The 55,508-nt window shown below is 68.3% G+C and carries 55 protein-coding genes and 3 pseudogenes (2 of these 58 cut by a window edge); 25 read left to right on the top strand and 33 right to left on the bottom strand.

Annotated features, from left to right (window positions below):
* The 3 genes from AB0B91_RS02105 to AB0B91_RS02095 all read left to right on the top strand — a co-directional run.
* Positions 1–745, top strand: partial view of an LLM class flavin-dependent oxidoreductase gene (locus tag AB0B91_RS02105; protein WP_358313847.1) — the 3' portion only. Its footprint begins 422 nt before the window's first position; the window shows 745 of its 1,167 coding nt (coding positions 423–1,167); its start codon lies beyond the left edge, outside the window; it ends in the stop codon at positions 743–745.
* 91 nt (positions 746–836) lie between these two features.
* Positions 837–2,045 (top strand): YbfB/YjiJ family MFS transporter, encoded by a 1,209-nt coding sequence (locus tag AB0B91_RS02100; RefSeq protein WP_358313844.1) that lies wholly within the window; start codon positions 837–839, stop codon positions 2,043–2,045.
* A 110-nt stretch (positions 2,046–2,155) separates the two neighbouring features.
* The gene (locus AB0B91_RS02095) at positions 2,156–3,271 is read left to right on the top strand and encodes an SMI1/KNR4 family protein (protein ID WP_358313841.1); all 1,116 of its coding nucleotides are present in this window, start codon (positions 2,156–2,158) and stop codon (positions 3,269–3,271) included.
* Here the strand turns inward: AB0B91_RS02095 and AB0B91_RS02090 are convergent.
* From AB0B91_RS02090 to groL, 3 genes are all read right to left on the bottom strand, one after another.
* Complete coding sequence (locus AB0B91_RS02090; protein WP_358313838.1) at positions 3,268–3,660, bottom strand: hypothetical protein; 393 nt, start codon at positions 3,658–3,660, stop codon at positions 3,268–3,270. The two genes, AB0B91_RS02095 and AB0B91_RS02090, sit on opposite strands and share 4 nt — an antisense overlap.
* A gap of 115 nt (positions 3,661–3,775) precedes the next feature.
* On the bottom strand, positions 3,776–4,273 hold the full coding sequence (locus AB0B91_RS02085) for a hypothetical protein (RefSeq protein ID WP_358313835.1): 498 nt from the start codon (positions 4,271–4,273) through the stop codon (positions 3,776–3,778).
* 112 nt (positions 4,274–4,385) lie between these two features.
* Complete coding sequence (groL, locus tag AB0B91_RS02080) at positions 4,386–6,011, bottom strand: chaperonin GroEL (protein WP_358313832.1); 1,626 nt, start codon at positions 6,009–6,011, stop codon at positions 4,386–4,388.
* 216 nt (positions 6,012–6,227) lie between these two features.
* On the opposite strand from groL, the gene AB0B91_RS02075 reads away from it, so the two are divergent.
* Both AB0B91_RS02075 and AB0B91_RS02070 read left to right on the top strand, forming a co-directional pair.
* Positions 6,228–6,821 carry a TetR/AcrR family transcriptional regulator gene (locus AB0B91_RS02075; protein ID WP_358313829.1) on the top strand — a complete coding sequence of 198 codons (594 nt, stop codon included), beginning with the start codon at positions 6,228–6,230 and terminating at the stop codon, positions 6,819–6,821.
* Positions 6,822–6,913: 92 nt separating this feature from the next.
* The gene (locus AB0B91_RS02070; RefSeq protein ID WP_358313826.1) at positions 6,914–7,339 is read left to right on the top strand and encodes a nuclear transport factor 2 family protein; all 426 of its coding nucleotides are present in this window, start codon (positions 6,914–6,916) and stop codon (positions 7,337–7,339) included.
* Between the two features lie 102 nt (positions 7,340–7,441).
* On the opposite strand, the gene AB0B91_RS02065 is transcribed toward AB0B91_RS02070, so the two are convergent.
* The 7 genes from AB0B91_RS02065 to AB0B91_RS02035 all read right to left on the bottom strand — a co-directional run bounded on the left by AB0B91_RS02065 (position 7,442) and on the right by AB0B91_RS02035 (position 12,526).
* The gene (locus AB0B91_RS02065; RefSeq protein ID WP_358313823.1) at positions 7,442–7,867 is read right to left on the bottom strand and encodes a hypothetical protein; all 426 of its coding nucleotides are present in this window, start codon (positions 7,865–7,867) and stop codon (positions 7,442–7,444) included.
* A gap of 118 nt (positions 7,868–7,985) precedes the next feature.
* Positions 7,986–8,771, bottom strand: a complete 786-nt coding sequence (locus AB0B91_RS02060) for a hypothetical protein (RefSeq protein ID WP_358313821.1) — start codon at positions 8,769–8,771, stop codon at positions 7,986–7,988.
* 78 nt (positions 8,772–8,849) lie between these two features.
* A complete protein-coding gene (locus AB0B91_RS02055; RefSeq protein WP_358313818.1) occupies positions 8,850–9,035 on the bottom strand; it encodes a hypothetical protein in 186 nt (61 codons plus the stop codon).
* Between the two features lie 86 nt (positions 9,036–9,121).
* Positions 9,122–9,475, bottom strand: coding sequence for a carboxymuconolactone decarboxylase family protein (locus AB0B91_RS02050; RefSeq protein WP_358313815.1), 354 nt, complete (start codon positions 9,473–9,475; stop codon positions 9,122–9,124).
* Positions 9,472–10,311, bottom strand: coding sequence for an NAD(P)-dependent oxidoreductase (locus AB0B91_RS02045; protein ID WP_358313812.1), 840 nt, complete (start codon positions 10,309–10,311; stop codon positions 9,472–9,474). Before AB0B91_RS02045 ends, AB0B91_RS02050 begins: the two co-directional genes overlap by 4 nt.
* Entirely contained in the window at positions 10,308–11,045 is a 738-nt protein-coding gene (locus AB0B91_RS02040; RefSeq protein ID WP_358313810.1) for an SDR family oxidoreductase, read from the bottom strand. Before AB0B91_RS02040 ends, AB0B91_RS02045 begins: the two co-directional genes overlap by 4 nt.
* Complete coding sequence (locus AB0B91_RS02035; RefSeq protein ID WP_358313808.1) at positions 11,042–12,526, bottom strand: aldehyde dehydrogenase; 1,485 nt, start codon at positions 12,524–12,526, stop codon at positions 11,042–11,044. Before AB0B91_RS02035 ends, AB0B91_RS02040 begins: the two co-directional genes overlap by 4 nt.
* 23 nt (positions 12,527–12,549) lie before the next feature.
* Between AB0B91_RS02035 and AB0B91_RS02030 the strand changes: the two genes are divergently transcribed.
* Complete coding sequence (locus tag AB0B91_RS02030; RefSeq protein WP_358313805.1) at positions 12,550–13,221, top strand: hypothetical protein; 672 nt, start codon at positions 12,550–12,552, stop codon at positions 13,219–13,221.
* Between the two features lie 28 nt (positions 13,222–13,249).
* On the opposite strand, the gene AB0B91_RS02025 is transcribed toward AB0B91_RS02030, so the two are convergent.
* From AB0B91_RS02025 to AB0B91_RS02000, 6 genes are read right to left on the bottom strand one after another with little or no spacing between them, the layout of a single operon-like run.
* On the bottom strand, positions 13,250–13,801 hold the full coding sequence (locus tag AB0B91_RS02025; RefSeq protein WP_358313802.1) for a nuclear transport factor 2 family protein: 552 nt from the start codon (positions 13,799–13,801) through the stop codon (positions 13,250–13,252).
* A gap of 4 nt (positions 13,802–13,805) precedes the next feature.
* The gene (locus AB0B91_RS02020) at positions 13,806–14,000 is read right to left on the bottom strand and encodes a ferredoxin (RefSeq protein ID WP_219539621.1); all 195 of its coding nucleotides are present in this window, start codon (positions 13,998–14,000) and stop codon (positions 13,806–13,808) included.
* Entirely contained in the window at positions 13,997–15,307 is a 1,311-nt protein-coding gene (locus tag AB0B91_RS02015) for a cytochrome P450 (protein WP_358313798.1), read from the bottom strand. The genes AB0B91_RS02020 and AB0B91_RS02015 overlap by 4 nt, the downstream gene beginning before the upstream one ends.
* Positions 15,304–16,077 (bottom strand): SDR family oxidoreductase, encoded by a 774-nt coding sequence (locus AB0B91_RS02010; RefSeq protein WP_358313795.1) that lies wholly within the window; start codon positions 16,075–16,077, stop codon positions 15,304–15,306. The genes AB0B91_RS02015 and AB0B91_RS02010 overlap by 4 nt, the downstream gene beginning before the upstream one ends.
* A 14-nt stretch (positions 16,078–16,091) precedes the next feature.
* Positions 16,092–17,279 (bottom strand): cytochrome P450, encoded by a 1,188-nt coding sequence (locus AB0B91_RS02005; protein ID WP_358313792.1) that lies wholly within the window; start codon positions 17,277–17,279, stop codon positions 16,092–16,094.
* A 3-nt stretch (positions 17,280–17,282) separates the two neighbouring features.
* Positions 17,283–17,849: a helix-turn-helix domain-containing protein gene (locus AB0B91_RS02000; RefSeq protein WP_358313789.1), complete on the bottom strand. Its 567-nt coding sequence runs from the start codon at positions 17,847–17,849 to the stop codon at positions 17,283–17,285.
* Between the two features lie 82 nt (positions 17,850–17,931).
* Here AB0B91_RS02000 and AB0B91_RS01995 point away from each other — a divergent pair, with 82 nt between their 5' ends.
* The gene (locus tag AB0B91_RS01995; RefSeq protein WP_358313786.1) at positions 17,932–19,059 is read left to right on the top strand and encodes a PQQ-dependent sugar dehydrogenase; all 1,128 of its coding nucleotides are present in this window, start codon (positions 17,932–17,934) and stop codon (positions 19,057–19,059) included.
* Here the strand turns inward: AB0B91_RS01995 and AB0B91_RS01990 are convergent.
* Positions 19,019–19,354: a carboxymuconolactone decarboxylase family protein gene (locus AB0B91_RS01990; protein WP_358313783.1), complete on the bottom strand. Its 336-nt coding sequence runs from the start codon at positions 19,352–19,354 to the stop codon at positions 19,019–19,021. The genes AB0B91_RS01995 and AB0B91_RS01990 overlap by 41 nt on opposite strands.
* A gap of 274 nt (positions 19,355–19,628) precedes the next feature.
* Here AB0B91_RS01990 and AB0B91_RS01985 point away from each other — a divergent pair, with 274 nt between their 5' ends.
* Together AB0B91_RS01985 and AB0B91_RS01980 are read left to right on the top strand one after the other, a co-directional pair.
* On the top strand, positions 19,629–20,276 hold the full coding sequence (locus AB0B91_RS01985; protein ID WP_358313780.1) for a hypothetical protein: 648 nt from the start codon (positions 19,629–19,631) through the stop codon (positions 20,274–20,276).
* A 10-nt stretch (positions 20,277–20,286) separates the two neighbouring features.
* Complete coding sequence (locus AB0B91_RS01980) at positions 20,287–23,265, top strand: AAA family ATPase (protein ID WP_358313777.1); 2,979 nt, start codon at positions 20,287–20,289, stop codon at positions 23,263–23,265.
* Between the two features lie 36 nt (positions 23,266–23,301).
* Here the strand turns inward: AB0B91_RS01980 and AB0B91_RS01975 are convergent, their stop codons facing one another.
* Positions 23,302–23,853: a hemerythrin domain-containing protein gene (locus tag AB0B91_RS01975; RefSeq protein WP_358313774.1), complete on the bottom strand. Its 552-nt coding sequence runs from the start codon at positions 23,851–23,853 to the stop codon at positions 23,302–23,304.
* A gap of 151 nt (positions 23,854–24,004) precedes the next feature.
* Between AB0B91_RS01975 and glnII the strand changes: the two genes are divergently transcribed.
* Complete coding sequence (gene glnII, locus AB0B91_RS01970) at positions 24,005–25,024, top strand: glutamine synthetase (RefSeq protein WP_358313772.1); 1,020 nt, start codon at positions 24,005–24,007, stop codon at positions 25,022–25,024.
* Between the two features lie 65 nt (positions 25,025–25,089).
* On the opposite strand, the gene AB0B91_RS01965 is transcribed toward glnII, so the two are convergent.
* The 3 genes from AB0B91_RS01965 to AB0B91_RS01955 form a co-directional block, all read right to left on the bottom strand.
* Positions 25,090–26,406 carry a CehA/McbA family metallohydrolase gene (locus tag AB0B91_RS01965; RefSeq protein WP_358313770.1) on the bottom strand — a complete coding sequence of 439 codons (1,317 nt, stop codon included), beginning with the start codon at positions 26,404–26,406 and terminating at the stop codon, positions 25,090–25,092.
* A 107-nt stretch (positions 26,407–26,513) separates the two neighbouring features.
* Positions 26,514–28,049: an aldehyde dehydrogenase family protein gene (locus tag AB0B91_RS01960; RefSeq protein WP_358313767.1), complete on the bottom strand. Its 1,536-nt coding sequence runs from the start codon at positions 28,047–28,049 to the stop codon at positions 26,514–26,516.
* 771 nt (positions 28,050–28,820) lie between these two features.
* Complete coding sequence (locus AB0B91_RS01955) at positions 28,821–29,042, bottom strand: hypothetical protein (RefSeq protein WP_358313764.1); 222 nt, start codon at positions 29,040–29,042, stop codon at positions 28,821–28,823.
* A 96-nt stretch (positions 29,043–29,138) separates the two neighbouring features.
* Here AB0B91_RS01955 and AB0B91_RS01950 point away from each other — a divergent pair, with 96 nt between their 5' ends.
* From AB0B91_RS01950 to AB0B91_RS01930, 5 genes and pseudogenes are all read left to right on the top strand, one after another.
* Positions 29,139–29,405: a winged helix-turn-helix domain-containing protein gene (locus AB0B91_RS01950; protein WP_358313761.1), complete on the top strand. Its 267-nt coding sequence runs from the start codon at positions 29,139–29,141 to the stop codon at positions 29,403–29,405.
* A gap of 287 nt (positions 29,406–29,692) precedes the next feature.
* Complete coding sequence (locus AB0B91_RS01945; protein ID WP_358313758.1) at positions 29,693–29,842, top strand: hypothetical protein; 150 nt, start codon at positions 29,693–29,695, stop codon at positions 29,840–29,842.
* 152 nt (positions 29,843–29,994) lie between these two features.
* A pseudogene (locus tag AB0B91_RS01940) lies at positions 29,995–30,287 on the top strand (transposase); the annotation flags it as partial.
* Positions 30,267–30,947, top strand: a complete 681-nt coding sequence (locus AB0B91_RS01935; protein WP_358315661.1) for an IS3 family transposase — start codon at positions 30,267–30,269, stop codon at positions 30,945–30,947. The pseudogene AB0B91_RS01940 and the gene AB0B91_RS01935, both read left to right, overlap by 21 nt.
* Positions 30,944–32,032, top strand: a complete 1,089-nt coding sequence (locus AB0B91_RS01930) for a hypothetical protein (protein WP_358313755.1) — start codon at positions 30,944–30,946, stop codon at positions 32,030–32,032. Before AB0B91_RS01935 ends, AB0B91_RS01930 begins: the two co-directional genes overlap by 4 nt.
* 75 nt (positions 32,033–32,107) lie before the next feature.
* Here AB0B91_RS01930 and AB0B91_RS01925 read toward each other — a convergent pair whose 3' ends face one another.
* Positions 32,108–32,335, bottom strand: coding sequence for a hypothetical protein (locus tag AB0B91_RS01925; protein ID WP_358313752.1), 228 nt, complete (start codon positions 32,333–32,335; stop codon positions 32,108–32,110).
* 501 nt (positions 32,336–32,836) lie between these two features.
* On the opposite strand from AB0B91_RS01925, the gene AB0B91_RS01920 reads away from it, so the two are divergent.
* Together AB0B91_RS01920 and AB0B91_RS01915 are read left to right on the top strand one after the other, a co-directional pair.
* Positions 32,837–33,097 (top strand): type II toxin-antitoxin system prevent-host-death family antitoxin, encoded by a 261-nt coding sequence (locus AB0B91_RS01920; RefSeq protein ID WP_358313749.1) that lies wholly within the window; start codon positions 32,837–32,839, stop codon positions 33,095–33,097.
* Positions 33,082–33,489, top strand: coding sequence for a PIN domain-containing protein (locus AB0B91_RS01915; RefSeq protein WP_358313746.1), 408 nt, complete (start codon positions 33,082–33,084; stop codon positions 33,487–33,489). The genes AB0B91_RS01920 and AB0B91_RS01915 overlap by 16 nt, the downstream gene beginning before the upstream one ends.
* Positions 33,490–33,676: 187 nt before the next feature.
* Here AB0B91_RS01915 and AB0B91_RS01910 read toward each other — a convergent pair.
* Positions 33,677–33,793 (bottom strand): annotated as a pseudogene (locus tag AB0B91_RS01910) (IS3 family transposase); the annotation flags it as partial.
* Positions 33,794–34,105: 312 nt separating this feature from the next.
* Between AB0B91_RS01910 and AB0B91_RS01905 the strand changes: the two are divergent.
* On the top strand, positions 34,106–34,762 hold the full coding sequence (locus AB0B91_RS01905; RefSeq protein WP_358313743.1) for an NAD(P)H-dependent oxidoreductase: 657 nt from the start codon (positions 34,106–34,108) through the stop codon (positions 34,760–34,762).
* On the opposite strand, the gene AB0B91_RS01900 is transcribed toward AB0B91_RS01905, so the two are convergent.
* The 8 genes and pseudogenes from AB0B91_RS01900 to AB0B91_RS01865 form a co-directional block, all read right to left on the bottom strand.
* Positions 34,705–35,241, bottom strand: coding sequence for a hypothetical protein (locus AB0B91_RS01900; RefSeq protein WP_358313740.1), 537 nt, complete (start codon positions 35,239–35,241; stop codon positions 34,705–34,707). The genes AB0B91_RS01905 and AB0B91_RS01900 overlap by 58 nt on opposite strands.
* Positions 35,238–35,624, bottom strand: coding sequence for a carboxymuconolactone decarboxylase family protein (locus AB0B91_RS01895; RefSeq protein ID WP_358313737.1), 387 nt, complete (start codon positions 35,622–35,624; stop codon positions 35,238–35,240). Before AB0B91_RS01895 ends, AB0B91_RS01900 begins: the two co-directional genes overlap by 4 nt.
* A gap of 3 nt (positions 35,625–35,627) precedes the next feature.
* The gene (locus tag AB0B91_RS01890; RefSeq protein ID WP_358313734.1) at positions 35,628–36,836 is read right to left on the bottom strand and encodes an MFS transporter; all 1,209 of its coding nucleotides are present in this window, start codon (positions 36,834–36,836) and stop codon (positions 35,628–35,630) included.
* 7 nt (positions 36,837–36,843) lie between these two features.
* Entirely contained in the window at positions 36,844–37,356 is a 513-nt protein-coding gene (locus AB0B91_RS01885; protein ID WP_358313731.1) for an aromatic-ring-hydroxylating dioxygenase subunit beta, read from the bottom strand.
* Complete coding sequence (locus AB0B91_RS01880; protein ID WP_358313728.1) at positions 37,353–38,672, bottom strand: aromatic ring-hydroxylating dioxygenase subunit alpha; 1,320 nt, start codon at positions 38,670–38,672, stop codon at positions 37,353–37,355. The genes AB0B91_RS01885 and AB0B91_RS01880 overlap by 4 nt, the downstream gene beginning before the upstream one ends.
* Positions 38,669–39,835, bottom strand: coding sequence for a glycosyltransferase (locus tag AB0B91_RS01875; RefSeq protein ID WP_358313725.1), 1,167 nt, complete (start codon positions 39,833–39,835; stop codon positions 38,669–38,671). Before AB0B91_RS01875 ends, AB0B91_RS01880 begins: the two co-directional genes overlap by 4 nt.
* 873 nt (positions 39,836–40,708) lie before the next feature.
* Positions 40,709–41,400 (bottom strand): annotated as a pseudogene (locus tag AB0B91_RS01870) (response regulator transcription factor).
* 22 nt (positions 41,401–41,422) lie between these two features.
* Positions 41,423–42,442, bottom strand: coding sequence for a histidine kinase (locus tag AB0B91_RS01865; RefSeq protein WP_358313722.1), 1,020 nt, complete (start codon positions 42,440–42,442; stop codon positions 41,423–41,425).
* 134 nt (positions 42,443–42,576) lie between these two features.
* Here AB0B91_RS01865 and AB0B91_RS01860 point away from each other — a divergent pair, with 134 nt between their 5' ends.
* The 3 genes from AB0B91_RS01860 to AB0B91_RS01850 all read left to right on the top strand — a co-directional run bounded on the left by AB0B91_RS01860 (position 42,577) and on the right by AB0B91_RS01850 (position 46,573).
* The gene (locus AB0B91_RS01860; protein ID WP_358313719.1) at positions 42,577–44,247 is read left to right on the top strand and encodes an alpha/beta hydrolase; all 1,671 of its coding nucleotides are present in this window, start codon (positions 42,577–42,579) and stop codon (positions 44,245–44,247) included.
* A gap of 240 nt (positions 44,248–44,487) precedes the next feature.
* Entirely contained in the window at positions 44,488–45,954 is a 1,467-nt protein-coding gene (locus tag AB0B91_RS01855) for a hypothetical protein (protein ID WP_358313716.1), read from the top strand.
* A gap of 88 nt (positions 45,955–46,042) precedes the next feature.
* Positions 46,043–46,573: a PadR family transcriptional regulator gene (locus tag AB0B91_RS01850; RefSeq protein WP_358313714.1), complete on the top strand. Its 531-nt coding sequence runs from the start codon at positions 46,043–46,045 to the stop codon at positions 46,571–46,573.
* On the opposite strand, the gene AB0B91_RS01845 is transcribed toward AB0B91_RS01850, so the two are convergent.
* Complete coding sequence (locus AB0B91_RS01845) at positions 46,570–47,490, bottom strand: hypothetical protein (RefSeq protein WP_358313712.1); 921 nt, start codon at positions 47,488–47,490, stop codon at positions 46,570–46,572. The two genes, AB0B91_RS01850 and AB0B91_RS01845, sit on opposite strands and share 4 nt — an antisense overlap.
* Before the next feature lie 238 nt (positions 47,491–47,728).
* The gene (locus tag AB0B91_RS01840) at positions 47,729–49,249 is read right to left on the bottom strand and encodes a hypothetical protein (protein ID WP_358313710.1); all 1,521 of its coding nucleotides are present in this window, start codon (positions 49,247–49,249) and stop codon (positions 47,729–47,731) included.
* A 34-nt stretch (positions 49,250–49,283) separates the two neighbouring features.
* Between AB0B91_RS01840 and AB0B91_RS01835 the strand changes: the two genes are divergently transcribed.
* The 4 genes from AB0B91_RS01835 to AB0B91_RS01820 all read left to right on the top strand — a co-directional run.
* Positions 49,284–51,179: a protein kinase gene (locus AB0B91_RS01835; protein ID WP_358313708.1), complete on the top strand. Its 1,896-nt coding sequence runs from the start codon at positions 49,284–49,286 to the stop codon at positions 51,177–51,179.
* A 5-nt stretch (positions 51,180–51,184) separates the two neighbouring features.
* A complete protein-coding gene (locus AB0B91_RS01830) occupies positions 51,185–52,921 on the top strand; it encodes a hypothetical protein (RefSeq protein ID WP_358313704.1) in 1,737 nt (578 codons plus the stop codon).
* A 5-nt stretch (positions 52,922–52,926) separates the two neighbouring features.
* A complete protein-coding gene (locus tag AB0B91_RS01825; RefSeq protein ID WP_358313701.1) occupies positions 52,927–54,822 on the top strand; it encodes a serine/threonine-protein kinase in 1,896 nt (631 codons plus the stop codon).
* A gap of 259 nt (positions 54,823–55,081) precedes the next feature.
* Positions 55,082–55,508 carry the 5' portion of a hypothetical protein gene (locus AB0B91_RS01820; protein WP_358313698.1) on the top strand. Its footprint extends 44 nt past the window's final position, so the window shows 427 of its 471 coding nt (coding positions 1–427); the start codon lies at positions 55,082–55,084; the stop codon falls past the right edge of the window.

Raw genomic sequence — 55,508 nt, 5'->3', positions numbered from 1 at the left:
GCTGCGCGGCGAGAGCGTCACGGCGCAGACTCGTACGCACACGCTGATCGACGCGCGGTTGCAGCTGCGGCCGTACACCGACCCGATGTTCGAGGTGGCCGTCGCCGCGGTGGCCTCGCCGACCGGTCCGCGCCTGGCCGGACGTCACGGCCTCGGCCTGCTGTCGATCGGCGCCACGCTCACCGCCGACGGGTTCGACGCGCTGGCGCACCACTGGAACGTCATGGAGGAGCGCGCCGCGACGTACGGGACCACCGTCGACCGCGACGCCTGGCGGCTGGTCGGCGTCATGCACGTGGCCGAGACCCGCGAGCAGGCCGTCAAGGACGTGGAGTACGGCATCGAGGCATGGTTCCGGTACTTCCAGAAAGTGGCGGCATTCCCGCAGATGGCCGTGTCGGGTGGTGACCTCAAGGAGATGATCGACTTCGTCCGGGAGTCCGGCATCGGCGTGATCGGCACCGTCGAGGACGCGAAGGCCCAGGTGCGGCGGCTGATCGACCAGTCCGGCGGCTTCGGGGCGATGCTGCTGATGGCGCACGACTGGGCCAACCCCGCGGCCACCAACCGGTCCTACGAGCTCATCGCCCAGCACGTGATGCCCGAGTTCCAGGGCCAGGCGCAGCCGACCCTGGACGCGCGGGACCGGGCGAGCGCGGTCCGCGAGGGCCACGCCGAGGCGCAGCTGGCGGCGGTCACCCACATGATGGACAAGTACCAGTCCGAGGCGAACATCAAGGACTGATCGCATCGGAAGGTCGTCGGCGGACCCGGGGTGATCCGACCTGCCCGGGGGTGGTTAGCCTGGGGCGGCAGCCGGCGATCGGAGAAGGACGTTGAGTACGACCACCCGTTCCACCTCGGTCCATGGGCGGTCGCCGTGGCTGATCGTGGGGCAGTCGGCGGCGGCACTGGCCGCCGGGATAGGCGTCGGGCGGTTCGTCTACACTCCCATCCTGCCGCTGATGCACGCCCAGGCCGGGCTGTCCGCCGAGCTCGGCGCGTCGCTGGCCACGGCCAACTACATCGGCTACCTCACGGGGGCGCTCGCGGGCACCTTCGTTCCCGCTCTGGTGCGGTCGGTCGTCGTTCTGCGCGGCTCGCTGGTCATCCTGATCGCGACGTTGGCCTTGATGCCGGTGAGCCATGACGGCGCGGTCTGGTTCGGGCTGCGCCTGATCGCCGGCGTGGCCAGCGCCCTGATCTTCGTGATCGCCGTCAGCTCGGCGCTGACCCGGCTGCGCGGGCAGGTGCAGCACCTGACCGGGTGGGCCTTCGGCGGAGTCGGCGCCGGTATCGCCCTGTCCGGCCTCCTGGTGCTCCTCCTGCGGACCGCGACCACGTGGCAAGCCGCGTGGTGGAGCTGCGCGGCCCTCGCCACCGTCCTGGCCGCCGCCGCGTGGGGGCTGGCTCCCGTACCGCAGCCGGCGCCCACCGACCAGGCGGTCTCAGCCGACCGGCCCAGGACGCGCCGGTGGTTCTGGCCGCTGTTCGGCAGCTACACCTTCGAAGGCATCGGGTACATCATCGCCGGCACCTTCCTGGTCGCGGCGATCGAACAGGGTGTCCCCGGCCCGGTCGGCAGCGGCGCCTGGATCCTGGTCGGCCTCGCTGCCCTGCCGTCCAGCGCGCTGTGGGCCTGGCTGGCGCACCGCTGGTCGCGGCCGTCCCTGCTGTTCGCGGCGCTGGCCATTCAGGTCGTCGGGGTCGCGCTGCCCGCCCTTCTCGGCGGCGTCGCACCGGCGCTGATCTCGGCGGTGCTGTTCGGCGGCACGTTCATGGGAGTGAGCACGCTCGCGCTGGCCATCGGCACCCACCTCCAGGGACCGCGCTCCGTCTCCCTGCTCACCGCCGGATACAGCGCCGGCCAGATCCTCGGCCCCATGCTGGCCGCCCCGCTGCTCCAGCACGGCTACCGCCAGGCCCTGCTGCTCGGCGGCGTCGTGGTCCTGGCCGCCGTACTCGCGGCCATCGGTGTGTGGATCCGGTACCCGCAGGTGCGGGCTCCCTTTCCCACCCCGCTGGACACGCCCTCTCGTCCCTGAGCGAGCGGTATTCGATCTCCGTGTAGCCCAGTTGGGGTACCCTGCCGGACGTGCGGCGATTGATCAACTTACGCGGGTTATGGCTCGCGCTTGCGGCTACCGTTGTGGCGGTGGCGGTCGCTGTGATCGTGCGTTCTCGCCGCCGTTCGACACGTCGGCCGGTAGCCCAGCCGGGCGCGGCGGCTTCCGAAGCCTCGGTAGCGCAGTGGCCTCCGGTCCCGATTCTCGGCACCCCCACCGCTGAGGACCTCGAGCGCTACGCCGCCGAGCCCTCCATCTTCGACCGCCCCGCGATCCAAATGGTCTTCGGAGGCGGCCAGAAGAGGGAGCCGCTCGACGAAGCCACCCGACGCCGCCTCACCCGCTGGGGAGCCGCCGGACTCGCGCTCTGCCTGCTGGCCGTCGGCTCGCAAGCCCTTGAGTCCGCCACCTTCTCCAAGGACTCCGGGCTGGAGACCTCCGGCGAGATCTCGTATGAGCCTTGCATCGCCGCACCCTGCTGGGCCGCCGAGTTGGAGCAGGCGCCCGCTTCGGACGACGCTGACTACCCTGAGCCCACCCAAGTCGGCGAGACCCAGGAGCCGAGCCTCGACGCGGACTGCCGGCCCGAGAGTCGCAACCCGCGCGTACGGAAGCTCGACGCCAAGATGACCCGGGCGGTGAACCGGCAGTGGCAGCGCATCGAAGCATGGCTCAAGGACCACGCCCCCAAGAGCTATCGGACGCTCAGCAAGCCCGGAAAGGCGGAGAGCATCGCGGCGGCGGAGGCGGAGACGGGTCTGCGATTCCCCGACGACCTGCGGGCCTCACTACTGCGACACGATGGAGCCGCCGTAGCGGACGACACCTGGGCCTTCGGTTTCCTGGGCAACTGGAACCTGAGTCTCCAAGAGATCCGCGACACGTGGCGAGGGCTGTGCGAGATCGACGGTGAAGATGAAGAGGAGATGGCCGATCCTCGATCGGACTGGTGGGACGGGCGCATGCTCCCGTTCGGCGCCGACGGAATGGGCGACCACCTCGTGATCGACTCGGTGAAGCGTGACGTCGGCGAGACCGATCACGAAGGCAGTATGAGTTTCACGCCGGGAGGGGTCCGGATCCGCTCGTACTACGCCTTGCTGAAGGCCACCGCCGACGCCTTGGAGAACGGCGGCTCGATCGGCTACTGGAAGCCCAGAACAGTCGCCGATGAGCTTGATTGGGACGTCCGCGAGCGAGACTAGTTCACGATGATGTAGTTGAGCCGTACTTTCAGGGTGCTATCCCAGTGGATGTGCCCGCGCACGATGATGTCGCCATTGGCGCGTGGGACGACGTTGTTCACCGTCATGACGGCGCTGCCCAGAAAGGGGTTTCCGTCGCTGTCGAGTTCGGTCATCGAGACGGCTACCTGAGAGAACGCGTTGACTCTGTCCGTGCCGAGGGACTCCCGGTGGGCGAAGGGCCCGCTCCCGCTGAAGTCGACGAAGTGCCAGAACGTGCTCGACGGGACACCCGAGCGGACGATCTTGCCGAGTTCGTCGCTGCTCTTGACGGAGTCTTCTGCGATGAAATCGACTGACGAGTTGCCGGACGTGCCATCGACCTGGTCGGTGCCGTATGTGGACGCCATGAATTCCCACCTTGTACGGAGTGATATCTGGATCCGTGGATACCCCGCGCTTCGCGCGCGACAACCGTGAATTCCCGCAGTTTGCCGACAAGGTGGGAATATTTGAGATCGCGGATCAGGTGTGTCGTGCCTGCAGCATCGGTTTGAGCGCCACCAGCGCGCCCGCGATGAAGATGGCGGTGGCCACGTAGATGAGCCCCAGGTGGCCGACTGTGGCGAGATGGTACGGGTAGTGCGCGGGCAGGGCGATGACGAGGGCCAGCACGGGCACCACGATCGCCGTCACGTACGCCCACCACAGCCCGTGCCTGACCCCGAACCAGGCGAGTGCCGCGGTGGCCAGCCCGGTCGAGGCGATGAACCCCGACAGCGCGATGTGCAGGTGCGACATATATCTGAACAGCTCCGGACTGAACGCCAGGACCTGGGCCCGGCCGACGTCGACCTCGTTCGGGCCGATGCCGAGCTCCAGGAACTCGCCGGTGAAGTTGCGGACGAAGAAGATCACCGCGTAGCCGATGAACGCCAGGCCGGCCAGTGCCATGAGTCCCGCGCCGAGGCGCAGGGCGGCGGGCTCCGCGCCGGTCGCCGGGTGATGAGCGATGGTCGCCATGGCCGCCCCCTTTCTGGAATGTTCGCCAAGGGGGATGAACACCTCTATTGTCCCACCTGCCCGAGAGCCGGGTAGGACCGCCGCCGTCCTACCCGCCCCTCGGCGACCCGGCTTAGAAGTCCATGTCTCCGCCACCCGGCATGGCCGGGGCGGCAGGGTTCTTCTGGGGCTTCTCGGCGATGACCGCCTCGGTGGTGAGGAAGAGCGCCGCGATGGAAGCGGCGTTCTGCAGCGCCGAGCGCGTCACCTTGGCCGGGTCGATGATGCCCGCCTCGAACATGTTGACGTATTCGCCCGTGGCGGCGTTGAGGCCCTCACCCGGGGTCAGGTTGCGGACCTTCTCCACCACGACGCCGCCCTCGAGGCCGGCGTTGACGGCGATCTGCTTCAGCGGCTCCTCGAGCGCCTTGAAGACGATCGCGGCACCGGTGGCCTCATCGCCGTTGAGCTCGAGCTTGTCGAAGGCCTTGGCGCCCGCCTGCAGCAGCGCCACCCCGCCGCCGGGGACGATGCCCTCCTCGACGGCCGCCTTCGCGTTGCGAACGGCGTCCTCGATGCGGTGCTTGCGCTCCTTCAGCTCGACCTCGGTCGCGGCACCGGCCTTGATGACGGCCACGCCGCCGGCCAGCTTGGCCAGCCGCTCCTGGAGCTTCTCGCGGTCGTAGTCGGAGTCGGTCCGGTCGATCTCGGCGCGGATCTCGTTGACCCGGCCGGCGATCGCGTCGGGGTCACCGGCACCGTCGACGATGGTGGTCTCGTCCTTGGTCACGACGACCTTGCGAGCGCGGCCGAGCAGGTCGAGGGTGGCGTTCTCGAGCTTGAGACCGACCTCCTCGGCGATGACCTGGCCACCGGCCAGGATCGCGATGTCGCCCAGCATCGCCTTGCGGCGGTCGCCGAAGCCCGGGGCCCTGACCGCGACCGATCGGAAGACGCCCTTCATCTTGTTGACGATCAGGGTGGCCAGGGCCTCGCCCTCGACGTCCTCGGCGATGACCAGCAGCGGCTTGCCCGACTGCACGACCTTGTCGAGCAGCGGCACCACATCCCTGTTGGCGGCCACCTTGCCGCTCACGATCAGGATGTAGGGATCGTCCAAGACCGCTTCGAGCCGGTCGGAGTCGGTGATGAAGAGCGGGGCGATGTATCCCTTGTCGAAGCGCATGCCCTCGGTGAGCTCGAGCTCGAGGCCGAAGGTGTTGCTCTCCTCGACGGTGATGACGCCTTCCTTGCCGACCTTGTCCATCGCCTCGGCGATGAGCGCGCCGATCTCGGGGTCGGCGGCGGAGATGGAGGCGGTCGAAGCGATCTGCTCCTTGGTCTCCACGTCCTTGGCCAGCTTGGACAGCTCTTCACTGACCCGCTCGACCGCCGACTCGATGCCCTTCTTCAGCGACATCGGGTTGGCGCCGGCGGCGACGTTGCGCAGACCCTCGCGCACCAGCGCCTGGGCCAGCACCGTGGCGGTCGTGGTGCCGTCACCCGCGACGTCGTCCGTCTTCTTGGCGACTTCCTTGACCAGCTCTGCGCCGATCTTCTCCCACGGGTCCTCGAGCTCGATCTCCTTGGCGATGGACACGCCATCGTTGGTGATCGTGGGAGCGCCCCACTTCTTCTCCAGCACGACGTTGCGGCCCTTGGGGCCCAAGGTCACCTTGACGGCGTCGGCCAGCTGGTTCATGCCGCGCTCGAGACCGCGCCGGGCGTCCTCGTCGAAGGCGATCATTTTCGAAGCCATTGCTGCTCCTGCTCTTGATGGGGGCTGCCGGGACGGCGCCCGCGACGGACGGTCTCCCGGCAGGTCAGCGACCCGCCGGCGGACCTCGCCGCCCCGGCACACGCCTTGCGGTTGGCACTCTCCAGGTGTGAGTGCCAGGCGTCTCATCGCACTTTACCCACAACTTGCGTGTCACGCACATAGTGCATGGCACGCAACATCGGATAGAGTCGACCCATGAACGACGACGCCATGGACCTCCGGGCGCGCAACAAGCAGGCCACCAGGGAGGCGATCAGCCACGCCGCGCTGCGCCTGGCCATCGAGCAGGGCCCTCACGGGCTGGCCCTGGTGCGCGTCCACGACATCGCCACGGCCGCGGGGGTCTCATCCCGTACCTACAACAACTACTTCTCCAGCAGGGGGGAGGCGATCTGCGCCTTCCAGGCCGACCAGGCCCGCCGCGTGGGGCAGGCGCTGCGCTCCCGGGCCGCCGACGAGCCGCTCGACCAGGCCGTCATCGCGGCCGTGATCGAGATCTTCACCGACCCCGAGCCCGACAAGGCCGGCCTGCGCATGATCATGTCGACGCCCGAGCTGGAGGGTGAGGCGCTGAAGGCGTTCACCATGGCGGAGGGCCCGCTCGCCGAGGCGATCGCGGCGCGCACCGGCACCGACCCCGGCCGCGACCTGTTCCCCGCCGTCACGGCCGCCGCTGTCGCGGGCGCCATCCGCGTGGCGGGGCGGCACTGGCTCGAGCCCGGCAGCACCGAATCCTTCGCCGGCACCCTGCGCCGCGCCCTGTCCTGCGTCTTTCCCGCCGCGCGGTGACTCGCCAAGCCGGTCACTTCTAGCCGTCGGTACGAGATTCGCTTACCTGGCAGGTAATCGACAGGCCGCGTCAGGGTCGAAAGGGTAGCGGTATGACTTCTGACGCCCATGGCACCCGTGACATCGTGGAAGCACTGCTAGGCCGAATCGCCGAGGGCGATGTCGACCGTGTCGCCGAGTTGTTCGCCGAGCCGATCGACTGGCGGCTCGACTGGCCGGCTGAGGGGCATCCGGCCGTGCCGTGGATCCGCCCGCGGTCGAGCCGGGCCGATGTGGCGGACCATTTCCGGTCGCTGGCCGCTCATCACGTGCCTGAGCTGAACGGCACGTCGGTGGCGCGGATCCTGGTCGATGAGGCGGACGCCGTCGTCCTCGGGGAGATCGTGCAGACGGTGAAGGCCAACGGCGCCGCCTACAGCTCACCGTTCGCGCTGCATCTCACCGTCGAGGACGGACTCATCACCCGGTACCACATTTACGAGGACAGTCTCACGGTCGCGCGGGCCCTCACCGCTTGAGCGACTGGAAGGAAAACCGAATCCGGCGGCCGCCGTGGGGCAGCCGCCGGATGTCGTCAGCAAGAATTGCTTAGCGAATAGAGCGCTTAGCGAATACGGCGATTAGTAAATGCGGTACTTACGGCCGCAGTTGTCGAGCTTGCCGGCCCAGCAGGTGAAGGTGTAGACCTTCTTGATCCCGCGCCCGCTCCAGGTGCCGACGACCTTGCCGTCCCAGGAGCGGTTGAACTTGTGCCAGCCGCCGTTCTTGTAGTACTCGAACCACACCCAGGCGCGCTTGCCGCCCACCTTGTCGACGCCGTGCCACTCCGTGACGACGATGCCGTTGCGCTTGCCCGTCTGGCCGAAGGTGTACGCCTTGCGGTCGCTGGAGAAGAACTTGCCCCAGTTGTGGACGGAGCCGGCGGTCTGGGACGCCGCGGCGACGGCCGTCCCCGCCTGGGTGGCGGCCTGTGCGCCGGGGGCGAGGGCGATCGCGCTGACGGCCATGGAGCCGGCCAAGAGGGTTGCCGCAAGGGTCTTACGCATGGGTTTCCTCCCCGTATGAGTGCACCGGTTTGCCCGGCAGCAGGGACACTACGAAGATCCGTCGCCCTGTTCTGTGCAGGAGTGCACACATACGAGGTGATCAGCGCCACATGCGGTCTTAGGCCACCTTTGAGGAGGGGGCCGACCAGGTGTTGCACGAGCCCGGGTCGCCGGTGGCGAAGCCGCGCTTGTACCAGGCGACGACGTTGGCCCTCTTGCCGTACCAGCGCGCCTCGCCGGGCCCGTCACCATCGACCATGCTCAGCAGATACGTCCAGTCCTTGGTCGTCCTGCCCTTCAGCGGCCAGACGCTCTTGAGGAACGCGGCGCTGAGGCAGTCGTTCTGGAGGCTCTCGCGCCGGGCCAGCTCGCGGGTCTCGGTTGTGCCGCTGGACGGCACCGCGTCATAGGCGTCGGCGATTCCGACCAGCTGCATCACATGCCAGCCGTACATGTAGCTGACGGTGTTGAACAGCCACAGGTCGGAAGGGTCGTCGAGCCAGTCCTTGCCGATCTGGAAGATCAGCTCGCCTGTGTCGCCGCAGTAGCGGGCCGCGGAGTTCTCCTTGCCCGTCTCGCTGGTGCCGCAGTACTTCTTGGGGAGCTTGCTCACGTGCCGCACCTTGACCTTGCTGAAGGGCAGGCCGGCGGTGGTGAGGTGCTGCTCCCAGGTGGACTCGAGACAGGCGATCACCGCGTCGACGTAGGCGCGGCCCGACTTGCGGTCGTTGCGCTTGCGCGCCGGCTCCTCGCAGGTCGTGGTGGGCAGCGCGCCGGCCTTGTAGAGCGGGTTGGCGATCAGCTTGGGGTGTTTGACGGGGGTCGCCGCCGTCGCGGCGGTGGCCGGAGCGGATAAGGACAGCATCGACGCGACGGTCAGCGTCATGATCAGAAGTTTTCGCACGAGGGATGACAATAGGGCCGCGCCCGCGTTTGAGGAAATGGGGTTTCGCCGGTCTCCTCGGGCGGATGGCCGAATTTGTCATCCCGGACTGGCCTCATTCATGCGCTCCTTGGTCCAGTAGGACGCGATCTCCTGTGGAGCGCGCGTATTTCGGACCCCTGTCGCGGCCTCGTCGGGGGCGCGATCGCGGAAAATCACGGCCACCGTCGCGGCCAGCATGAGGGTGGCGGCGACGGCCAGAATGGCGACGGCCTTACGGCTCATGCCCCCATCGTACGACCAAGCGCGGTCACGGCGTCCGGACCCACGTGTTCGCCATTTATTATGCGCCGTCTGAGATATTCAAGATTCTAAACCGACTTCGCGATGAGGGCGTCGATCTGGACGCTGAGACGCGCGCCGAGGGGCCAGCCGATGTAGTGGGTCAGGAAGATGGCGATCTCGCGGAGCTCGTCCGGGGACAGCTCGCCGTTACTCAGCGCGGCCGGCAACTGGATGTCGAGGACGTCGTTGAAACCCCTGCTTGCCAGCGCGCCGATGAGCAGGAGCCGCCGGTCGCGCATGGACAGGCCGGGCCTGGTCCAGATCTCGGCGAAGAGGTGGTCGACAGTGATGCCGAAGAAGTCGCCCGGCGCGTCGCCGATCTCCCAGCCGTAGACCTGGCGCATCATCTCCAACCCGCGTTCCCGGCGTTCGTCGGTCATGGGATCTCCTTCCGAAGCAGGCCGAGGCCGTCGGCCAGGCGGTCGCGGGCCAGCTCGGCCAGGGGGGTGTCCACGCCGAGCTCGCGGGCCAGCTCCAGCGCCAGGTCCAGGTCCTTCTCGCCGAGAGCCAGTACGTGGCGCATGATCCCGTACAGCGGATCGTCCTCGCCGAGCGGAGCCGTGGTGGCCCGGAGCATGATCGCTCCGGGCCCGCCCGTGACGGCGTCCGAATGCCGGACCACCCGGCCGAGCTTGCGCAGCGAGACCCCGGACGCCTCCGCCAGCCGCTGCGCCTCGGCGGCGGCGGCGAAGGCGACGAAGTGCAGCAGGTTGCGGGCCAGCTTGGCGCGGGTGCCCGCGCCGACCGGCCCCACGTGCAGGACGAGGTCCGCCCACGCCCCGAACGGCCGCTCACAGCGGGCGAACGCGTCGTCGCCGCCGCCGACCATGACCGCGAGCGTGCCCGCCTGCGCTCCCATGAAGCCGCCGCTGACCGGCGCGTCGACGACCTCGATCCCGTACGGCGCTGCCAGCCCGGCGAGCTCCACGGCCGTGCCGGGCCGGATCGTGGAGTGGACGGCGATGACGGTGCCCGGCTCGGCGGCGGGCAGCAGCCCGGACACGACCTCGTGCACCTGGTCGTCGTCGCGCACCATGACGGAGACGAACCGGCTGGCGGCGGCCAGCTCGCCGACGTCCGCCGCGGCCCGCGCCCCCGCCTCCACCAGCGGCGCCATGGCCTCCGGCCGGGTGTCGTAGACGGTGACGCCGAGGCCGATCAGGTGCCTGGCCATGGGGGCGCCCATCTGGCCGAGTCCGGCGAAGCCATAGGTCATGATCGGAACACCTCGCCGCCGTCGACGTTGAGGATCTGCCCGGTGACCCAGGCGGCCTCGTCGGACAGCAGGAACAGGCACATGCCGACCAGGTCCTGCGGGGTCCCCACTCGCTTGAGCGCCAGCTTGTCCCGGACGATCCGGTCGACCACCCCCGCGGGTACCACCGCGCGGTTGGCCTCGGTGTCGATCGGGCCGGGCGCGATGGCGTTCACCCTGATGCCCATGCCGCCGAGCTCGTGGGCGAGCTGCTGAGTGAGGCCGTTGATCCCGGCCTTGGCCAGGCCGTAGAAGCCGGAGTACTGCCAGGCCGCGGTGGAGGACTGGTTGACGATCGCTCCGCCGCCGCGTCTGGCCAAGTGCGTATGCGCGGCGCGGGCGCACAGGAGGGCGCCGTCCAGGTTCACCGCCATGAACCGCCGGTAGTAATCCCAGTCGACGGTCAGCAGGAAGTCCAGCCGCATCGTGCCGAAGATCGCGGCGTTGTTCACCAGGTAGTCGATGCCGCCGAACCGCTCCGCCGCCGCGTCGGTCATCCGCTGGACGGAGTCCGGGTCGGACACGTCGGTACGTACGTACAGGCCCTTGATCTCGTCGGCGACGGCGGCGCCTTGCTCGCTGACGTCGGCGACCACGACGCTCGCGCCCTCGGCGGCCAGGGCCCGCGCGTAGACCCGGCCGATGCCCTGGGCGGCTCCGGTGACGATGGCGACTTTTCCCTCGAAGCGCCTCATGACACCCCTTCCGCGATCGACTTGGTCTCCAGGTACTCCTCGAAACCGGCCACACCCATCTCCCTGCCGATCCCCGACTGCTTGTAGCCGCCGAACGGCACGTCGGCGGCGTACCAGACGCCGCCGTTCACGCTCACCGTGCCGGTCCGCAGCCGCCGCGCCACGGCCCGCGCCCGCTCCGGGTCGCCGCCGTGGACCGCGCCGGACAGCCCGTACGGCGAGTCGTTGGCCAGCCGGACCGCGTCGTCGTCGCCGTCGTGCGGCAGGATCACCAGCACCGGACCGAAGATCTCCTCCCTGGCCGTCCTGGTCTCGTTGGTGAGCCCGGTGATCAGGGTCGGCTCGATCCAGAAACCCCGGTCGCGGCCGGCCGGGCGCCCGCCCCCGGTGGCGAACGCGCCGCCCTCCTCGACCGCCAGCTTCAGGTAGCCCTCGATCCGGTCGCGCTGGCGGGCGGAGATGACCGGCCCGCAGACCGTGCGACCATCGCCCGGGTCGCCGGTGCCCAGCTTCCTCATGGTGGTCGCGGTCAGGTGCACGGCCTCGTCGTACCTCTCACGCGGGACGAACAGGCGGGTGGTGAGCGCGCAGCCCTGCCCGGCGTGGGTGAGCGCGGCGAAGGCCGCGTAGGAGCAGGCGGCACGGAGATCGGCGTCGGCCAGCACGATGAACGCCGACTTGCCGCCGAGCTCCAGGAAGACCCGCTTGAGGCCGTCCGCGGCGGCGCGCATGACCGCACGCCCCGTGCCGGTCGAGCCGGTGAACGACAGCAGGTCCACCCGGGCATCGGCGCAGAGCCGGGCGCCCAGCTCGTGGTCGGCGCCGGTGATGACGTTGACGACGCCTGGTGGGATGTCCGTCTCCTCCTGGACGAGCACGCCGAGCGCCGCCGCGCACCACGGCGTGTCGGGGGCCGCCTTGAGGACGATCGTGTTGCCCGCGGCCAGCGCCGGGCCGAGCTTGGCCAGGTTGATCTGGTGCGGGAAGTTCCACGGGGTGATCGCGCCGACCACGCCCACCGGCTCGCGGACGACGCGGCGGTCGCTGGCCAGGCCCATGGGCGCGGCCCGGCCGAGGTCCCGTTCCCAGTCGTAGCGCTCGGCGAGGTCGGCGAACCAGCGCAGGTCGGCCACCGGCGTGTCGAGCTGCGCGCCGTACGTCAGGAATCTGGGCGCGCCCGCCTCCGCGATCGTCAGCTCGCGCAGCTCCTCGGCGTGGCGGGTGAGAGCCTCGCTGAGCTGGCGCAGGCAGCGTACGCGCAGGGCGAGGTCGGTGGCCCAGGGGGAGGAGTCGAAGGCGTGGCGGGCGGCGGCGACGGCGTGGTCCAGGTCGGCGGGGGTGGCGTCGGCGGCCTCGCCCAGGACCTCCTCAGTGGCCGGGTCGAGCGTGCCGAAGCGGTGGTCGCCGGGGACGAGCCGCCCGTCGATCAGGAGCGGCGAAGCGGCACCTGCGCCGAACAAGCGATCGGTTGTTCTGGACACATGTCCAGACTACAGTTCACCGTATGACGGCACGCAAGGACTATTCCGGAGAATTCGATCCGGGCTTCCGCTATGAGGACCTGTCGAAGGAGGCACTGGTCCGTCTCGTCCGGGAGTACGCCTTGATCGTCCATCTGCTCGACCGCTCGACGCTGATCGCGGTCGGCATGCGGTACGGGCAGCGGGTCGTCGAGGAGATCGCCATCCAGGAGTGGCAGGGCGCGAGCCCGATCTACACCGAGCGCATCCGCGAGATCATGCGGATCGAGGGCGACGGCGTGTCGGCCATCTTCAAGTGCCTGCAGCTCGACCCCGGTTTCGCGCAGCACTACATGGACGTCGAGTACGAGCTCGTCTCGGAGACCCACGGGTTCTTCCAGCTCCGCACCTGCGGGGCGCTGCTGGACGTGGAGCCGTTCGGCGAGCGCGCGATCCGCGGCATGTGCCATCACATCGAGGACGGCACCTTCGACTGGACCGCGCAGGCGGTCAACCCGCGCGCCCGGATCCGCCCGGTGCACCGGCCGCCGCGCGTCCCCGGTGACCGCGTCCCGCACTGCCGGTGGGAGGTCATCATCGACGACGAGACCGAGCCCGTGGGGGAGGCCGAGATCACCAGGATGACGCGCGGCACCACGGCGGCCGCCTTCCGCTTCCCACCCATGAAGGACGGCACACCGCACGTGCCCGCCTGACGCGGACGCGGCCCGCGCGGCGTCCGCGTCACCAGATGGAGGCCGGGGCCTGGCCGCGACGGTAGTAGCCGGGGATCGCGGCGCCGGAGGCGGCCCGGTCCAGGCGGCGCTTCATCCCGTCCGACAGCACCCCCGCCTTCATCATCTCGACGAACACCGACGTCACGTTGCCCAGGTCGAACCAGTCCCGCTGCCACGACCACCGGAAGCCGCCCGCGTACCTGAAGCGGCTGCCGCCGATCCCCGCCACCTCGTACGCCATGCCGTCCGGCCGGCGGGCGTCGGCGACCTGCTTCCAGAAACCGACCACCTCGCCGCCGCGGTCGTCGATGAGGATGCTCTGGTACGGGTAGGACCAGCCGTCCAGGCCGCCCATCTCCGAACCGAGGGCCAACTCGCGGATCTCGTCGCGGCCGACGGCCATGAAGTCCTGGTCCGGGCCGACGTTCCAGCCGTAGGTCGCGTCCTCGGTGTACAGCTCGGCCAGCGGGCGCCAGTCGCCGAGCTCCTCGCACCGGCGGTTGGCCGCCAGCCACCGGCGCACCATCTCTTCGAGTTCGTCACGGGGGAAGGCCGGCATGTCGTCACTCCTTAGACGTCGACAGCGCCCGGGTGGGGCAGTAACGGATGGCCGCCTCGACCTGCTCGCGCATCGACTCGGGCGGTGACGGGTCGAGCACGCGGACCTTCCCCTTGCGCGGCACCTCGAAGACCTCGGGCGCCTCCAGCTCGCACATCGCGTGCCCCTGGCACAGGTCCAGATCGGCGACGACCCTCACCGCCGCCTCCGCCGGTACCGCACCATGCAGGGCCGGGCGAGCTGGACCACCATCTTGGAATGGTCGTTGCGGTAGGAGCCGGACTCCTGGGCGAGAGCGAACTCCCAGTCGCGCAGCAGCACCGAGAAGATCGCCTTGAGCTGGATCATCGCGAAGTTGGCCCCCACGCAGCGATGCCTGCCCGCCCCGAACGGCACCCACGTCCACCGGTTGACCAGATCCTCCTCGCGCGGCTTGGCATAGCGAGCCGGGTCGAAGGCGTCCGGCCGGGGGAAGTCCGCGGCGATCCGGTTGGAGACGGCCAGACCGCAGCCGACCATCGTCCCCGCCGGGATCCGGTGGCCGAGCACCTCCTGCTCGGACTTGGCCACCCGCAGCAGCAGGATGAGCGGCGGGTGCAGCCGCAGCGCCTCCTTCACCGCCGATTCGAGCAGCGGGATCTCCCGCAGCGCCTGGAAGCTGACCTCCGACCCGTCGGCGTACAGCCCGTCGAGCTCCGCGACGACCTCCCGCAGCACGTCAGGGTTGCGCAGCAGCTCGATCAGCGTCCAGGCCGCGGTCCCCGAGGTGGTGTGGTGCCCGGCGAACATCATCGAGATGAACATCCCGGTGATCTGGTCCGCCGAGAACCTGCCCAGCGACATCAGCACGTCGAGCAGGTCCCGGTCCTCGCCCGCCGGACCCGAGCGGGCGGCCATGATGCCCTCGACCAGCGTGACGAGCTGGGCGCGGGCCGCGTCGCGGCGGCGGAAGCTGTCGATGTCGGCGTACGGGTCGACATAGGCCAGCGCGTCGGTGCCCTGCTCCAGGTCGTGGTACAGCTCGGCGAAGCGCCGGTCCAGCTGCTCACGGAACCGCTTGCCGATCAGGCACGCCGAGGAGGTGTAGATGGTCAGCTCGGCGAACCAGTCGAGCAGGTCGATCTCCCCCTCCTCCTCCCATGACGCGACCATCCGCTCCACCTCGGCGGCGATCGTGGCGGCGTGCCCCTTGAGGAAGGAGCCCTTCAGCGCCTGGTTGTGCAGCGCCTCGCGGCGCTGCTCGGGCGTGGCGTCGAAGACGACGCCCTCGCCGAAGATCGGCGTCATGAACGGGTACGCCTCGGCCTGGTCGAGCTCCTCGTCCGGGGCGCGGAAGAAGAACTCGTTGGCCTCGGCGCCCGACAGCAGCACCACCGGCCGCCCGGCCAGCCGGAACTCGCCGACCGCGCCGCACTCCTCGCGCACCCGCCGCATCAGCGCGATCGGGTCGGTACGCAGTTCCGCCAGATGGTCGGGGCCACCGGAGACGAGCATCGGCTCCCTCATCGCACCTTCGCCTCCGGCTGGACCTCCACGAGCGTCAGGTGGGTGCCGCGGGGCGCCTCGACGACGACGGCGATCGCGGCGGCGACGTCCTCCGGCCGGAGGAAGTACGGATGGCGGGCCAGCCCCCACTTGACCCACTCCTCCAGGACCTCACCGGTGGTCTCGGCGTCCCAGCCCATGCCCATGCCGGTCATCGTCGGGCCGGGCCGGACGATCGAGGCGCGCACCCCGGTGCCCTCCAGCTCCATCTGCAGCACCCTGGCCATGCCCTCGATGCCGTTCTTGGCCGCCACGTAGGCGCCCATCCGGGTGCGCGGTGAGCGTACGACGTCGGAGGAGACGAGCACGACGTCCCCGCGCCCGCGTTCGACCATGCCGGGCACGACGTGCGAGACCAGGCGGTGCGCGCCGACCAGGTGCACCCCGACCTGGGCGGCGAAGCCCGCGGAGTCCAGCTCGTGGACCCGTTCCGCGCTCAGGTCGCCGGCCCCGCTGACCACGATCTCGGGAGCGCCGAGCGCGTCGGCCGCGGCCGAGACGAAGCGCTGGACCGAGTCGGACTCGGCCACGTCCAGCGCGTGGGCGAACGTCTCCGCGCCCTCCTTACTGAGGGCATCGGCGAGTTCGCGGCATTTGTCGGCCCGGCGGGCGCCGAGGGCGACCGGGTGGCCCTTGGCGGCGAGCAGGGCGGCGGTGGCGGCGCCGATCCCGGAGGAGGCTCCGGTGACCAGCGCGGGGCGGCGTAGCGGGTGCGGTGCGAAGCGCGGCATGGGCGGCCCAATCGCTAGGCGGCGGAAACGGAGACGGGCAGTGCGGCGAAGCCGCGGACGTTGACCGAGTGCACGCGCGCCACGCCGCCCTCGTCCACGTCGTAGTGGCGGACCCGCCTGACGAACTCGGTCAGCGCGATGCGGGCCTCCAGCCTGGCCAGGTTCGCGCCCAGGCAGAAGTGCCTGCCCCCGCCGAAGCTGATGAGCTGGGAGGTGTCGCGGTCCAGGTCGTAGCGGTCCGGGTCGTCGAACACGCGCGGGTCCCGGTTGGCCGCGCCGACGAGCAGCAGCAGGCGGTCCCCGGCGGGCACGGTCGTGCCGTACAGCTCGGTGTCGGTGGCGACCGTGCGGGCCAGGATCTGGCTGGAGGCGTCGAAGCGCAGCGTCTCCTCCACCCAGTCGGTGACCCGGCCCGGATCCCGCATGGGCTTGGCCAGCTCGGCGGGATGGCGCCAGCCCCAGTACAGCGCGTTGGCCAGCAGCTTGGTGGTCGTCTCGTTGCCCGCCACCACCATCAGGAACAGGAACGCCACGACCTCCTCCTCCGCCAGCCGGTCGCCGCCCTCCTCGGCGGCCAGCAGCGCGGAGGTGAGATCGCTCCCCGGTCTGGCCCGCCGCTCGGTGACCAGGTCCTGGTAGTAGCCGATGAGCGTCAGCGCCGCCTCCATCCCGGCGACCGGGACGTCGAACAGCCCGTCCTCACGGTGCATGACCAGGTCGGCCAGGCGCCGCAGCTCGTCCCGGTCGGCCTCGGGGACGCCCATCAGCTCGCAGACGACGTCCATCGGCAACCGGCCCGCGAAGTCGGCGACGAAGTCGAAGTCGCCACGCGCCACGGCGGGCGCGAGATGGTGTTCGGTCAGGCGCAGGATGCCGCCTTCGAGCTCGCGCACCCGGCGCGGGGTGAAGCCCTTGGCGACCAGGGAGCGCATCCGGGTGTGCGAGGGCGGGTCCAGGGCCAGGAAGGACATCGTCCGGTGCGCGGCCGGCCCCCACGCGCTGGGGTCCAGGGAGACACCGTTGGCGTTGGAGAAGCGCTGGTGGTCGCGGAACGCGCCGGCCACGTCGGCGTGCCGGGAGACGGCCCAGAAATCCAGGTCGTCGCTGCGGTAGAGCGGGGCCTCCTCGCGGAGGCGGGCGTAGATCGGGTACGGGTCTTCGTGGACGGCGTAGTCGTAGGGGCTGTATAAGAGCGGGTCCACGGGCTACCTCACGATCAGCTCGGCGACTTCCGCCAGGCGGTCGGCGGTCTCGGTGTAGGAGATGTAGCCCATCCCGGCCTGGACCAGCGCGCCCGCGTAGGCGATCTCCAGGGCGTTGAGGACCTTGCGATCGGCGGCCGGGCCGAGCGCGGTACGCAGCCGCCGGCGGATGCTCAGCCCGATGCGCAGCCGCAGCTCCTGGACGTCGGGGTCGGTGCCGAGCATGGCGGTGGTGCACGCGGCGGCCAGGCGCGGCTCGTCGGCGACCAGCAGGGCGATCTCCCGGAGCGCGGTGATCACCTGGCCCGCCTCGCCGGTCGTCTCGATCGGCGGCAGGGCGCTCAGGCGGCGCCAGAACACCTCGGTGACCAGGTGGTTCTTGGAGGAGAAATAGGTGTAGGCGGTCGCCGGGGCGACACCCGCCCGGCGGGCCACGTTGCGGACGGTCAGCCCCTCGAAGCCGCTCTCGCGCACCTCCTCGACCGCCGCGTCGGTCAGCCGCCGCACGGTGTCGGCCTGCCGCCGGTTCAGCCGCCGCCGGGTGGACTCTGTCACGACATCGCTGGACACATGTCCAGACGATAGTTCAGCAGGTGTCCTCCGGCAAGGCGGTAGTTATCCAGGTTTGGGATGGCATGGAAGGATAGGCGGCGTGCGCCGCGCCCTGTCCGTGTTAGCCGTCACGCTCACCGCATGCTCGGCCGCCCAGCCCCCGGTCCCGTCCGCTACGGGCTCGCCCGGTCCCGTCGTGAGTCAGGACAGTCCCGCGCCGACCCCCGGCAAACTGCGCTTCACCAAGCTCGCCGAGCTGGCCAAGCCCGTGGCGTTCGCGGTACGGAAGGGCGACCGGCGTTTGTACGTCGCCGAGCAGGGCGGCCGGCTGAAGACCCTCGACGGCGACACGATCGTGAACCTGTCGGGAGAGGTCAGCGGCGGCAACGAGCAGGGCCTGCTCGGCGTGGCCTTCCACCCGTCGGGCCGCTGGCTCTACCTCGACTGGACCGACGCGAGCGGCGACACGCACGTGACCGAATGGGCGTACGACGGCAAGGAGGCCACCCGCAGGCGTGACGTGCTGACCCAGGACCAGCCCTACGCCAACCACAACGGCGGCCAACTGGCCTTCGGTCCCGACGGCCACCTCTACATCGCGCTCGGCGACGGCGGCAGCGGCGGCGACCCCCACCGCAACGGCCAGAACCTCGGCACGCTGCTCGGCAAGATCCTGCGCATCGACCCGCGCGGCACGCCGTACAAGATCCCCGACGACAACCCGTTCGTCGGCAAGGAGGGCGCGCGGACCGAGATCTGGGCGTACGGCCTGCGCAACCCCTGGCGGTTCGGCTTCGACCGCGACAACGGCGACCTCTGGATCGGCGACGTCGGGCAGGACCGTTGGGAGGAGGTCGACTACCAGCCGGCCGGATCCGAGGGCGGCGAGAACTACGGCTGGAACCTCCGCGAAGGCGACCAACCCTTCAGGGGCGGCAAGGGCCGCGAGCTCACCGACCCGGTGATCACCTATCCGCTCCACCAGGGCGGCAACTGCTCGGTGATCGCCGGCTACGTCTACCGAGGGGGCAAGATCCCCTGGCTGCAGGGTCAGTTCCTGTACGGCGACTTCTGCGCGGGGTGGGTCAAGGCCGCACCCGTCGACGAGCTGGACAAGGAGGCCAAGGTCGGGCAGGTCGAGCAGCTCTCGTCGTTCGGCGAGGGGCTGGACGGGGAGCTGTACGCGCTCAGCCTCCAAGGTCCCGTCTACCGGATCGATCCCGCCTGACGCGTTCGATCAGATCCTCGACCTGGTTGTTCAGCTGTGACCCGCGAGTCCAGCCCGCGTAGTGGGTGAGGAACACCACGACCTCCCGCAGCTGACTCTCATCCAGGTCGCCCGCGCGCAGCGCGGTGTCGAGCTGGACCTCCACCTGTTCGTCAATGCCCTGCCCGACGAGCAGGCCGAGCAGGAGCAGGCGGCGCTCTTTGACCGAGAGGGCACCGCGCGACCAGATGTCGGCGAACATCCGCTCCGCCATCATGCCGAAGCTGTCCACAGTCTCCATGGCCGGTTCTGTCATTGTCCGCTCCGGGTAGCAGGGATCCTTCTATCTTTCGCTACTTTGCCGGTCGAACCAATGGGGGGACGCCAACGTTGTACGGGCGTCCGCACAAGAGCCCGCATCCGATCTGTGCGGATCTGTAACAACTGAAGCCAATGTACGGCCAAGATTTGGTCAAGATTTTACACCGTGCACTCGGCCTCATTTCACATGAAAACGGGCAGAACAACTCCGTTGGTCCGTAAAGCGGAGGTAAGCCCAGGTGAAAAAAACACGGGCTTGGATCGCGCTCATGACCGCGATCTTCATGCTGTCAGCGTGCGGGCAGCCGGAGTTCACCTACGTACGCGACAGGGAAGGCACCACCTACTTCAAGGTGCCCTCCTCCTTCAGTCAGCTCAACACCGAAGCCATCGAGCTCTACCTGACCGGCGACCATCCGAACTCGGAGGCGGCCCGGCTGCGGCGCCAGCAGGTCTGGTCCACGGCCTTCGACCAGTCGGCGCAGCCGTCCGTCGAACACCTGCTCAGCTCAACGGATCCGTTCGTCTACGCCACCGTGCACAAGCTCACGGACGAGCAGCGGAACACGATCTCGCTGGACCGGCTCCGCGACTTCATCCTGCCGGTGACCGGGCAGGTCCGCACGCTCTACGAGGCCAAGGCGGCCCAGACGGGGCGGCAGCCGCTGTTCAAGGGGTTCGAGCTGATCAGCGATCAGATCCTCCAGCTCGACCGCGGCGCCAGGGGAGTGCGGGTCCGCTTCAACTACCAGATCGGCGCCGACGTCCAGACCTTCGACCACACCGCCATCCTCGACGAGCAGGCAGCCACGGTCTCCGTGATGCTCATCGGTTGCCAGTCCATCTGCTTCCGAGCGCGCTCGGCTGAGTTCGACAAGATCGAGCAAACCTTCAAGCTGCTCCGGCTGCCCGGATGAAGGAGCACCATTGACCACGACCACGCATCACAGCGGGCTGCGCGCGCCCGGAAGCGGCCCGGCTGATCCCGAAGCCATGACCAGGAAGAAGATGCCGTTCTGGGCCCGGAGCAAGTTCCTCATCGGGCTGGTCCTCGCCTTCTTCGTTCTCACCTGGAAGGTGATGGCCGACTTCGAGGGCATCGTGTCCTTCGGCGAGGCCATGCGCGCCATCGCGTACGCCTATCAATGGATTTTCTGGCTGCTGGGCGTCGAGGCCCTGCGGCAGTTGCACTTCTTCGTCAGCGAGCGATGGTCGGCTTACCACCGCTTCTGGAGCCAGGGGGTCTTCGGCGGGTTCGAGCGGTGGTCCCACCGGCGGTTCGACGACTGGACCAGGTATCGTTTCGCCCTCGCCGCCAAGATCATCTTCTGGGTGGTGCTGATCGCGCTGGTACTCGGCGCGGTGCTCGACACCAGCCCGCTGCTCGCCCTGTTCAGCGCGCCCGCGCTGATCTGGAAGGCGATGCCGTTCCTGGTCCAGATCGTGTTCCTGTTCTTCGTGGTCATCATCCAGTTCGTCGGCCTGTTCTGGTTCCTGTCCAGAGGCGGCGTGGAGACGTACTTCCCCGATGACATCAAGACCCGCTTCTCCGACGTCTGGGGACAGGACCACGTGGTCGAACGGGTTCAGGAGAACATCGTCTTCCTCGAACGGCCCGACGAGATCGAGAAGCGCGGGGGCTACGTGCCCAGCGGGCTGCTGCTGTGGGGGCCGCCGGGCACCGGCAAGACGCTGATGGCCGAGGCGGTGGCCGGCGAGACCGGCAAGCCGTACGTGTTCGTCGACCCCGGCGCGTTCACGAACATGTTCATGGGCATCGGCATCCTCAAGGTCAAGACGCTCTTCAGGAAGCTGCGCAAGCTCGCGCTCAGGTACGGCGGGGTGATCGTCTTCTTCGACGAGGCCGACTCGCTCGGCAAGCGCGGCCGGCTCGCCCAGCAGGGCCCGCCGGGGCAGGGCGGGGGCTTCTCCGGCTGCCACGGGGTCAACTACCTGTCCGAGGAGAGCCGCTCGGTGCTCGCCTTCCGCGCCCGGCGGGAGGTGGCGGAGCCGGCCACCCGCAACCGCTTCTTCATGGGCGGCGGCGGTGGCATGAACAGCGGCGACCCGGGCACCCTGCAGGCCCTGCTCACCGAGCTGTCCGGGCTCAAGAAGCCGCGCGGGTTCTTCAACCGCCTGATCAGGCGGCTGCTCGGGATGCGGCCCAAGCCGCCGCCCAAGTTCCGCATCCTCGTCATGATGGCCACCAACCGGCCCGACGCGCTCGACGAGGCCCTGCTGCGGCCCGGCCGCATCGACCGCATCTACAAGGTCGGCTACCCCTCCAAGGCCGGACGGGTCCGTACGTACCAGGGCTATTTCGACAAGGTCGACCACGAGCTGACCGAGCAGCAGATCGACAAGCTCGCCACCATCACCCCCTACGCGACGGGCGCCACGATCAAGGACCTGGTCAACGAGTCGCTGATCACCGCGATCCGCGACGGCCGCGAGGTCATCTCCTGGTCCGACGTACTGCGGGCCAAACGGCTCAAGCAGCTCGGCCCGCCCGAGGACGTCGAGTACATCGAGCGGGAACGGCACGCGGTGGCCGTGCACGAGGCGTGCCACGCCGTGGTGGCCTACGTGACCCGCTTCCACCTGGAGATCGACATCGCCACGATCGAGAAGGGAGCCGACTACCTCGGCATGGTCGCCTCGATCAAGCCCGAGGACCAGTTCACCCGGTGGAAGTCCGAGTACGAGGCCGACATCATGGTCTCGCTCGCCTCCCTGGCCGGGGAGCGGATGTTCTTCAGCGAGGACAACTCCTCCGGCGTCTCCGGCGACCTGCACTCGGCGACGTACCTGACCGCGCTCATGGAGTCGTACTGGGGGATGGGCTCGGGCGTCACCTCGCTGCCCGCGCTGCAGGAGCTGGAGATCCACGGCGGCAAGGCGATGCCGCGGCGCGGCGGCGGTGGCGGGCCCATCGGCATCACCGAGCGGGAGCCGAGCCGGGGTCAGCCCGAGCTGGCGCCCGACGTGCTGGGGGAGCGGATCGAGTTCAACCTGGTCCGGCTGCTGGAGAAGACCGAGCGGCTGCTGGAGGAGCATCGCAGGGATGTGCTCTGCCTCGCGCACGCGCTGGAGACGCACAAGACGCTGAACGGCGATGACGTGGTGGCGATCATCGAGCGGGCGGCCGGGCCGCTCATCGACGGCACGATCTACAGCTCCGACGAGCTGTACCAGGAGCTGGAGGAGTACCACCGCGACGCGGCCAGGGCGCACAAGGAGCACAGCCGGATCGAGCGCGACCTGCCCGGCCACGTGGAGGAGGAGCCTGCCCACCAGCCCAACGGCCAGACCGCGAGTCGGCCGAATGGCCAGCCCGTTGGTCAGCCAGGTCAGTCCGGTGGTTGGCGCGCAGGGCCGGTTTTCCAGCCTGGGGTCGCCGAGCCGGTGGGGACTGTCGTGTCCGCCGAGCCGGTCGTGGTGACCGCTGAGATCGTCGCCGGGCCCACCGCGGTGGTCGCCGAGCCGGGCCGGCCCGAGTTCGTACCGTGGGCTCCCGATCCGACGCCCGTTTACGCGGCGGCGCCACCGCCCCTCCCGGCGGAGCCGCCGCCGCCCAGGCGCCGGGCGTGGGTGGTCGTCGCCAGCCTGCTCGCGCTCGTCGTCCTCGCGCTCATCACCGGGCTGGCCCTCACGGGCGCGACCCCGGTCGTCGGGCTGGCCTCGCCCGGGCTGCTGCTCGTCCTGTTCGTCGTCGTGGTGGCGGTGATCGTGGGCGCCGGCCTGGCGCTCATCGCCATCAAGGCCGTACGAGCGGCGCAGACCAAGGCGGAACACGAACGCGACCAGGCCCACGCCAGGGCGCAACTGCTTGCCGCCGCGATGGACCCCGACACGGCCATGCGGCTGCTCGGCTACGACGGCAGAGGAACGGACGGGAGGGCCTAGATAAGGACGGGACCGCTCAGACGCGGACGGAACCGCTTAGATGCGCACGTCGAGCCGGCCGATCGGCTCGACCAGCTCCTCCTCTTCGTAGGCGAAGTGCGAGGACAGGACGGCGGACAGCCGCTCGGCCTCGGCCCGTACCTGGTCGAGGCCGGTGTCGCCGGCGACCAGCGCCACGCAGGCCTCGTCGAGCCGGGTCAGCAGCGCGGCGATGACCTCGTGCTCCTCCTTGAGCTTGTCGATCACCGGCCCCAGCGAGTCGTCCCGCTTGAGTATCGCCGGGAACATGGCCTCGTCCTCGATCGTGTGGTGCACGGTCACCAACCGGCAGAAGGTCGCGCAGAACGCGCCCAGCGTCCAGTAGTTCTGACGCATGGTCAGCTGATTGATCATCGACCGCAGCGCGGCGGCGTCGAGGGCGCCCGCGGCGACCTGGTCGAGCGCGTCCCGCACCTGCCGCATCTCCTGGCGGTAGCCGTCGTGCACGTCGACCAGATGCCGGCCGAGCTGCCGCTGCGCCGGTGTGAGCGCCTCCGGGTCATGCTTGGGTCCGCGCGGCCTGCGGGCCTCTTCGAGGTCAATGGTCACTAAATCCCCCTTTGTAACAAATGATCGCATGACCGGGGAATCGGGCGGTCCTACCCGGGTTGATTAACACGACGTTCACATTCGGGCAAAAACCGGGAAACGGTCAGCCGGAAGACTCGGCGTGGCTGTGAGACATCCTGAAAGGACCGACGTGAGCTACAAGGCTGAGTACATCTGGATCGACGGCACCGAGCCCACCGCACTTCTGCGCTCGAAGACGAAGATCCTCGCTGACGGAGCCGAGCCGTCGGTCTGGGGCTTCGACGGCTCCAGCACGAACCAGGCGGAGGGTCACTCGTCGGACCGCGTGCTCCGTCCGGTCTTCACCTGTCCCGACCCGATTCGCGGCGGCGCCAACGTGCTGGTCCTGTGCGAGGTCGAGGAGATCGACGGCGCTCCGCACAAGAGCAACACCCGCGCCCTGCTCCGCCCGATCGCCGAGCAGTTCGCCGACCAGGAGTCGTGGTTCGGCATCGAGCAGGAGTACACCTTCTTCAAGGGCAGCCGCCCGCTGGGCTTCCCCGAGGGCGGCTTCCCCGCCCCGCAGGGCCCCTACTACTGCGGTGTCGGCGCCGACGCCATCTTCGGCCGTGAGATCGTCGAGCTCCACCTCGACCGCTGCCTCGCCGCCGGCCTCGCGATCTCCGGCATCAACGCCGAGGTCATGCCGGGCCAGTGGGAGTTCCAGGTGGGTCCGGCCAGTCCGCTGGACGTCTCCGACCACATGTGGATCGCCCGCTGGCTGCTCTACCGCACGGCCGAGGAGTTCGGCGTGGAGGCCACGCTCGACGCCAAGCCCGCCCGTGGCGACTGGAACGGCGCCGGCGCGCACACCAACTTCTCCACCAAGGCCATGCGCGAGGGTTACGAGCCCATCATCACCGCCTGTGAGGCCCTCGGCGAGGGCGACAAGCCGATGGAGCACATCACCCAGTACGGCGTGGGCATCGAGAGCCGCCTGACCGGCGCCCACGAGACCGCCCCGTGGAACAAGTACAGCTACGGCGTCTCCAACCGCGGCGCCTCCGTACGCATCCCGTGGCAGGTCGAGGTGGAGAAGAAGGGCTACATCGAGGACCGCCGCCCCAACGCCAACGTCGACCCGTACGTGGTCACCCGCCTGCTGGTGAACACCTGCTGCTCGGCCCTGGAGAAGGCCGGCCAGGTCTGACCCCGGTCGTGAAGTGAGACGGAGGAACGCGGGCACCCCCGATGGGGCCCGCGTTCCTCCGTTTCTCACGCCAGGCGGGACTGGTAGACCCTTCGGGCCTCCTGCATGACCGCCAGGTAGTCGGCGCTCACCCGGTCCTTGACGAGCTCTTCCAGCAGTTCCAGCCAGCGCAGGCAGAAGGTCACGTCCTCCTCCCTGGCCACCCGCCGGCTCTCGACGTCCAGATAGACCGGGCTCGTGTGCGCCCGTACCTGGCCGCCGCCCTCGGCGACCGCCACCACGTAGGTCGGCCAGATCACCGTCAGCTCCGCCGTCACCTCGCCGGGCGGCCCCGCGGCCAGCTCGCCGTCGGCGGTCAGCAGCCGTACGTTCTCCACCAGCGGCCCGATCACCCGCCCGATGACCCGCACCCTGCTGCCGGGAGTCAGGTCGAGCGTGGCGCCGGGGCCGTGGCCCTCGACCGACAGCTCAAGGAACGGTCCAGTCGTGGCGAACGTGCGGCCGTGCCGTACCGCGTCGGCGTAGGACTCGGCGGTCAGCCGCCCGTCCACGTGCGCGTACGTGCGTTCGCGCCCGATCGGCCCGAGCCGCTGGGCCGTACCGGCGACGGCGGCGACGCGGTTGCCCGCGCCGATCAGCCTGCGGTAGGCGCGGTCCGAGCCGATCGCCGAACAGAAGCTGTCGACCAGGCCGAGCGCCGCGTCGACCACCGACAACCGGGCATCGTACTCCGGATCGCCCGCGCCGATGAGCTGCTCGGGCGTCTCGACCGGGCCGTAGAAGGCGTTGGCGTAGCCGATGAGCGCGCCGCGCTCGCGCAGCTTCCGCACCGTGTCGTGGCACCTTTCGGGGCCGAGCGCGTGGTGGGCGAGGTCCACCCGGGCCACGTGCGTCTCGTCCGACCACGGCAGATCGCGGCCCGACCAGTGCTCGACGGCCGCCATGTCCTGCTCGTCGCCCGGCAGCAGGTTGATCACGTGCAGGTCCTCGCCGTGCTGCGAGTCGGCCACCCACCGGGACGGCCGGTTGAGGTGGACGTGCAGGTCACCGCCATACCAGCCGCGCGCCGCCGCGTCGTAGATGCGCTGCGGCGCCAGCTCGACCAGCGTCTCGCCGTCGCCGGGCACGAGCGTGGTCTCCGCCGAGCCGTACTCCATGCCCCTGGCCGCCCTGATCGTCAGCGGCTCGCGCGGGACGTCGAGCACCAGGTCGTCGCCGTGGAAGTACGGCAGGCCGTCGAGGTCGCGCGCCGGTGGGGTGTCGCGCGGGAACCAGCCTTTGCCGTTGGCGCTCCACACGCTCCAGCGGCAGGGGAAGCCTGCCCGCAGCCGAAGCGTCCGCTTGGTCTTGATCGTCCTTAACGGTGTCGGATCGTCACTCATCGGCTTCTCCCTGTAATCGAAGGCGCCGATATCGTGACACGACCATCACTTGCCGGGAAGCCCGCGCTTCCCGGCAGGGTGGCTTTCTTCCTTCAAGGTAGAAGGATCTAGAGCCGGAAGCTCATATCCGGTGCGATGTCCACGACGTCCATCTGGGCTTTCTGCAGGTGGCCGGAGTGGTCCCAGTTCATCGCCTGCCAGCGGGTGAACTGGTCGAGTACCCAGATACCGGACTGGCGGCTGCCGTTGCCGGACTTGCCGTTGCCGCCGAAAGGCAGGTGCGCCTCGGCGCCGGAGGTGGAGTTGTTGACGCTGACCATGCCGGCGGAGATCCCCTCGCGGAACTTCCACGCGTGCCTGGCATCGGTGGTGTAGATCGAGCTGGACAGGCCGTAGCCGGGCAGGTTGGCCAACTCGATGGCCTCGTCGATGGTCTCGAACGTCGTCACGCCCACGATGGGCCCGAACGTCTCCTCCAGGAACAGCTGGTCGGTGGCCTTGACGCCATCGACCACGACGGGGTGGTAGTAGAGGCCGCCGTCGCCGGTGAAGTCGCGGCGCGGGCTTTCTTTGGAGATTTTTCCGACATTTCCTGACACGACCTGGTGGTGGGGCTGGATCCAGGTCAGGTACTCCTCGTACCGATCCGCGAATTTCTGGTCGAGCAGCGGTCCCGCCAGCACGTCCTGCTCCGGGTCGCCGATCTTGGCGTTCTGTACGGCCTGGGCGAACCGCTCGACGAACGCCGCGTGCACACTCTCATGCACGATGACCGTACCGAGGCTGGTGCAGCGCTGACCCGCCGTACCGAACCCGGAGAACAACGCCCCCTCGACGGCCAGATCGAGATCGGCGTCCGGCATGATCACCATCGGGTTCTTCCCGCCCAACTCCAGGCAGGCCGCCTGCAGGTGCCGCCCGGTGAGCTCCCCGATCTTCCTGCCCACCTCGCTGGACCCGGTGAACCCGACCTTGTGCACCGTGCCCTCCTCCAGCGCCTGCTCCAGCCCCCGGAAGGTCTGGACACCGTCGGCGAACACGATGTTCAGCACCCCGTCGGGCAGCCCCGCGGCGGCGAACAACTGGTACATCGCATGCGCGGACGCCGCCGCGTACTCGGCCGGCTTCCACACCACGGCATTGCCGCAGAGCAGCGCCGGAACCAGATACCAGGACGGCACCGCGACCGGGAAGTTGCCGGCGGTGATCACCGCCGCCACCCCGACCGGGTTGCGGAACGTGAACAGCTTCTTGTCCGGCATCTCCGACGGCACGGTCTGCCCGTACAGGCGGCGACCCTCGCCGAGGAAGAAGTCGCATGTGTCAACGATCTCCCGCACCTCGCCCAGGGCTTCGGCGTACGGCTTGCCGATCTCCTGCGTGACGAGGTGCGCCAGCGCCTCGGCATTGGCCTCGACCAGCCGCCCGATCGACGCGATCACCCGCCCTCTCACCGGAGCCGGGACCTTGGCCCACTCCCGCTGGGCCTCTTTGGCGGTCCGGCAGGCATCGGCGAAGGTCTGCGCATCGGCCAGGCCGACCCGGGCGACGACCTCGGTGATGCGTGCGGGGTTGGTCGATTCGTAGGTGTCGGTGCCGGCGGCATCCTTACCACCCACAACGGAGACGATCTGACGGGTCACCGGTGCCCTCCTCATTCAGTCCTCAACACAGCCAATCATCCCCCAACGACACCCTCCACCACGCTCAGGCCCACAACCGTGGTCTTCGCTGCGCTCAGGCTGCCTTCCCTGCTTACAAGCACGGTCTTCGCTGCGCTCAGGCAGTGTCTATTGGGGCTGCGCCCCAAACCCCGGCGAGGGGCCCCGGCCCCTCGCGCTCCCCGGGCGTTGACCGTCTGGCTGAAAAGCGAAGGTCAGCGGTTCGACTCTTCCCCTGACCAGCAGCCGGCTCGTCGTCCTGCTCTGGAGCGATGCGAGATCTACAAACAGCGCTTCCGACAACGCAGTGACAGCAACACCATCAACCGCCTTCAGACCTTGGTCGACATGCGCGCACAACGACAATCTGTTCCCTGCCGTTTGCGCACCGACCGGGTCACGCCAGGCGAGGTGCCATGCAGATGGCAGGCACCTTTTCCAAGCAGGCAAGGGCGTCCCTGCCTCATCGCGCCTGACCTGTCAAGATCTGAAACCACAGATCCCGGGTAGCACGGGCGGGCAGCCACGTACTTTCGAGAATGCTGGCGGCGGCCTCCGTGAGGATGCACCGGACGAACCACAACCCACCGGCCGTGCAGAGCTCGAACATCGGGTACTCACACACGCACGTGTGCTCGCGAACTCTCAGCCGATGACAGCGTGGCCGACTTTGCTCCCAGTCCACTCGTAGCGCCTCCGGGTTCGGGGTTGCCACGTGCAAGCCGTGATAGTCGAAATGCGTGGATGGACGGTTCACGACCGCACCGGCATCTGGGCCTGGTCGCGAAGCATCGTCACGAACGTGTCCACGTCGTCTGCGCTCACCGTCTGGCGCAGCCCCCGGTCTATGTCGGCATTCCGGAGTTGGACACCGCGCCGGGTCGCATAGAACACGCCCGCGTCGCTGCGGAAAAACGACCAGGTGGGGAAGGTGGCGCGTAGCGCATCAAGGTCGTAGCCCAAAGGTTGCTGCATGACCGAAGGTTACGCCAACCTTCCTAGTCCTGCCTAGGGGTACCTGGAGGTACCCCTATGAATGAAGGGGAACCTTTGGGTTCCTAACGTTGCCTTATGGACTTCAAGCCTGATGAGCTCCGCTGGCAGGCCGTGGCCGACGAGATCCGGCGCAGGATCGCAGCAGGCGTGTACCAACCGGGTATGCCTGTCCCCGGTGAGCCCCGACTGGCGGTCGAACTAGGCGTGTCAAAAGGGACAGCCCGCCGAGCACTCAATGCCCTGCTTGCCGACGGCACGCTCTACTCGGTCCTGGGCAAGGGAACTTTCGTCAGCGCGCCCAACGACACCAAACACGCCGAGGACCAAGCATCCACAGACTAGGCGCCAGGCCGTGCCCCACCGGCCGTCCGTGGGTGACCTCTTCGGTGTGAAGGAAAACCGGAGAGGTCGGGGATGTCGATTCGAGTCGATTGGGCGCCTCTCACCTTGCCGAACCTCCCGGGGAGGGTGCGGGAAATCTGAGGTAGCCGCAAGGCGGTGGATCCCAAATTGCTCCCCTGGCGCCCTCCTCGGGTGGGAGGTGAACCGCGTGAACACCTCCGTGACGACAATGACGAGCGTGCCCCGAAGCCTGGCAGCACCCTTCGTCGGCGCTGCAGCACGTCCGCTTGAGCCGGGACCATCCCCGCGCGGAGATGGTCCCCGATGCCCTGGACTTGCTCCTCGCAGCGCTGGCCACAACCCGCAGCGTGTCCGACAACACCGCCACGCTGCCGCTCCTGACCAAGGTCGCCATGCCCCAGCCAACAAAGGCCTGACCCGGCAGCGCTCACCACACCATGGTCATCGACAGCGGTGCAGCCCTCGGCATCGAAGTCGTGCGCCACGGCCCTACCGCCACGGCCCTACCGCCAAGGGCCTCGCCGCCAAGTTCCCTTACCCTGCCGAACTGCGGAAGCGCGCGGTGCGGATGGACGCTGAGGTCCGCCCGGACTACTCGACCGAGTGGGCCGCGATCAACGCGGTCGCCGCCAAGCTCGGCATTGGCACCGCCGAGACACTGCGCAAATGGGTCCGCCAAGCCCAGATCGACGAAGGACAGCGACCTGGCACCACCACCGATAAGGCCGAGGAGGTCAAGCGGCTGCGGCGGGAGAACGCCGAACTGCGCCGGGCCAACGAGATCCTGAAGGCAGCCTCGGCTTTCTTCGCGGCCGAGCTCGACCGGCCACACACGCACTCGTGACCTTCATCGACGAACACCGCGAGCTGCTGGACGACCACATCAGACGCATCCACACCACCAACTACGGCGTCTACGGCACCCGCAAAGTCTGGCGGCAACTGCTGCGCGAGGGCCACCAGGTCGCGCGGTGCACGGTCGAGCGACGGATGCGCACCCTGGGCCTGCAAGGAGCCCGCCGGGGCAAGAAGATCCGCACCACCATGGCCGATCCCGGCCACCAGCGGGCGGCCGACCTGGTCAAGCGGGACTTCACCCCGCCCCGGCCGAACACGGTCTGGGTCGCCGACTTCACCTACATTCACGCCTGGTGCGGAATCGTCTACGTCGCCTTCGTCGTCGACGTGTACTCCCGTGGGATCGTCGGCTGGACGGCCACGCTGTCCAAGCGCGCCGACCTGGTGCTGGACGCCCTGGACATGGCGTTGTGGCGGCGCGACCGCACCGGACGTCCCGCCGGGCCTGGCCTGGTTCATCACTCGGACGCCGGCAGCCAAATACACCTGTTTCCGCTTCACCGTCCACCTGATGATCGCCGGCATCGACGCCTCCATCGGCACGGTCGGAGACGCGCTGGACAATGCACCCAGACCATTAGCCGCCGTGCATGTGGACTGGTAGGTGGACATGCGGGGTTATTGATCAAACCCGGAGGAGGTTGGGGCATACTTCCTCAATGACGATTGATGCCCCGACATCGCTGGGGTTTATCACGTGCCCGTCTGGGCGACTGGTGGTTGCCGATACCGGCTATCTGAACTTGTGGTCGGGGGACGCGCCTCCGGCAGTGGACGAGGTCATGCTCTCCGCGGTAGACGACCTGGCGTTGCGTGAGAGTATTCGCGCGTCGGTTGACCTGACTGTGGTAGGCCCTGACGCCGAGACTGCCGCTCGATCCTTCAATCGCCAGGCGGGTACGTGGCTCTATGACATTCCCGGACATGGGGTCGAGCAAATGGTCGGCGTTTTCGCCGAGCACTGCCAGGAACATAGGTTCAATGCCTGGCTGGAACGTCAAGAACCCCGGGTAGCGCACCATGAACGTGTCGAACACGCGGTGCGGGCTGGCGGTTCGGAGTTCATCATGAACGGCGTTCCCGTCGTGGCGATCGGCGGTCTACCCACCGATCAGGAAATTGCCGTGACAGCGACCTCCCGGGACTACGGGGACATCGGTGTGCGATGGGAGTCGGTCACCCTGAGGATGCGCTCCACGCAGCTCACATCGACCAGACTCTTGGGCCATGTCGGGGTGGACGCGGCTCGGCTCAGCCTCATCGATGCCGATGGGTTGGCATCGTGGCGGCATGAGGAGCCGATCGACGGCATGGCCGACGTTGCGTTCTGGGGACGATCGGTACAGGAGGCCGCTGTCAGCTTCGGCGCCTCCCTCCTAACACATCCTGGGGAGGACGGGGTGTATGGGTGGGCGGACCTGCCTGTCAGCGAGGCAGTCGACCGTGCCATCGCTTTGCAGGAGTGGAAGCAAGCTGTTGCGGAAAGGATGATCGCGGTTGATCTCCGACCGCACTCCCACCACTGGCAGATCATGGCAAAGGTCAGAGCTGCGAAGCACGAGGCCGGAACGATCGAGGTCGGTGGCACCCGGACGATGTGCTTCATGACCAGTTGGGGAGATGGGTTCTTCCCTGTCGCTGCCGACCACGACGCCGACGGGCACCTTGTGCAAATCCGGATCATCCTTGGCGACTCGCAACGTCAAGCTCAACTTGAGGCGATGTACGACCGGTTCAGGCTGGACTGATCCCCATCATGGCCGGCCTCTGAAGGTGGAGAGGGCCTGGAGCGTGGATAGGTGGACCGTGGTGAGCTCTTTACTCTACTCCGCGCGTACGGTCACCTCTGCTCGTGGTGCGTGGAAGGCTAGGCACAGCGTGAAGGTGTGCAGGGTGAACAGGTCGGCGCCGTCCCAGTCAAAGAGTTCGACCTGCCCAGGTGGAGCATCGGGGTTAGCGGTCACGCAGTCATGGCCCTCCTGATCCTCGCGCCACTCGACGAGGCGGACATCCTCGTACCGGAAGACCACAACAGGCGTCTTCGACAGCACGGGTGGAGTCCACTGCGGATCGTAGAGGCCTGCCGGGCTGGTACGTCAGGGTGTCTGAAGTCGGTGTCGCGCAGGTAGATGTGGGCGGAGTCCTCGGTCCAGAACTCATACAGTCCTCCGTTGGAGGTGACGCCACGATCCTTGTCCTTGGTCACGCCGGCGAACTCAGTCCCTGACATGAGGACATGGTCTCGCCACACTGCACAATCTTGGAAGTCCCGATTGGCTGATGACAGCAGTGCTGACAGCAACGTTCCCGCACACGGGCTCACAGCGGCTACCACCGACACGTTCCTGACCACGACCTCGATCAGCCGAGCAGGGCGATCGGTCCGCCTGCAAAGCGGAAGGTCGGCAGTTCGACCCTGCCCCTGACGATACTTGTTGACCAGCAGGGAAGCCCCGTAGCGAAGATCGCTGCGGGGCGTTTTCGTGTCCGTTGACGGCAACGGACGCAGCGGACGGCCATCCAGATGAGACTGGATCAGATAATCTGATTTCATGAAGGTGATGACTGCCACCGAAGCGTCTCGCAGCTTCTCGACCGTCCTCGACGAGGCCGAGCGCGGGGAGACGATCGTGGTGACTCGTGGCGGGAAGCAAATCGCCGTGATCGGCCCTGCGCCTACCGCGCCAGGGCGTATGGTCAAGGCGTTTCTGGCCAGAAACGCGGGGAGGCTGGACGCGGACTTCGAGGCTGATGTTGCGGCGGCCCGTGAGGCGATCGACGATGAGATGAGGAGCACGTGGCCCGACGCCTGATCCTGGACACGGGCGTGCTCATCGCCGCCGAGCGAGGCAAGGCCCTCGTGGACGCCGTGATCGAAGACGCCGATGACGTGGCCATTGCGGCGATCACTGTGGCCGAACTGCTCGTCGGCGTGGAGATGGCCGATGCGGCCCGACGACCCAATCGCCAGGCCTTCGTGGACGAAGTCCTGGCCTTGATTCCCGTCGAGGAGTACACAACGGACGTCGCCAGAGTCCATGCTCGTCTCATGGCGCATGTCCGGCGAGAAGGTAAATCGCGGGGAGCGTACGATCTGCTGATCCCAGCGACGGCCGCGGCCACTGCGAGAACAGTGATCACAATGGACGCCTCGGCCGCCTTCGATGATCTTCCAGGCGTCCGCGCGCAGGTGGTTCCTCGCTGAGTGACGACGGCAACCCCGACGGCAACATCGGCCACCAAGACCACACGTAGGGCACTCTTGGCCACCTGTCGGCACCTGGTCGAGGCGGCCCATCAGGCTTATCGTCACACCTGAAAAGCGGAAGGTCGGCCGTTCGACCCTGCCCCTCACCACCAGCATTGACCAGCAAGAACGCCCATGCCCTGTGGAAGATCTCCAAGTATTCGAAGATCGCATTGGCCAGCTCGATGCGGGTCTTCCACCGCTTGCGGTTGAGCAGCTCGGTCTGCATCCGCCCCTAGAACGACTCGATGACGGCCTTATCGAAGCAGACATCTTGCGGCGGAACTCAGGGGGATATCTCCTTGCCACCCCAACCTCTCCTGGAAAGGAGACCAAAGCAACTCGACGAAAGCCGGGGTGCATCAGAGTCTCCACGAAACCCGGCGCGGTTCAAGCGACAAAGTCAGGTGTCACAGCCCGACGGCGGTGAGGGCGCCTGCTCGTGGCCTTTTTGATCCCCCTTTCGGTAGTGCTCAATTGTGGGTACGTTGAGGCTGCCTCAGTGCGCGGCCACGGGGGCTTCGTCAAGTGGCCGGTCTTCGCCGGCGCTGAGCGGACAGGGGAGACCCTTCGGATGAAGATCGTTGCGTTATCCTGCACGCAGAAGCGTCTCCCGTCGCTGACCGACGCGCTGCTCGAGGCGGCGATCACCGGCGTCGTCCGGGAGGTCGGTGACGCGGAGATCCAGCGGATTCGGTTGATCGACCATCGCATCGCGATGTGCGAAGGCGAGGACACCTGCCTTGATCCCGAGGTGGGCCGGTGCACGCTCGACGACGACTTCGAGCATGTCGTCGATCTGGCCGAGGGTGCGCAGGCGATGCTGCTCGCCATGCCGGTGTACGCGGGGAACGTACCCGCGGTGCTGAAGATCTTCCAGGAACGCTTGAAGAGCTTCATGAACGCCAGTCAACGCCCGTTCGGCAACCTGCTGGTGGGGACGATCGTGCATTCGCGCACGATGCTGACCGAGCCCGCACTGGGATCGCTGTTCCCGTGGTACCTGCGCCTACGGAACAAGAACGTGGCGTCGGCGTGCTTCACCCAGAACGATCATCAAGACCTGACCCGCACCGCGGCGCTCGACCTGTGTGTGGCCGTGGGCCGGCAACTCGGCATGACGCTCGACGTCAGCCGGTCGCCGGTCAACGACCGCACGGCACTGCCGTTGGTTCAATCACCGGCTCGTCCGCGGTGCGGTGATCCGGCCGCGTCCTCTCCTGGAGCGTGAGGAGATTCCGCGCGCCAGGTGCACCCGTCGCCCGCCTGTTCGCACGACACCGTGACGTCCGGTTCCACGTAGCGGGCGGCGATGGCGGTGTTGAGTTCCTGGCAGTACGGGCACGGTGACGAGAACGTCAGTACGACGCCGGCGCGGGCGGCCTGTTTGCGGTACCTGAGGATCCCGCAGTCGGCGTTGCGCAGGACGGTGCCCGAAGGCTGGGGCTCACTGGTCACTGCCGAGTCGTACAGCAACAGCTGACGCTGCAGCCGGGTCATGAAGTGATCGGTGGCGGATACCCCGTCGGGCCGTTGCGCTTGCAGTAGCTGCGCGGTGATGCGGGAGTTCGCCTGGATCCACGCGGCCAGGCCTTCTTCGCCGTGCTCTCCCAGGATGAACTCCTCCGCGGCCGCCTGGGCCTCGAAGAACCGCTGGCGCCACAGGTCGACCTTCTCGGCCGGGTCGAGGGGAGACGGTTCACTGGTCATGGTCCGCCGTCCTTTCCGGTGGCGCCGTCCAGCTCGGCGAAGACCTCCTGGGCGACGCGCAGCCCGTTGTTGGCGACCGGCCACCCACCGTAGTAGGCGAGCTGAATGATGACTTCGACGATCTTCTCTCGCGACATCCCGAGGTGCAGGGCGGCACCGATGTGGCCGCGTAACTCCCAGTCGGTCCGCGCCAGCGTGACCGCGGTCAGCGCGACCAGTTCGCGCTCCTCGACGCTCAGGTGCGGACGGGTCCAGATCTCACCGAACAAGTGGTCGACGGTGATCTGCAGGAACTCCGGGTAGGAACCCGGTCGCGGTTCGCGGCCGAAGACCTGCTGGAACATGGCCTCACCCCGCTCATGTCGGGCAGACGGCTGGTCCATCGATCAACTCCTTGGTGTTGGCCGAACAGTTGTCAACGTCCACGACGCCACGAAGGCGACGACCAGCAGCGCGGCGCCGCTGCCGAAGGCGGCGGGAACGCTCACCCGCTCGGCGATGAGCCCAACGACGACCGGTCCGACCACGGCGCCGACATCGGTGCACATCGAGAAGACGGCGACGCCACTGCCGGCCCGGCCGGCGACGACGTCACCGATCAGCGCGGCCGGTGCGGCGTTGAGCAGCGCTGATCCCGCCGCGTACACACTGAGCAGGACGACGAGCCAGGCGTACCCGTCTACGAACACCAAGGCGGTGATCGCCGCCGCGGCCACACCGGTGCCGGCGATCATGGCGGGCCGGCGGCCGGCCTGATCGACAACCCAGCCGGCCGGCATGATCAGCAACGCCTGAACGACGGCGGAGATCGTGAACGCCCACCCGACCCACGTCACGTCATGTCGCCACGCCACAACCACCGTGGGGACCAGTGCGCTGCGCAGCCCGAACAAGACCCATCCCTGCGCCAACGCCGCCAGGCAAGCCACCAAGTAACGTCGATCCCGCAGCAGGACCGGTAGCCGGACCACGTCACGGCCAGGCTCCGCGCCGGCGGTTCGGCCGGTGCGGAGCACCGCCAGTGTCAGTACCGCGGCGGCCAGCAACAGCACGGCGTACGCCAGGAACGGCGCGGACAGGGCGATGAGAGCGAGGAGCCCGCCCAGTGCTGGTCCGCAGATCCCGCCGAGCAGGAAGCCTGCTTCGAACACGGCGCTGGCCCGGCCCCGCTGGTCGGCCGGCGAGATCGCCAGGAGTGTCGCCAGTGCGGACACCGAGAACAGCACTGAGCCGACGCCGCCGAGGCTGCGGAACACGAGCAGCTGCTCGTAGGACCCGGCGAACGCCGTCAGGGCCGAGGAGGCCGCGCATAACAGCAGGCCGGCGACCAGGACTCGCCGCTCCCCGAAACGAACTCCGAGCCGGCCGCAGAACGGACTGGTGGCCAGCCGCATCAACGCGAACAGGGCGACGAGCGCTCCGATCTGGGTGGGCCCGGCCCCGAACGTCGCCGCGTACACCGGGAGCACCGGGAGCACCAGTCCCAGGCCCAGCATGACGCAGCCACCAACGACACTGAGGACGTAGACCTCGCGAGGGAGACTCGGCTGGGCGGCGGCAACGGGTGGGACGCTGCCAGGGTCCGCCGCCGTCACTGTCCGCTCACAGGATGATGCTGAGCTTTCCGTGCTCGTACAACGTCTCGTGGTCGAGCACCACGACCCGTCTCCGGACCCGGAACGACTCGCCCTCGACGACGAGCTCGAACCGGCATTTTCCGACGTAGGCGTCAGAGCGCCCGTGCCCGAACCGGTACACGATGACATTCGCCGCCACGTCGAGGTGCGTGCCCCGATCGGTCAGGATCTCCACGTTGCTGATCATCCGGTTCGTCCGCGACCGAGGGTTTTCGCACCACACCTCACCGTTGAGGAGTTGTTCGATCCGCTGGCGTAGCCGGGCGGCGTCGTCGTCGATGAGGCCGAGCGCATCGGCCGTCTCGCCGCGGACGTCGGTGGCCGGCACCGAGTAGCGGATGTCGTCGGTCAGCATCTCGTCGTACCACTCGAGCAGGCGCCACTCGTCGAGCAGCCGCGCCTCACGGAAAAGGAACTGGCTCACCCGGTGCCACAACCGCACCTGGGCCGCTTCGTCGACCGTCAGCTCGGTGATCATCGTAATTCCGCCCCTTGCATCTCGGCCCGGTGAGCGACCTCGAGGTGACCGTCGTCGCCGTGCATCAGCCGGTCCCACTGCCGCCAGAACTCGCGGGCGGGAAGCTCGTCGGTCGTCTCCGGGACCTCCTTGTTCATGCCGCGTGACAGATCCGAGTAGCGGACCGCGCGGTTGAGATAACCCCGCTGGCACGACTCGACGATCTCGATGTCGTCGGGAGTGGCGAAGCCGGCGGGGCCGAGGAACGTCAGGTAGTGGCTCTTGCGGAGTTCGCGGATGTCCGGATCCTCGTCCTTGGGGGCCAGGGCGACCGAGGTGATGGCCATCTGGCCGGCGCCGATCGGGTCGATCTTGCGGATCGTGATCGCGATCGCGTCGATGATCATCAAGTTGGGGAAGATCAGCACCGCACGATTGGTGCCGGTGATCCGTTGGGCGCGTTCGGCGCCGAACCGGTCGACGAACCGTGCGGCCGTCGCCTCGATCCGCGGCCGGACCTCGGCGCCGAACATCGGCGTCCAGTAGGCGAGCGGGCGGGCTGCCGCCGGTGGCAGCTCGTTGGCTCCATGCCCCAGTCCGAGGGCGCAGCCGAAGCCGCCTCGTCGTCGTGGTGGCACCGACCCCAGCGACTCCATGTAGCCGACGTAACGCTTGTGCAGGGCCCGGAAATGGTAGATGTCGACGCTGTTCTCCATCATGAGCTTCCAGTTGGCCCGAGCTCCGTGGAGTTGCGCACCTTGGATCACCTCCATCCCGACCTCGGACTGGTCGTCGATCAGATCGAGGTACTCGGTCGCACCCGCCAGGTACTCGGTCAAGGTGCGCGGCTGCTCCGGATCGAAGGTGACGAACACGAAACCGCGGTAACCGTCACTACGGTGCTGCGCCAGACCGAAGTCCGCCTTCCGGAAGCCTGGCCCGTACCCGTCCGGGATCGGGACCCCGACCAGGTCGCCCTGGTTGGAGAACGTCCAGTCGTGATACGGGCACCGGAACGATCTGGCCTGCCCGGCCGGCTGCGAGCAGATCAGAGCCCCGCGGTGAGTGCAGCTGTTCGCGAACACCCGGATCACCCCGTCGGACCCGCGCGCCATGACCACCGGGCGCCCGCCGACGTCGCGTGCCACGTAGGAGTCCGGCCCGGGCACCTCCGATTCGTGCCCGACGTACAACCAGCAGCGATCGAAGATCCTGGTCATCTCCTGTGCGGCCAGGTCGTCGTCGGTGTAGGCGCGGCGATCCACCCGGAACGAGAGGCGCTCAAGATCATCGACCACGATCGGGTCGCCCACCGGCCGCCGCGGTTCGATCGTCACTGCTCTCCCTTTCGCTGTAGCGTCTCGACCGTGCTGATGACCAGCTCTGCCGTACGAACGGCAGAATCGCCGCACTCCGGCTGCGCGGCGCGCAGCCGGGCCCGGTAGTCCCGGGCGGGATCGAGCAGATCGGTGACGGCGTCAGCGACCGCCTGCTCGGTGACGCCGGCCGGCTCCAACGCCGTCCCGAAGCCCGCGCTACCCACGAAGTACGCCTGGACAGGCTGATCCACAGCCAGCGGGATCACCAGCATCGGTGTCGCCGCCCGGATCGACTCCGCCACGGAGTTGTATCCGCCATGGGTGATGAACACGTCGGCGCGCTCGAGCACCTCACGTTGCGGCAGATACGGGGCGGTGAGCACTTCGTCGGGCAGCGCGAGCTCCTCGGCGAGATCTCCTACCGCGGCGATCACCTGTGCACCGGTCGCCGCCGCCCCGGTGATCACCGTGCGCAGCAGGTCCGGCCGCCGGTAGAAGATCGTGCCGAAGGAGACGTACACCAACGGGCGGTCGGGGTCGATCCGATCCAGGCCCGAGAAGGCGACCTCGTCGCCGCGGGTCCCCGCCGCACCCGGCAACCCGACCAGCTGCACACCGTCGTCGGTGACCGCGTCGTCCCCGACGAGAGCAGGAATCGTCGGCATCAAATTGAGAATCGGTGAACGCGCCGAATGAGTCCGGGTCGACCACAGCACCCCGTGCCCGGTCAGATAGTCGCCGACCTGCTCGTCGTACGGCCAGCGACCTCGTCGATGCTCGCTCGGGCATACTCCACCCAGATTTGCCCAGATCATCCCGTACGGCACGCCGGACGCCTGTGCGCCGACCATGGCCGACGCCGTGACCGGCAGCGAATCGACGAGCACGAAGTCCGGCGCCGTCGCACGGAGCGCGTCAGCTGTCTGGTCCGCCACCGGCGACGACTGGAGCATCGGGCCGATCTTCGCCGGGTCGCCGCTCCACGGCGCCATCTCGACCTGCCCGATCGCGTGGACCTGGGCCTTGCCCAGGGCCTGGCGACGCTGCTCGTCGAGCGCGCCACCGTCCGCGGACAACAGCAGCAGCTCAACCTCACTGCCGGCAGTTCGGAGCGCATTGACCACCGGAACATACGGGTTCAGGTGACCATGCTGAGTCGTGGTGAGGAGGGCGACGCGCATCAGATCTCCGATCCATCGAAAGAAGACGACCAAACCGACTCAAGATCTGGCTCTGGATGCGCCACAGCAGCCAAGACCGCGACACCTCCCTGCCTTCAGAAACGAGTCGAGACGGCGACGCACGAACGGCAGGCGAAAGAGACCGTCGACGTCCAGTTACTGTTACGAGGCTCTACGCATTCCCCACCATCGCTGAGGGGACACATCGATCGACGCTATTCGGAACAACCTCGAAAAAAACCGGGTTCACCACCTGCCCCAGGCAGTTACGCAAAGCCTGCCGGGATGTGCAATCGATGTCAACGCCTCGCAATTGTCAGCTACCACCACTCTGCTTGACGCAACTTCGTCAATGACGGCTATGGGACGTCTTACGCGACACATGAGCGTCCCGCGACAGAGTCAGTGCCCGCTCAGTCGGCGAGCCCGAGGTCACCCGGCCACCGTCCACCGGAAGATCGGCAGTTCGACCCTGTCCCTGACCACACTTCTTCATCAGCACAAACGCCCTGAACGGATCATCGCTGGCAGCAACGTGCTGAAGCTGCCGGGCCGACCCGGTTGGATGGTGCCAAGCCCTGGTTTCAAAAACCTCACGGCGGTCACCGCTGTGCTGGCCAGGCCCGCGGCGACCTTTAGTCGATCCTGCTCCACCCACATGCATAAAGCCTCGGGGCTTTATTCGCGACGTTATTATCCGAACGTCTCCCGAGTTTACGAACGGTGGCGCGCTCGTAGTCGCTGGTTCTGACGATAAGGCAAGCAACCTGCATCCCTATCGCGGGTCGGGCTTCGACCTTCGATTTCATAATGCCACTGACTGATCGCAGAAAGTGAAGAGTTGCGTGGCGGGTTACAGGTGTCGCGAGTCGGTTACCTCGCCTCGCCGCTCAAGACGCGCATCCCAAGGTCCGGCCGGGCTGCCTGGAGGTAGGTGAGGACGGCCAGGACGCGCCGGTTGCCGTCCTGGGCTTGGAGGCCGAGCTTGGCGAAGATGTTGCCGATGTGCTTGACGACCGCGCCGTCGGTGATGTGCAGGCCGGCGGCGATGTGGGCGTTGGTCTCTCCGGTCGCCATCCGGCCCAGGACCTCGCGTTCGCGCTCGCTGAGCGTGTCGAGCGCGTGAGGGCGCCCGGAGGACATGAGGTGCCCGATGACCTTGGGGTCGATGACGATGCCGCCGCCCGCGATGACGTCGAGGGAGTGCATGAAGTCGGTGACCCGGCCGACGCGGTCCTTGAGGAGGTAGCCGGCGCCGCCGCCGCGAGGGCGGTTCGCGGGCTCGGCGATCAGTTTGGCCGCGTAGGCGTCGCCGAGGTACTGCGACAGCACCAGGTGTCGGGGTGTTGGGCGCGGATCGCCAGTGCGGCCCTCAGGCCGTCGTCGAGGTTGCGCGGTGGCATTCGCACATCGGTGATCACGACGTCGGGACGGTGGCCAGAGACGGCCTCCAGCAGCTCGTCGGCGTCCTCGGCCGCGTGCACGACCTGGTGGCCGAAGCGTTGCAGCAGGGCGGTCAGGCCTTCTCGCATCAGGGCCGCGTCTTCGGCTATCACCACACGCATGGTGCCATTGTGTGACATGTGATCAGTACGGGCGCGGGATGTCGGCGATGATCCTGGTCGGGCCGCACGGTGGGCTGTCGACGATGAGCTCGCCGGACAGCAGGGCGGCCCGCTCGTACATGCCGACCATTCCGGTGCCGTGCGCCGAGTTCGCGCCGCCGAGGCCGTTGTCGGACACCGTCAGCGTGATCCTTTCGTATGACTGTGCCAGCTCGATGTGAATGTGGTCCGGCGTCGCGTGCTTGATCGCGTTGGTGACCGCCTCGCTGGCGATGTAGTACAGCGACGACTCCACCGGCAGGGCAAAGCGCCCGACGCTCTCGGCGTCGACGGTGGTTCGGATGGGTACGCGCCGTGCCAGTTCGCGCAGGGCGGTGCCGAGCCCGTCGTCGATCAGGGTGCGTGGCCGTAGCCCGTGTACGACGTCGCGCAAGGTGTCCAGCGCCAGTTCGTTCTCCCGCCGGACCGCCTCCAGCGACTCCAGTGCCGAGTCCTGCTCCGGCCCGGGCGGGAACGTCTCGCGTACCTCCAGTTCGAGCATGCCCAGGCGCATCGCCGCGGTGGCCAGGTGCTGCTGGGTTCCGTCGTGCAGGTCGCGTTCGATCCGCTGCCGCTCGCCCTCGAACCGGTCCATCTCGGCGATGCTGGCCCTGGCCAGCGACGCCACCTGCGTCTGCAGTTCCTCCACCCGGGGCGAGAGCAGCGCCGTGGCCAGCGCCCCCTGCACGTAGGCCGCCAGCGTCACCACATACGGCGAGGCGACCACGACCAGCAGCCCTATAAGTACCAGGACCGGCGCTTGCGAAGGGTTCCGGACCAGCGGCCTATCCAAGCCCGACAGCGCCAACACCCCCTCGGTCCCCGCGAAGACCAAGCAGGCGCCGGTGATCAGGGCGACGAAAGAGAACAAGCCGATCAGCATGTGCGCCAGCGCGAACGCGATCTCACGCCACAGCATCGGCTCCCGCGGGCCGGGGAGCCCGGCCCCCGGCGGGCGTGCGGGGATCGGCCGGAACCCGGCCAGCGCCGCAGAGTGGTACATGCCTGCAGACGCTACGCACTGCGCGATCTTCAGGCAGTGCGGGCAACCAGACTCTTCCGAGTGGGCTTTCGCCTACTCCGGCCCTCGACATACCTGTAGTGACCGGATGCGGGGCCATACGGTGCGATGAACGCATGACACCCATCCCCGCGGTCACCGCCGAGCGGCTGGCCAAGACCCTTACCGCCGGTATCGGACAATTACCGATGCGCAAGGGCATCCCCTTCAGCCGACCACCCGTTCTGATCATTGCCCTGCTTGCGCTGCTTCTCCCACTGCTCGCCGCACCACCCGCGGTTGCGGCCCCGGCCATCGCCCCACCAGCGGCTTCTGCGGCGATCACGTGGACGCCGTGCGCGGAGAACTCCGCGGTCGAGTGCGGCACACTGACCTTGCCCGTGGACTGGAACGCCCCGACAGGCGAGACGTTCGAGCTGGCGCTCGCCCGCCGCAAGGCCACCGACCCGGCCGCCAGGATCGGCTCCCTCGTCGTCAACCCCGGCGGGCCGGGCAGTTCCGGCGTCCGCGCCGTGCTCGAGGAGACGTTCGGCTTCACCTCGGAGATCACCAGCCGCTTCGACATCGTCGGGTTCGACCCGCGCGGTGTCGGACGCAGCCATCCGATCCTGTGCTCGGTGGCCCTCGCCGGACAAGCGCCTGAGGCCATCATGCGCAGCCAGGCCGACTTCGACCGGTGGCTGGCCTACAACGAGCAGGTCAGGCAGGACTGTCGAGCCCGTACGGGGCCGCTGTTCGACCACGTCGACACCGGTAGCGTTGTCCGAGACCTGGACGTCCTGCGCGCCGCCCTCGGCGACGACAAGCTCACCTACTACGGCCTGTCGTATGGCACTCTGATCGGCCAGCAGTACGCCGAACGCTTCCCCCACCGAGTACGCGCCCTGGCCCTCGACAGCAACGCGGACCACAGCCTCGGCACCACCGCGTTCCTGAGGTCCGTGGCATGGACCGCCCAGGACTCCTTCGACGAGTTCGTCACCTGGTGCGCCAAGGACACCGCCTGCGCACAGCACGGCCAGGACGTTCGCGCGTTCTGGGGGAACCTGCGGGCCCGCGCCGACCGGGGCGAGTTACACGTGCCCGGCCAACCCGACACGCCGCTTCCTCGGATGGTCCTCGAGAACGAGGTGATCGGCGCCTTCTACGGGCCCTACTGGAAAGAACTGGCGGAGGTGCTGGTGGCGATCGACACCGGCGCCGCGACCCCGCAACTGATGTCAGCGGCTCCCGCGCAGGCGGAGGAGACGTACAACAACACCGTTCAGATCATGTGCCAGGACTTCCATCTGCCGATCCGCGACTACCGCGAGTACTCCAGCCACCTTCGCACCACGGCCAAGATCGCGCCAGACATGCGCTACGGCCCCAGGGCGATGTTGCTGACCGTCAACTGCCTGGGCCAGCCCACCCCGATCCCAAACCCGCAGCGTCGCCTGCACGTTGATGCGACCCCGACGCTGCTGCTCGTCAACGCTCTCCACGACCCCGCCACCGGATACCCGTGGGCGGTGAGTGCCGCGCGGCAGATCGGCCGCGAGGCCAGGCTCCTCACCTACGAAGGCTGGGGCCACCATATCTACGGCCGGGGAGAGTGCGTCACCAGCGCGTTCGACCGCTACCTGGTGTCGCTCATCGTGCCCGCCAAGGGGGCCCGGTGCGCCGCCGTACCGCCGGACCAGGCGTCCAGCCCGCAGGCCCGTCCGCTGCCGACCGGGCCACTGCCCGGCCTGCCGGGCTGGACCTTCACCCCCGCGAAAGCTGAGGCGACGCGCTCGGTTTCGTAGCCCGTACAGGCCGAAGAGCTGACTCAACACGGTTGGTAGCGCAGCTGGGGCTGGGTGAACCGGCATCGCGCGATCGGCTCATTGAGAGATCCTGGGTAGGCAGCCCTTGAAGGGCTGTCACCTCCCAGCTCGGCGATTGGATCGCCGCCTGACGGCTCGCGTGCAGTGGCGCCGGCCCCGCCGGGACGAGGGCATCGAGACCGGAGTTCTGACTCCGAGTCGCGATGCATGATGATCTGTGTGGGAATGATCGGGAATGCGATGGCGGCGAGCGCGTTGGGTGCGTTGCTGGACCGTTCGCTTGTGCAGATGGCGGAGGCTTCGGCGGACGCCAGGACCTACGATCGCCAAACCATTCACACGGTCTCCGACGTCTGGGACAACAACACCCTTCCCTTGTTCCGCGCACTGGCCGCCCGAACATCGTGGGGCCGTGATTGGAGGGCACGTGCCGCTTTGGAGTGGATGGCCGCTCTCGGCGTGGAACGGCGGACGTGGATGGTGGAGCAGTCGGCGATCGCCGGGTACGACTTGGAGTCGTTGCTGCCGGCGCCGATGGAGACCGACCGTCACCACCGTGATCACCAGGGCGTCGTGAGAGCGCCCATGGTGACGCTGACGACGGAGGTCGCTGCGGGGATCGGCGTCGACTACGACCTGGCCACCGCCGAGGTTCGCTCGCTGGTGCTGGAACGGATCGGCACTCGGTTGACGGGCATCCTGGCGGTGGCCGCCCGACGCCGGTATACCGCTGAACGGCCGGCCGGCGAAGTCGCCGAGTTATGGCTGTGGCTTGACGAGGTCACCGATACACACTTTGATTCCCGCGACTCATCCGCGATCACCATAGATTGCGGGACGGGTCAGGTAGCGATCGGCATGGGGAAACGCGGCATCCTGCGGGCGGTTCGTGCCACCGTCCATCCGGACGATCTGGCATGGCACCTGTCCGCGGCGGGCCGGGCCCTCGATGCGCGAACCCCGACCGGCCCACGGCCATCTCGTCGGACACCGCGGCAGCGACTGCAGGAGCCGCTGGACGACAGCTCGTTGGCCGCTGCGACGATCCTGCACCAGGCGATGCTGGAGATCCGTATGGTGCGTTACGCCCACCATGCCGGTCAGACCCCGGTCCGGCCTCTGTGCCTGGCGTTCGCCGGCGCGGGGGAGTCCATCCTTGCCGCAAGCACGCATCGCCGGGCGAGCCGGCGTGAGGAGGCATTCCGTCGGCTGGTCGAAGACTGGGTCCGGAAAGGAGGACCTGGCCTGGCTCTCTGGTTCGCGGGCCACCTGCGCGATCTCGCCGGCGAGGTCCACGGGACGACTCGAGAGTGGGTCAACTCGTTGATACCGCCGACAGAACGGGGCTCCGAGCCGGTGAGAGGGCCGGTCGCCGATCTGCCTGCGGAGGCCGAGCTGCGGCTGGCCAAATACGTGGCTGCGCACACTCGGTATGAACATCCACACGTCGGCTCGGCTCTGGTCCAGTTGGCCGTGCCGCCACGTCCCCAGGTCGAGCGGGACGAGTTCTGGAACTTGTGCGGATTGGAGCTCAAGAGCCCTCATCTTTTCCAGGTGAGTGACACCGCCTTCCATGGCGCCACCGATCCACGGTTGACAGGAGTCCCTGAGGCGATCCGTTCCCTCAGCCTGAGCGGCGGCGGCCTCACCATGTCCGCAGACGAAGCCGAGACACGAGGAAGGTGAGCCGACCAGCGTCTGGGGTGCTTGGGGTGCTTGCCGCCGCCAGGGCTAACCGTTAGATATAGTGGGATAACGGTTATGGGAGGGCCCAATGCAGCAAGAAGTGGTGCTGGCGATGCTGGCCAAGGAGCCCTCGCACGGCTACCAGCTGCGAGCGCGGCTGCGCGCCGCGCTCGGCCCTCTCGGTGACGCGATGAACGCCGGGCACGTCTACGTCACGCTGACCCGGCTGGAAAAGGCCGGGCTGCTAGAGGTCGAGAGGTCTGCCGAGGGCTCCGACCGGTCGGATCGCAAGGTGTACGCGCTCACCCCCAGCGGTCAACAGCGAGTCGCCGAGTGGATCGCCGAGGTGGACTGGCCAAGAGGTGACCTCGCGGAGTTCCATCTCAAGCTGATAGCGGCCGCGGCGGCCGGGCTGGCCGATCCGATCACCATCGTCGACACCCAGCGCCGCGAACTGCTGCGCCGCCTGCGTGACGCCCAGCGCGCCGCCATGGCCGAGCCGGACCGCTCGGACGCGGCGCTGTTGCTGGAGGGCATCGTGCTCCGGCTTCAGGCGGACCTGCGCTGGCTCGAGGCATGTGAGAGGAACTGGACTCACCGAAGGAGTGGGTCGTGCTAGAACCCCAGGCCGAGGAGCACCGTGTGGGCGTTCTCCAGGCTGTGGACATGCTTTCCCAGCTTCGCCATCGAGGACACTTTCTCCGTCTTGAGAATCTCGACGAGGTGTCGTGCCAGCCAGTCGCCATCCACTTCGCCAGGACCGCCCGCGTCGAACGTCCACGATCGCACGGTCCGTTCGACCCGCTGCGACCAGCCCAGTCCTTCGTCCGGCACAAAGTACTTGAACCAGCCCACGACGGTCAGTCGCTCGGCGGAATGGATGGCAAGAACCTGGCGATTTCCCCCGAACACGGTCACGCTCACGTTCCTGCCGATCGCGCACGTCTCGGCGGGCAACGTGCGGACGAACGCCGACAGCAAAGGTGGCAGCGCCGCCCACCGAGGCACCCGCAACCCGCCCGGCGTGCTGAGCCCCTCATTTGCGGCGTCCAGATACTCGATGACGAAACCACCCGGCGAATGCGACGGCTCTCCCCACTCGAACGCGGCCGCCCGCCATTCCTCATACGGCTCCGTCGGCTGCAGGGAAAGCTCCGCGCCGGTCTCGGCGGCGCGTAATTCAAGCGATTCGGTGCCTGGCCGCCGCCAGCGCAGGAAAGGGGCTCCCCAATTCGGCGACCGCTCGTACCAGGGGCCTGTCGGGCCATGACTGCCAACGCTGTTGGCAGCGCCGATCGCGTTCTCCACTGCCTCGGCGTGCCGCCGGAACGCGGTGGACGGTTCTCCCTCCAAGGAAATGGGGACGACGAGACCGCGAAACTCGCGGTCGCCGGCGTACTGCCGCTCATGCTCCTGTACCGGCACCAACCGGCCACGCCCCTCGCCCAGCAGCCGCAGCGCCTCGCCGGACCAGTCGCCGGGGTCCACCTCGTGCCACAGCCATCTGGCGATGTCGGCGGTGTCGTCCTTCCTCATGGGCTGGATCTTAGGAGGAGCCCGTCAGCCATGCCCGGGTCTATCCAGATTTAGCCATCGTGGAGCGCCACTCGATCCTGCACGCAGGCTCTTCTCGATCATCTGACGTTAGCGATCACCGGCGGCTGGTGGCGGTGCTCACTTCTGTTTCCCGCCTGCCTCGGCGGCTGTCGTCCCATGGCCGAAAGTCTCTGAGCCGGACTCGCATGAGCGACGTCCCCACCGATCGGACACCCTGCTAGAGCTCTGACGTGGGAGCGATCTTCTGCGGCCCGGGAGCAGCCAAGGGACCGCGTATCGAGGTGCGAGCCGACCGAATGAGCCAGGTGGGGGAGACAAGGGCCGCGATCACGGCGGCGAGTACGGGCAGGGAGGCGATCAGTATGGCGATCGCCGTCCATGGGGTTTCGAAGGGTGCTCGCGGGGGCGGATCCCAGTCGATCGAGGTGGTCATGGGCCATACCAGGAACAGGCCGATGACGCACCCGGCGGTCGCGCCGATCGCCGTGCCGCATGCCGCGCCGACGGCCGCTCGGCAACTGATGAGGAACCGCAGCGCCGCGACTGAGCCGCCGCTGATTCGTAGCAGGATGCGCGCCGAGCCGGCCGAGCGGGTGGCGGCCAGCGCGCCGGCGAGGGCGATGAGAATCAGCAGCGTAACGACGTACAGCCATTCGGTCGGTGCCTGATATCCCTGCTCGACGTAAGTGTCGGCGATTCCGCCCAGTCGGCGGTCGAGTCGCTCCTGCTCGGTCGCCGAAACGTGATAGTGCGAAGGGTCGATGATGAACTGATCGGGCTGTAGCTGGAAACCAAGGTCTTGCACCATCTCGCGGGGAATGAAGAGTCTTCCGAAACGGGGATCAGGGGGTCTGATGGTGATCTTCGGAATGGCCTTGGTGACGGGAGAGCCGACGGTCGCGGACGAGGAGTACCGGATCTCCGCGGAGTCGGTTTCTTCGTTGTCTGTCGAGACCACCACGGCCGTGCCCTTGTCATAAGGCGTCGAAGGGTCGCCCGTGAGGTAACGCAGCAACGCTTGGTCACCAATATAGGGATCAGGCCAGGTGCCGTAGTCGGTCCCCACATTGAGGAAGCCCGGTCCGCGATCAGCACTCTTCTCCGCGATGGGTACGCCGGGTAACTCGTACTGGATGGCCGCCCGCACGGTGGCCGTCTGACCTGCGGAGAAGCCCTCCACGACGAGTGCGCCTGGCCGGGCATCGGGATAGTAGTCCGCCTTTCCCTGCGCCGTCATGGCAGGTGCGATGATCATCAGCGCTGTCGCGACGGCGGCCGCGGCCATCGTCGTCGCCACTCCCGCCGCGGTTCGGGCGGGTGCGCCACACACATGACGTACGGCAGGCAGAAAGTCGGCGGGGCGCCGGAGCAGTCCCAGCAGCCATGGGACGAAGGGGCCCAACCCGAAAATCAGCAGTGCTCCACCGAATATGCCTGCCAGGTCGATCAATGCCGAATCGAAGTCGTCATAGTGCTTGTCCTCTTGCGTGGACCACGCGGTAAGCGCCATCACCGCGATGCCGAAAGTCGCCACGACCGCTCCCCCGACCAGGGGATACAGGCTCATACGAGTCCACCGGCCACGAGGAGCCGACAGCGTCGCGAAGAATATCGAGCCGCATACGAGCGCCGTCGGGATGCCCAGGACCACCAAGAGAACCACGATCATGAATGATACGGAGTTCGTCAGCGCACTTTCCACGTCGACCGAAAAGAGGAAATGCCGCAGCCGGGTCATGATTGATCTACGGTTGGCTCGACCGGAGGTGTGCATGCCTGAGGTGGCTTCGCTGCGCCCGGGGGACCCCCGCAGACTGGGCGAGTACAGCATCGACGGACCACTGGCCGACGACAGCGTCTACCTGGCCAGAAGCGACACGGGAGAGCGTGTCGCGATCAAGGTGTTCCGGTCTCGATCCGCCGCGGTCTTGGCGGCCGTTCAGAAGGTGCGACTGCCGGACGCCTACCACACCGTCCAGATCATCGACAGCGGTGTTGCGGACGGCCTGCCGTACATCGTGATGGAGTTCGTGGACGGCGACACACTGGAGCGGACGGTCGCCGGGTCGGGGCCGCTGCGTGGTGCGGCGCTGCACCGGCTGGCGATCTCGACGATGACCGCGCTGGTGGCGATCCATCAGGCCGGGGCGGTGCACGACGCGTTCGGGCCGGACAACGTGCTGCTCGGGCCGGACGGTCCCACGATGATCAATACCGGCGTCGCCCAGGCGGTGGTGACCACCGCCGAGGATGAGACCAGGAGGGTGGAGTCGCTGGCCTACCTGGCTCCTGAGCACTTCGCCGGTGAGCCGCCCGGGCCCGCCGCGGACGTGTTCGCCTGGGCGGCGACGATGGTCTTCGCCGCGAGTGGGCGGTCGCCGTTCGATGGCGGCTCGATGTCGGCGACGACGAACCGGGTCCTGCGCGCGGATCCCGACCTGGGCATGCTCGACGAGCATCTGCGCGGGGTGGTCGCGGACTGTCTGGCCAAGGATCCCGGGTTACGCCCGGCGGCGGGCGACGTTCTGTTGAAGCTGGTGGGCCACTCCCTGCTCACGGTGGCTCCCGGCGAGCTCGCTCCGGTCATCCCCAAGGCCGAGCCACCGCGACGGTCGTGGCGGTTCGCGGTGCTGTCGGGGGCGGGCGGGCTGGTCATCGCGCTCGCCTCGGCGGGCACGGTGTACACGTTGCTGTCCCGCACTCCGCCACCGCCCGCGACGCACTCCGCCACCCCCACGCCGTCGGTGGTGACGCTGGCCGCCGAGCCCACCCCGTCGCCGCCGCCCTCGCCGGTCGGCAGCCTCGCCTTACCCGGGCCGGCGGCGAGCCTGTACGAGAACCCCGCCGATCCGGTACAGGTGGTCGCCTACCGTACCGGCGAGAACGTCTACGTGCGCGCCCCCGGCACGGACCGATTCCGCAAGCTCGACGAGCAGGCGGCGGAGATAGCCGCTTCCCCTGACGGCGCATGGCTGGCGCTGATCCGTTCCGGCACGGTCAGCGTTGTCGACCGGGCCGGCGGCCAGAAGTTCACCGTCGCGACCGGACCCGCCACGCTCCCGACCTGGTCGCGGGACGGTCGGCGGCTGCTGGTCACCACGACCAGGGGAACGGAGGTCGATGGGAGGGAGAACCCGGTGCCCTCGGGATTCGTGATCATCGACCTGGCCACCCGGAAGGCCGCGACGATCGTCACCGCCGGCGCGAAGCCTCGTGACCTGGGAGCTTACGGCTGGCTGCCGGACGGAACGGGCGTCGCGGTGACCTACCAGACAGCCAAGGATTACGGCATGCGGGTCCGCGACCTGGCCGGACGCGAGACGCGCACGCTCAACTGGGTGGGATACGCCAGAGGCCCGGAGATGTTCTCCCCGAGCGGGAAGCTGTTCGCCACCTCCTGCCCCAGCGGGGGTACCTACTGCATCTGGGACCTCGCCGAGGGCGGCCGGCGCACAACCGTCGGGCTGCTCGCCCGCCAGTTCCCCTTCGCGGAGTTCTGGGGCTGGTACGACGAGGATCACGTACTCGTGCTCGATCCGGGCGGCAGACTCGACCGGGTGCTGGTCATGGATCCGCTCGGCCACGCGTCCCGGGTCCTGTTGACGATCGCCGCCAAGGACTACGCCGCCAGGGGCAAGGATTTCAGCGTGACCATGGTCCGGAGGTGATCGCGATGACGGACGGTCCGCTTGAGGAGATCACCGATCTCGGCTACATCATCGGCGAGGAGACCGGCTGGCCCACCCTGGAGGAGGAGATCCGCTCGCGCGGGCCGCTCACCGGCGCGGAGCTGCAGCGGCTGGCCGTCACCACCATGACCGGCCTGGCGGCGCTGCACCAGGCGGGCGTCTTCCACGGCGCGGTACGGGCCGACACCGTGCTGCTCGGCCCCAACGGCCCCCGGCTGCGTCACCCCGTGCAAGGCGGGCGCGACCCGCTCGGCCTCGACGAGGCGACTGTGGACGCGGGCACGCTGACCTGGAGCACCCCGGAGGAGTTGAAGGGGCTGCCCGCCGCGCAGCCCGCGGACATGTTCGGGTGGGGCGCCACGATGGCCTTCGCCGCGACCGGTCAGTCGCCCTTCGGCGGCGGCTCGGCCACAGCAAGGGTGAACCGGCTGCTGCACGGCGCGGCCGATCTCGGCCTGCTGGAGGGGGCGCTGCGCGACCTGGTGGCCGACTGTCTGGCTGCCGAGCAGGCTGATCGGCCCACCGCCACGGACGCGCTGTTGCGGCTGATCGGCTATTCCGGGGTGCTGGACGTCGCGCTCCCCGCCGCCCCACCGGAGGCGCCTGCCCGCCGGCTCCGGTCCCGTGTGCTGGTTCTCTCCGCGGCCGGTCTGGCGATCGCGCTGGTCTCGGGAGGCGTCACGTACCTGGCCACCCAAGACCGGCCCGTGCCCAGGCCCACCATGGCCGCCGCCGCTACGCCCGCCGTGTCGGCTCCGACTGTCGCGTCCACGCCTGCGGCGGCGTCGACCGGACCGGTGCCGCGGGCCACCAAGCACATCGCCCTGCCCAGCGGCGGAACCCTGTATGAGAACCCCGCCGACCCGATCAAACTGGCCTCGTACGCCGCAGGCGGGGAGAAGCATGAGACAGCCTCCTATGTGCGGGTGCCGGACTCGGACAAATTCGAACGCGTAGACGGACAGAACATCTCCGCCTCCGTCTCTCCCGACGGCCGCTGGCTGGCCACCCTGAACGATTTCTACTTCCCCGTGTCGGATCACCAGGACGTCGTCGTCACCGAGCGGCGTACCGGCGCCCGCTTCACCCTGCCCGTCGCCGCGACCCCCGACATCGCCCGGAACCCTTACTGGTCGCGTGACAGCCGCCGCCTGCTGCTCACGGTCATACCGAACTGGCAGCAGAACAAGTCCGCCCGGACCGGCGGCTTCGTGGTCCTCGACATCATGGCGCGGACCTCGACGTTCGTGCCCACCTCGGAGCCCGAGCCGAGCGAACGCGACCCCGTCTCGCCGACCTACCACTGGACCCCCGACGGCAACGGTGTCGCCGGCCACTACCTCACGCCGGAAGCCCTCTTGGGCGTACGTTTCCGGGACCTGGCCGGCCACGTGACCCGCACCATGCACTGGGTCGGCCACCCCATCGGGGAGGAATGGTTCTCCCCGACGGGCCGGCTGTTCGTCACCACCAGTTGCAGGCACGGCCCGACGTGCGTCTGGGACACCGCCACCGGAGCACGCCGGCACTCCGTCCCCAGCTCGGTCCACGACTTCACCATCGGCTGGTACGACGAGGCCCACCTCATCAACGGCGCCTGGTCCGGCAAGAACACCTTCCGCCTGTACATCACCGATTTCACCGGAAAGCAGGTCCGCGTGCTCGCCGACATCACAGGCACCGGCGGACAGATCCTGAGCCTGAACTTCATCAGGAGCTGACCGGAATGCCGAACGCCCTGTCGCCACACCCCGGGGACCCGGCCGCCCTCGGCGGCTACCGGATCCTGGGACGGCTCGGCGAAGGCGGCCAGGGAGTGGTGTTCCTGGCCGAGGGGGACGACGGCGAGCGGGTCGCGATCAAGATGTTGAGGGCCGTGCCGGACGCCGAGGCGGCGGCCCGGTTCCGGCGGGAGGCAGAGGTGCTGCCCCAAGTGGCCACGTTCTGCACCGCCCAGGTCCTGCTCACCGGTACGGCGGACGGCGTGCCGTACATCGTCAGCGAACACGTCGACGGGCCGTCGCTGCAGCAGGCGGTGCGCGAACGCGGTCCGCTGCGACGGCGCGAACTGCACCGGCTGGCCATCGGCACGGTCACCGCGCTGGCCGCGATCCACCGGGCGGGAGTGGTGCACCGCGACTTCAAGCCCGGCAACGTGCTGCTCGCCGGCGACGGGCCCCGGGTCATCGACTTCGGCATCGCCCGCGTGGTGGACGGTGAGGCGACCGCGGGCGGGCCGATCGGGACTCCTTCGTACATGGCGCCGGAGCAGTTCGACGACGCCCCGGCCGGACCCGCGAGCGACCTGTTCGCCTGGGGCGCGACCATGGTCTTCGCCGCGACCGGTCGGCCGCCGTTCGGCGCCGATTCGCTGGCCGCGATCGTGAACCGGGTGCTGCATCAGGACGCCGACCTCGGCACGCTCGACGGCGAGTTGCGGGAGATCGTCGCCGCCTGCCTGGCCAAGGACCCGGCGGCCCGGCCCCGAGCCAGTGAGGTGCTGCTGCGGCTGCTCGGCCGCCCGGCCGGTCTCCCCCCGTCCGACCGGGTGCTGAAGGAGGGAACCGCAGCCGCCGAGCCCGCGCGCCCGTCTCCGAGGCCGCGCCGGCGCCGGTTCGCCACCGGAGTGGGCGCCGTCGCCGTCGCGCTCGCCCTGGTCGCGGTGGCCCGCGGGCTCGCGGCCGACCCGTCGCGCCCCGCGCCGACGACACCCTCGCCGCCGCCACTCCGGCTGAGCGGCTCGCCCGCCGCGGCCACCAGCACGTTCACCGTCCCTGGGCTCACCGGCACGGTGTACGAGCATCCCTCTGACCCGATTCGGCTGACCTCGTACCTCTATCAAGAGAAGGGGAAGCTCGGCAGCCCGGCATATGTGCGCGAACGCGGCACCAACACGTTCCGGCAACTCGCCGAATACCGGAACACGGTCCTGTCACCGGATGGCACCATGTTCGCCGGCGTCTACGCCTTTCCGCAGTTCGCGGGGGAGGACGCCAATGAGGTGCGGTTCACCGAACGTACGACGGGACGGCAGTTCTCCGTCCCCACCGTGGCTGCCTCGCTCCAGGTGAAGTCTCCGCAATGGTCCAGGGACGGCAGGCGGCTGCTGCTGACGGCGTACTCGGGCAAGGAGGCCGTGGGCTCGGTCGTCGTGGACGTCGCCGCGCGGCGCGGCACGCTCACCCGGATCGGCACGCCGGGCGCCGGCACCCAGCCCTACCTGTGGCTCCCGGACGGCTCCGGGGTCGTCCGGATCGCCGGCAAGACACAGATCCGCGCGTACTCCCTCGACGGCACCGTCCTGCGCACGTATCCGGACGCCGCCGCGGCCGTCAACACCGACGAGTGGTTCTCCCCCTCGGGCCGTCGGCTCGCCGCGGTCTGTCCAGGCAAGCCCACCGCCGCCTGCCTGCTCGACACCGCCACCGGCGAGCGTCGGGCCCGGGTGCCGCTGCCCACGGGCACCGTGCTGTGGGGCTGGTTCAACGAGGACCATCTCCTGGTGTACGGGGACGGGATGGTCGACGTACTCGACGGGGCGGGCCGGCCGGTCCGGAGGCTCGCCGAACTCGAAACCGGCGACAAGGGCTTCTGGGAAGTGCACTTCACGCGGGCCTGGTAGCGCCCGGAGAGCCATGAAAAGGCGCCCGCAAATCTTGGTCAACTGTTCCGAACAATGATGCGCCCCGAACATTCACCAGGCCCAGGCATGTTTCCCTATTGGCGGCGATGCCGACAGGTCATTCGTTACCGACAGGACAAATGTCCATTTCTATATAGGGGCGGCCCGATGGGCTTTCTTGCTAAATTCATTCCAGAGGATCTCCATCCTGGGCGGAAGGACGACGGGCCTCGGCGGTGGAATCCTCAACGCGGGCACCGTGGTTCTGGACCAGAGCACCCTTGCCGGCAACCGCGCGGGAAACGGTGGCGCGTTCGCCAATAATGCGGACGCCACAGCGACGATCTTCTCCAGTCGGCTCAACGCGAACTCGACAATGGGCGTCGGAGGCGGCGCGATCCTCAACTCGGGGACACTGACGCTGTCCAAGAGCGTCCTGGCCGGGAACAGTGCGCCGATCAACGGCGGTGGGCTGAACACCCAGGTGACCGGTGTGTCGCACATTATCTCCAGCACCGTGGACAACAACGTATCCGGCAGCCTGGGCGGCGGCATCTCCAACCTGGGAACCACCACGCTCGATCGCGTCCTGGTCACGCGGAACAAGGGATCAGCCGGCGGTGGAATAGCCAACGGCAACGCCAATGTCGTCATCCGGAACTCGATTATCCGAGACAACATCCCGG

The organism is Nonomuraea sp. NPDC049141, from assembly GCF_040648415.1.
In the GTDB taxonomy this organism is placed as follows: Bacteria; Actinomycetota; Actinomycetes; order Streptosporangiales; family Streptosporangiaceae; genus Nonomuraea.
This window is presented reverse-complemented; position numbering and strand designations above follow the sequence as displayed.

What these genes read in the sequence shown, in the direction of transcription:
- AB0B91_RS01850 (WP_358313714.1), top strand. Translation starts at nt 46,043, where the DNA reads ATGCAGCAAGAAGTGGTGCTGGCGATGCTGGCCAAGGAGCCCTCGCAC.
- AB0B91_RS02090 (WP_358313838.1), bottom strand. Translation starts at nt 3,660, where the DNA reads ATGGCGTCCACATACGGCACCGACCAGGTCGATGGCACGTCCGGCAAC.
- AB0B91_RS01860 (WP_358313719.1), top strand. Translation starts at nt 42,577, where the DNA reads ATGACACCCATCCCCGCGGTCACCGCCGAGCGGCTGGCCAAGACCCTT.
- AB0B91_RS02050 (WP_358313815.1), bottom strand. Translation starts at nt 9,475, where the DNA reads ATGACCGACGAACGCCGGGAACGCGGGTTGGAGATGATGCGCCAGGTC.
- AB0B91_RS01920 (WP_358313749.1), top strand. Translation starts at nt 32,837, where the DNA reads ATGAAGGTGATGACTGCCACCGAAGCGTCTCGCAGCTTCTCGACCGTC.
- AB0B91_RS02085 (WP_358313835.1), bottom strand. Translation starts at nt 4,273, where the DNA reads ATGGCGACCATCGCTCATCACCCGGCGACCGGCGCGGAGCCCGCCGCC.
- AB0B91_RS01930 (WP_358313755.1), top strand. Translation starts at nt 30,944, where the DNA reads ATGACGATTGATGCCCCGACATCGCTGGGGTTTATCACGTGCCCGTCT.
- AB0B91_RS01845 (WP_358313712.1), bottom strand. Translation starts at nt 47,490, where the DNA reads ATGAGGAAGGACGACACCGCCGACATCGCCAGATGGCTGTGGCACGAG.
- AB0B91_RS01900 (WP_358313740.1), bottom strand. Translation starts at nt 35,241, where the DNA reads ATGACCAGTGAACCGTCTCCCCTCGACCCGGCCGAGAAGGTCGACCTG.
- AB0B91_RS02010 (WP_358313795.1), bottom strand. Translation starts at nt 16,077, where the DNA reads ATGCCGCGCTTCGCACCGCACCCGCTACGCCGCCCCGCGCTGGTCACC.
- groL (WP_358313832.1), bottom strand. Translation starts at nt 6,011, where the DNA reads ATGGCTTCGAAAATGATCGCCTTCGACGAGGACGCCCGGCGCGGTCTC.
- AB0B91_RS02070 (WP_358313826.1), top strand. Translation starts at nt 6,914, where the DNA reads ATGACTTCTGACGCCCATGGCACCCGTGACATCGTGGAAGCACTGCTA.
- AB0B91_RS01840 (WP_358313710.1), bottom strand. Translation starts at nt 49,249, where the DNA reads ATGACCCGGCTGCGGCATTTCCTCTTTTCGGTCGACGTGGAAAGTGCG.
- AB0B91_RS01990 (WP_358313783.1), bottom strand. Translation starts at nt 19,354, where the DNA reads ATGACAGAACCGGCCATGGAGACTGTGGACAGCTTCGGCATGATGGCG.
- AB0B91_RS01865 (WP_358313722.1), bottom strand. Translation starts at nt 42,442, where the DNA reads ATGTACCACTCTGCGGCGCTGGCCGGGTTCCGGCCGATCCCCGCACGC.
- AB0B91_RS02075 (WP_358313829.1), top strand. Translation starts at nt 6,228, where the DNA reads ATGAACGACGACGCCATGGACCTCCGGGCGCGCAACAAGCAGGCCACC.
- AB0B91_RS01885 (WP_358313731.1), bottom strand. Translation starts at nt 37,356, where the DNA reads ATGATCACCGAGCTGACGGTCGACGAAGCGGCCCAGGTGCGGTTGTGG.
- AB0B91_RS01955 (WP_358313764.1), bottom strand. Translation starts at nt 29,042, where the DNA reads ATGCAGCAACCTTTGGGCTACGACCTTGATGCGCTACGCGCCACCTTC.
- AB0B91_RS01875 (WP_358313725.1), bottom strand. Translation starts at nt 39,835, where the DNA reads ATGCGCGTCGCCCTCCTCACCACGACTCAGCATGGTCACCTGAACCCG.
- AB0B91_RS02040 (WP_358313810.1), bottom strand. Translation starts at nt 11,045, where the DNA reads ATGAGGCGCTTCGAGGGAAAAGTCGCCATCGTCACCGGAGCCGCCCAG.
- AB0B91_RS01905 (WP_358313743.1), top strand. Translation starts at nt 34,106, where the DNA reads ATGAAGATCGTTGCGTTATCCTGCACGCAGAAGCGTCTCCCGTCGCTG.
- AB0B91_RS01835 (WP_358313708.1), top strand. Translation starts at nt 49,284, where the DNA reads ATGCCTGAGGTGGCTTCGCTGCGCCCGGGGGACCCCCGCAGACTGGGC.
- AB0B91_RS01825 (WP_358313701.1), top strand. Translation starts at nt 52,927, where the DNA reads ATGCCGAACGCCCTGTCGCCACACCCCGGGGACCCGGCCGCCCTCGGC.
- AB0B91_RS02065 (WP_358313823.1), bottom strand. Translation starts at nt 7,867, where the DNA reads ATGCGTAAGACCCTTGCGGCAACCCTCTTGGCCGGCTCCATGGCCGTC.
- AB0B91_RS01895 (WP_358313737.1), bottom strand. Translation starts at nt 35,624, where the DNA reads ATGGACCAGCCGTCTGCCCGACATGAGCGGGGTGAGGCCATGTTCCAG.
- AB0B91_RS02045 (WP_358313812.1), bottom strand. Translation starts at nt 10,311, where the DNA reads ATGACCTATGGCTTCGCCGGACTCGGCCAGATGGGCGCCCCCATGGCC.
- AB0B91_RS02055 (WP_358313818.1), bottom strand. Translation starts at nt 9,035, where the DNA reads ATGAGCCGTAAGGCCGTCGCCATTCTGGCCGTCGCCGCCACCCTCATG.
- AB0B91_RS02030 (WP_358313805.1), top strand. Translation starts at nt 12,550, where the DNA reads ATGACGGCACGCAAGGACTATTCCGGAGAATTCGATCCGGGCTTCCGC.
- AB0B91_RS01950 (WP_358313761.1), top strand. Translation starts at nt 29,139, where the DNA reads ATGGACTTCAAGCCTGATGAGCTCCGCTGGCAGGCCGTGGCCGACGAG.
- AB0B91_RS01965 (WP_358313770.1), bottom strand. Translation starts at nt 26,406, where the DNA reads ATGAGTGACGATCCGACACCGTTAAGGACGATCAAGACCAAGCGGACG.
- AB0B91_RS01985 (WP_358313780.1), top strand. Translation starts at nt 19,629, where the DNA reads ATGACCGCGATCTTCATGCTGTCAGCGTGCGGGCAGCCGGAGTTCACC.
- AB0B91_RS01830 (WP_358313704.1), top strand. Translation starts at nt 51,185, where the DNA reads ATGACGGACGGTCCGCTTGAGGAGATCACCGATCTCGGCTACATCATC.
- AB0B91_RS02025 (WP_358313802.1), bottom strand. Translation starts at nt 13,801, where the DNA reads ATGCCGGCCTTCCCCCGTGACGAACTCGAAGAGATGGTGCGCCGGTGG.
- AB0B91_RS02015 (WP_358313798.1), bottom strand. Translation starts at nt 15,307, where the DNA reads ATGAGGGAGCCGATGCTCGTCTCCGGTGGCCCCGACCATCTGGCGGAA.